The 57671-nt window shown below is 42.8% G+C and carries 61 protein-coding genes, 1 pseudogene and 1 other annotated feature; of the genes and pseudogenes, 14 read left to right on the forward strand and 48 right to left on the reverse strand.

Annotated elements, in window-relative coordinates; all coding sequences use genetic code 11:
* Positions 1 to 186: 186 nt before the first annotated feature.
* On the forward strand, positions 187 to 1056 hold the full coding sequence (locus ACE4RR_RS02315; RefSeq protein ID WP_375533778.1) for a DMT family transporter: 870 nt from the start codon (positions 187 to 189) through the stop codon (positions 1054 to 1056).
* Between the two features lie 130 nt (positions 1057 to 1186).
* On the opposite strand, the gene ftsZ is transcribed toward ACE4RR_RS02315, so the two are convergent.
* The 19 genes and pseudogenes from ftsZ to ACE4RR_RS02410 form a co-directional block, all read right to left on the reverse strand.
* The gene (ftsZ, locus tag ACE4RR_RS02320; protein WP_375533779.1) at positions 1187 to 2359 is read right to left on the reverse strand and encodes a cell division protein FtsZ; all 1173 of its coding nucleotides are present in this window, start codon (positions 2357 to 2359) and stop codon (positions 1187 to 1189) included.
* A 107-nt stretch (positions 2360 to 2466) separates the two neighbouring features.
* Positions 2467 to 3756 (reverse strand): cell division protein FtsA, encoded by a 1290-nt coding sequence (ftsA, locus tag ACE4RR_RS02325; protein WP_375533780.1) that lies wholly within the window; start codon positions 3754 to 3756, stop codon positions 2467 to 2469.
* 200 nt (positions 3757 to 3956) lie between these two features.
* Positions 3957 to 4130: a DUF1290 domain-containing protein gene (locus tag ACE4RR_RS02330; RefSeq protein ID WP_375533781.1), complete on the reverse strand. Its 174-nt coding sequence runs from the start codon at positions 4128 to 4130 to the stop codon at positions 3957 to 3959.
* A 7-nt stretch (positions 4131 to 4137) separates the two neighbouring features.
* A complete protein-coding gene (locus ACE4RR_RS02335; protein ID WP_375533782.1) occupies positions 4138 to 4329 on the reverse strand; it encodes a hypothetical protein in 192 nt (63 codons plus the stop codon).
* Positions 4330 to 4603: 274 nt separating this feature from the next.
* Positions 4604 to 4792, reverse strand: coding sequence for a DUF881 domain-containing protein (locus tag ACE4RR_RS02340; RefSeq protein ID WP_375533783.1), 189 nt, complete (start codon positions 4790 to 4792; stop codon positions 4604 to 4606).
* A 23-nt stretch (positions 4793 to 4815) separates the two neighbouring features.
* Complete coding sequence (locus ACE4RR_RS02345) at positions 4816 to 5739, reverse strand: cell division protein FtsQ/DivIB (RefSeq protein ID WP_375533784.1); 924 nt, start codon at positions 5737 to 5739, stop codon at positions 4816 to 4818.
* Positions 5740 to 5808: 69 nt separating this feature from the next.
* Complete coding sequence (murB, locus tag ACE4RR_RS02350; protein ID WP_375533785.1) at positions 5809 to 6720, reverse strand: UDP-N-acetylmuramate dehydrogenase; 912 nt, start codon at positions 6718 to 6720, stop codon at positions 5809 to 5811.
* Positions 6721 to 6744: 24 nt separating this feature from the next.
* Complete coding sequence (gene murG / locus ACE4RR_RS02355) at positions 6745 to 7839, reverse strand: undecaprenyldiphospho-muramoylpentapeptide beta-N-acetylglucosaminyltransferase (protein ID WP_375533786.1); 1095 nt, start codon at positions 7837 to 7839, stop codon at positions 6745 to 6747.
* Positions 7840 to 7862: 23 nt separating this feature from the next.
* Entirely contained in the window at positions 7863 to 8972 is a 1110-nt protein-coding gene (gene spoVE / locus ACE4RR_RS02360; RefSeq protein ID WP_375533787.1) for a stage V sporulation protein E, read from the reverse strand.
* An 84-nt stretch (positions 8973 to 9056) separates the two neighbouring features.
* The gene (murD, locus tag ACE4RR_RS02365) at positions 9057 to 10409 is read right to left on the reverse strand and encodes a UDP-N-acetylmuramoyl-L-alanine--D-glutamate ligase (RefSeq protein ID WP_375533788.1); all 1353 of its coding nucleotides are present in this window, start codon (positions 10407 to 10409) and stop codon (positions 9057 to 9059) included.
* Positions 10409 to 11380, reverse strand: a complete 972-nt coding sequence (mraY, locus tag ACE4RR_RS02370) for a phospho-N-acetylmuramoyl-pentapeptide-transferase (protein ID WP_375533789.1) — start codon at positions 11378 to 11380, stop codon at positions 10409 to 10411. The genes murD and mraY overlap by 1 nt, the downstream gene beginning before the upstream one ends.
* 18 nt (positions 11381 to 11398) lie before the next feature.
* Positions 11399 to 12877: a UDP-N-acetylmuramoyl-L-alanyl-D-glutamate--2,6-diaminopimelate ligase gene (locus ACE4RR_RS02375; protein WP_375533790.1), complete on the reverse strand. Its 1479-nt coding sequence runs from the start codon at positions 12875 to 12877 to the stop codon at positions 11399 to 11401.
* Between the two features lie 106 nt (positions 12878 to 12983).
* The gene (locus ACE4RR_RS02380) at positions 12984 to 14909 is read right to left on the reverse strand and encodes a stage V sporulation protein D (RefSeq protein WP_375533791.1); all 1926 of its coding nucleotides are present in this window, start codon (positions 14907 to 14909) and stop codon (positions 12984 to 12986) included.
* Between the two features lie 101 nt (positions 14910 to 15010).
* The gene (locus ACE4RR_RS02385; protein WP_375533792.1) at positions 15011 to 17143 is read right to left on the reverse strand and encodes a penicillin-binding protein; all 2133 of its coding nucleotides are present in this window, start codon (positions 17141 to 17143) and stop codon (positions 15011 to 15013) included.
* Positions 17144 to 17392: 249 nt separating this feature from the next.
* On the reverse strand, positions 17393 to 17758 hold the full coding sequence (ftsL, locus tag ACE4RR_RS02390; RefSeq protein WP_375533793.1) for a cell division protein FtsL: 366 nt from the start codon (positions 17756 to 17758) through the stop codon (positions 17393 to 17395).
* A 1-nt stretch (position 17759) separates the two neighbouring features.
* Positions 17760 to 18710, reverse strand: a complete 951-nt coding sequence (gene rsmH, locus ACE4RR_RS02395; RefSeq protein ID WP_375533794.1) for a 16S rRNA (cytosine(1402)-N(4))-methyltransferase RsmH — start codon at positions 18708 to 18710, stop codon at positions 17760 to 17762.
* 24 nt (positions 18711 to 18734) lie between these two features.
* Positions 18735 to 19165 (reverse strand): annotated as a pseudogene (gene mraZ, locus ACE4RR_RS02400) (division/cell wall cluster transcriptional repressor MraZ).
* Between the two features lie 154 nt (positions 19166 to 19319).
* Positions 19320 to 20954 (reverse strand): bacillithiol biosynthesis cysteine-adding enzyme BshC, encoded by a 1635-nt coding sequence (gene bshC, locus ACE4RR_RS02405; protein ID WP_375533795.1) that lies wholly within the window; start codon positions 20952 to 20954, stop codon positions 19320 to 19322.
* Positions 20955 to 20999: 45 nt separating this feature from the next.
* On the reverse strand, positions 21000 to 21392 hold the full coding sequence (locus tag ACE4RR_RS02410; RefSeq protein ID WP_375533796.1) for a DUF3397 domain-containing protein: 393 nt from the start codon (positions 21390 to 21392) through the stop codon (positions 21000 to 21002).
* A gap of 199 nt (positions 21393 to 21591) precedes the next feature.
* On the opposite strand from ACE4RR_RS02410, the gene ACE4RR_RS02415 reads away from it, so the two are divergent.
* On the forward strand, positions 21592 to 22092 hold the full coding sequence (locus ACE4RR_RS02415) for an N-acetyltransferase (RefSeq protein WP_375533797.1): 501 nt from the start codon (positions 21592 to 21594) through the stop codon (positions 22090 to 22092).
* 71 nt (positions 22093 to 22163) lie between these two features.
* On the opposite strand, the gene ACE4RR_RS02420 is transcribed toward ACE4RR_RS02415, so the two are convergent.
* From ACE4RR_RS02420 to ACE4RR_RS02435, 4 genes are all read right to left on the reverse strand, one after another.
* The gene (locus ACE4RR_RS02420) at positions 22164 to 22757 is read right to left on the reverse strand and encodes an RsfA family transcriptional regulator (protein ID WP_375533798.1); all 594 of its coding nucleotides are present in this window, start codon (positions 22755 to 22757) and stop codon (positions 22164 to 22166) included.
* A 129-nt stretch (positions 22758 to 22886) separates the two neighbouring features.
* Positions 22887 to 23651, reverse strand: a complete 765-nt coding sequence (locus tag ACE4RR_RS02425) for an enoyl-CoA hydratase/isomerase family protein (RefSeq protein ID WP_375533799.1) — start codon at positions 23649 to 23651, stop codon at positions 22887 to 22889.
* 329 nt (positions 23652 to 23980) lie between these two features.
* Complete coding sequence (rpmF, locus tag ACE4RR_RS02430; RefSeq protein ID WP_375533800.1) at positions 23981 to 24157, reverse strand: 50S ribosomal protein L32; 177 nt, start codon at positions 24155 to 24157, stop codon at positions 23981 to 23983.
* 34 nt (positions 24158 to 24191) lie between these two features.
* Entirely contained in the window at positions 24192 to 24722 is a 531-nt protein-coding gene (locus ACE4RR_RS02435; RefSeq protein WP_375533801.1) for a YceD family protein, read from the reverse strand.
* Between the two features lie 165 nt (positions 24723 to 24887).
* Between ACE4RR_RS02435 and ACE4RR_RS02440 the strand changes: the two genes are divergently transcribed.
* The gene (locus tag ACE4RR_RS02440; protein WP_375533802.1) at positions 24888 to 26111 is read left to right on the forward strand and encodes a nucleotidyltransferase; all 1224 of its coding nucleotides are present in this window, start codon (positions 24888 to 24890) and stop codon (positions 26109 to 26111) included.
* Between the two features lie 154 nt (positions 26112 to 26265).
* Here ACE4RR_RS02440 and ACE4RR_RS02445 read toward each other — a convergent pair whose 3' ends face one another.
* The 3 genes from ACE4RR_RS02445 to ACE4RR_RS02455 all read right to left on the reverse strand — a co-directional run bounded on the left by ACE4RR_RS02445 (position 26266) and on the right by ACE4RR_RS02455 (position 29000).
* Positions 26266 to 26823: a cupin domain-containing protein gene (locus tag ACE4RR_RS02445; RefSeq protein WP_375533803.1), complete on the reverse strand. Its 558-nt coding sequence runs from the start codon at positions 26821 to 26823 to the stop codon at positions 26266 to 26268.
* A gap of 328 nt (positions 26824 to 27151) precedes the next feature.
* Positions 27152 to 28210: a SepM family pheromone-processing serine protease gene (locus ACE4RR_RS02450; protein ID WP_375533804.1), complete on the reverse strand. Its 1059-nt coding sequence runs from the start codon at positions 28208 to 28210 to the stop codon at positions 27152 to 27154.
* Positions 28197 to 29000: a patatin-like phospholipase family protein gene (locus ACE4RR_RS02455; RefSeq protein WP_375533805.1), complete on the reverse strand. Its 804-nt coding sequence runs from the start codon at positions 28998 to 29000 to the stop codon at positions 28197 to 28199. The genes ACE4RR_RS02450 and ACE4RR_RS02455 overlap by 14 nt, the downstream gene beginning before the upstream one ends.
* A 147-nt stretch (positions 29001 to 29147) precedes the next feature.
* Between ACE4RR_RS02455 and ylbJ the strand changes: the two genes are divergently transcribed.
* Positions 29148 to 30374, forward strand: coding sequence for a sporulation integral membrane protein YlbJ (gene ylbJ, locus ACE4RR_RS02460; RefSeq protein ID WP_483860796.1), 1227 nt, complete (start codon positions 29148 to 29150; stop codon positions 30372 to 30374).
* A gap of 14 nt (positions 30375 to 30388) precedes the next feature.
* Here the strand turns inward: ylbJ and coaD are convergent, their stop codons facing one another.
* The 5 genes from coaD to ACE4RR_RS02485 form a co-directional block, all read right to left on the reverse strand.
* Positions 30389 to 30877, reverse strand: coding sequence for a pantetheine-phosphate adenylyltransferase (coaD, locus tag ACE4RR_RS02465; RefSeq protein WP_375533806.1), 489 nt, complete (start codon positions 30875 to 30877; stop codon positions 30389 to 30391).
* On the reverse strand, positions 30870 to 31526 hold the full coding sequence (gene rsmD, locus ACE4RR_RS02470; RefSeq protein ID WP_375533807.1) for a 16S rRNA (guanine(966)-N(2))-methyltransferase RsmD: 657 nt from the start codon (positions 31524 to 31526) through the stop codon (positions 30870 to 30872). Before rsmD ends, coaD begins: the two co-directional genes overlap by 8 nt.
* A gap of 288 nt (positions 31527 to 31814) precedes the next feature.
* Positions 31815 to 33011: an MFS transporter gene (locus ACE4RR_RS02475; RefSeq protein WP_375533808.1), complete on the reverse strand. Its 1197-nt coding sequence runs from the start codon at positions 33009 to 33011 to the stop codon at positions 31815 to 31817.
* 108 nt (positions 33012 to 33119) lie between these two features.
* Complete coding sequence (locus tag ACE4RR_RS02480; protein WP_375533809.1) at positions 33120 to 33401, reverse strand: YlbG family protein; 282 nt, start codon at positions 33399 to 33401, stop codon at positions 33120 to 33122.
* Between the two features lie 103 nt (positions 33402 to 33504).
* Complete coding sequence (locus ACE4RR_RS02485; protein WP_375533810.1) at positions 33505 to 34281, reverse strand: SDR family NAD(P)-dependent oxidoreductase; 777 nt, start codon at positions 34279 to 34281, stop codon at positions 33505 to 33507.
* A 116-nt stretch (positions 34282 to 34397) separates the two neighbouring features.
* Positions 34398 to 34614, forward strand: a binding site (T-box leader).
* Between the two features lie 47 nt (positions 34615 to 34661).
* Here ACE4RR_RS02485 and proB point away from each other — a divergent pair.
* The 4 genes from proB (at position 34662) to ACE4RR_RS02505 (ending at position 39130) form a co-directional block, all read left to right on the forward strand.
* Entirely contained in the window at positions 34662 to 35786 is a 1125-nt protein-coding gene (gene proB, locus ACE4RR_RS02490) for a glutamate 5-kinase (protein ID WP_375533811.1), read from the forward strand.
* Positions 35783 to 37042: a glutamate-5-semialdehyde dehydrogenase gene (locus ACE4RR_RS02495; protein WP_375533812.1), complete on the forward strand. Its 1260-nt coding sequence runs from the start codon at positions 35783 to 35785 to the stop codon at positions 37040 to 37042. The genes proB and ACE4RR_RS02495 overlap by 4 nt, the downstream gene beginning before the upstream one ends.
* Before the next feature lie 11 nt (positions 37043 to 37053).
* Complete coding sequence (gene proC, locus ACE4RR_RS02500) at positions 37054 to 37893, forward strand: pyrroline-5-carboxylate reductase (protein ID WP_375533813.1); 840 nt, start codon at positions 37054 to 37056, stop codon at positions 37891 to 37893.
* Positions 37894 to 38293: 400 nt separating this feature from the next.
* Positions 38294 to 39130, forward strand: coding sequence for an ion transporter (locus ACE4RR_RS02505; RefSeq protein ID WP_375533814.1), 837 nt, complete (start codon positions 38294 to 38296; stop codon positions 39128 to 39130).
* Positions 39131 to 39245: 115 nt separating this feature from the next.
* Here ACE4RR_RS02505 and ACE4RR_RS02510 read toward each other — a convergent pair whose 3' ends face one another.
* From ACE4RR_RS02510 to bioB, 4 genes are all read right to left on the reverse strand, one after another.
* Positions 39246 to 40613 carry an aspartate kinase gene (locus tag ACE4RR_RS02510; protein WP_375533815.1) on the reverse strand — a complete coding sequence of 456 codons (1368 nt, stop codon included), beginning with the start codon at positions 40611 to 40613 and terminating at the stop codon, positions 39246 to 39248.
* 183 nt (positions 40614 to 40796) lie between these two features.
* Positions 40797 to 41132, reverse strand: coding sequence for a hypothetical protein (locus ACE4RR_RS02515; protein ID WP_375533816.1), 336 nt, complete (start codon positions 41130 to 41132; stop codon positions 40797 to 40799).
* 17 nt (positions 41133 to 41149) lie between these two features.
* Positions 41150 to 41716 (reverse strand): nitroreductase family protein, encoded by a 567-nt coding sequence (locus tag ACE4RR_RS02520; protein ID WP_375533817.1) that lies wholly within the window; start codon positions 41714 to 41716, stop codon positions 41150 to 41152.
* Positions 41717 to 41931: 215 nt separating this feature from the next.
* Complete coding sequence (gene bioB / locus ACE4RR_RS02525) at positions 41932 to 42936, reverse strand: biotin synthase BioB (protein ID WP_375533818.1); 1005 nt, start codon at positions 42934 to 42936, stop codon at positions 41932 to 41934.
* Positions 42937 to 43108: 172 nt separating this feature from the next.
* On the opposite strand from bioB, the gene ACE4RR_RS02530 reads away from it, so the two are divergent.
* Complete coding sequence (locus ACE4RR_RS02530) at positions 43109 to 44008, forward strand: cation diffusion facilitator family transporter (protein WP_375533819.1); 900 nt, start codon at positions 43109 to 43111, stop codon at positions 44006 to 44008.
* Positions 44009 to 44053: 45 nt separating this feature from the next.
* Here ACE4RR_RS02530 and ACE4RR_RS02535 read toward each other — a convergent pair whose 3' ends face one another.
* A complete protein-coding gene (locus ACE4RR_RS02535) occupies positions 44054 to 44380 on the reverse strand; it encodes an ArsR/SmtB family transcription factor (protein WP_375533820.1) in 327 nt (108 codons plus the stop codon).
* A 207-nt stretch (positions 44381 to 44587) separates the two neighbouring features.
* Between ACE4RR_RS02535 and ACE4RR_RS02540 the strand changes: the two genes are divergently transcribed.
* Together ACE4RR_RS02540 and cbpB are read left to right on the forward strand one after the other, a co-directional pair.
* Complete coding sequence (locus ACE4RR_RS02540) at positions 44588 to 44896, forward strand: MerR family transcriptional regulator (protein ID WP_375533821.1); 309 nt, start codon at positions 44588 to 44590, stop codon at positions 44894 to 44896.
* A gap of 228 nt (positions 44897 to 45124) precedes the next feature.
* Positions 45125 to 45571, forward strand: coding sequence for a cyclic-di-AMP-binding protein CbpB (gene cbpB / locus ACE4RR_RS02545; RefSeq protein ID WP_375533822.1), 447 nt, complete (start codon positions 45125 to 45127; stop codon positions 45569 to 45571).
* Between the two features lie 159 nt (positions 45572 to 45730).
* Here the strand turns inward: cbpB and ACE4RR_RS02550 are convergent, their stop codons facing one another.
* The 5 genes from ACE4RR_RS02550 to ylbD form a co-directional block, all read right to left on the reverse strand.
* Positions 45731 to 46165 (reverse strand): SRPBCC family protein, encoded by a 435-nt coding sequence (locus ACE4RR_RS02550; protein ID WP_375533823.1) that lies wholly within the window; start codon positions 46163 to 46165, stop codon positions 45731 to 45733.
* Positions 46166 to 46249: 84 nt separating this feature from the next.
* Complete coding sequence (locus ACE4RR_RS02555; protein ID WP_375533824.1) at positions 46250 to 46696, reverse strand: YlbF/YmcA family competence regulator; 447 nt, start codon at positions 46694 to 46696, stop codon at positions 46250 to 46252.
* A 58-nt stretch (positions 46697 to 46754) separates the two neighbouring features.
* Positions 46755 to 47138 (reverse strand): hypothetical protein, encoded by a 384-nt coding sequence (locus tag ACE4RR_RS02560; RefSeq protein ID WP_375533825.1) that lies wholly within the window; start codon positions 47136 to 47138, stop codon positions 46755 to 46757.
* A 65-nt stretch (positions 47139 to 47203) separates the two neighbouring features.
* Positions 47204 to 47428, reverse strand: a complete 225-nt coding sequence (locus ACE4RR_RS02565) for a YlbE-like family protein (RefSeq protein ID WP_375533826.1) — start codon at positions 47426 to 47428, stop codon at positions 47204 to 47206.
* Positions 47429 to 47443: 15 nt separating this feature from the next.
* Positions 47444 to 47824, reverse strand: coding sequence for a spore coat protein YlbD (gene ylbD / locus ACE4RR_RS02570; RefSeq protein WP_375533827.1), 381 nt, complete (start codon positions 47822 to 47824; stop codon positions 47444 to 47446).
* Positions 47825 to 48018: 194 nt separating this feature from the next.
* Between ylbD and ACE4RR_RS02575 the strand changes: the two genes are divergently transcribed.
* The gene (locus tag ACE4RR_RS02575) at positions 48019 to 48522 is read left to right on the forward strand and encodes a PaaI family thioesterase (protein WP_375533828.1); all 504 of its coding nucleotides are present in this window, start codon (positions 48019 to 48021) and stop codon (positions 48520 to 48522) included.
* Between the two features lie 49 nt (positions 48523 to 48571).
* Here ACE4RR_RS02575 and ACE4RR_RS02580 read toward each other — a convergent pair whose 3' ends face one another.
* Positions 48572 to 49030, reverse strand: a complete 459-nt coding sequence (locus tag ACE4RR_RS02580) for a CBS domain-containing protein (protein ID WP_375533829.1) — start codon at positions 49028 to 49030, stop codon at positions 48572 to 48574.
* A 137-nt stretch (positions 49031 to 49167) separates the two neighbouring features.
* Here ACE4RR_RS02580 and ACE4RR_RS02585 point away from each other — a divergent pair, with 137 nt between their 5' ends.
* A complete protein-coding gene (locus ACE4RR_RS02585) occupies positions 49168 to 49527 on the forward strand; it encodes a YugN family protein (protein WP_375533830.1) in 360 nt (119 codons plus the stop codon).
* A 413-nt stretch (positions 49528 to 49940) separates the two neighbouring features.
* A complete protein-coding gene (ytvI, locus tag ACE4RR_RS02590; protein ID WP_375533831.1) occupies positions 49941 to 51005 on the forward strand; it encodes a sporulation integral membrane protein YtvI in 1065 nt (354 codons plus the stop codon).
* 387 nt (positions 51006 to 51392) lie between these two features.
* Here the strand turns inward: ytvI and ACE4RR_RS02595 are convergent, their stop codons facing one another.
* From ACE4RR_RS02595 to cyoE, 6 genes are all read right to left on the reverse strand, one after another.
* Complete coding sequence (locus tag ACE4RR_RS02595) at positions 51393 to 51944, reverse strand: DUF420 domain-containing protein (RefSeq protein ID WP_375533832.1); 552 nt, start codon at positions 51942 to 51944, stop codon at positions 51393 to 51395.
* 311 nt (positions 51945 to 52255) lie between these two features.
* Positions 52256 to 52600: a cytochrome C oxidase subunit IV family protein gene (locus tag ACE4RR_RS02600; RefSeq protein WP_375533833.1), complete on the reverse strand. Its 345-nt coding sequence runs from the start codon at positions 52598 to 52600 to the stop codon at positions 52256 to 52258.
* 2 nt (positions 52601 to 52602) lie between these two features.
* On the reverse strand, positions 52603 to 53226 hold the full coding sequence (locus tag ACE4RR_RS02605; RefSeq protein WP_375533834.1) for a cytochrome (ubi)quinol oxidase subunit III: 624 nt from the start codon (positions 53224 to 53226) through the stop codon (positions 52603 to 52605).
* Position 53227: 1 nt separating this feature from the next.
* Positions 53228 to 55099 carry a cytochrome c oxidase subunit I gene (gene ctaD, locus ACE4RR_RS02610; protein ID WP_375533835.1) on the reverse strand — a complete coding sequence of 624 codons (1872 nt, stop codon included), beginning with the start codon at positions 55097 to 55099 and terminating at the stop codon, positions 53228 to 53230.
* A 24-nt stretch (positions 55100 to 55123) separates the two neighbouring features.
* Complete coding sequence (coxB, locus tag ACE4RR_RS02615) at positions 55124 to 56218, reverse strand: cytochrome c oxidase subunit II (protein ID WP_375533836.1); 1095 nt, start codon at positions 56216 to 56218, stop codon at positions 55124 to 55126.
* 75 nt (positions 56219 to 56293) lie between these two features.
* Positions 56294 to 57232: a heme o synthase gene (gene cyoE / locus ACE4RR_RS02620; protein WP_375533837.1), complete on the reverse strand. Its 939-nt coding sequence runs from the start codon at positions 57230 to 57232 to the stop codon at positions 56294 to 56296.
* Positions 57233 to 57671: the final 439 nt, after the last annotated feature.

A 57671-nucleotide genomic window follows, 5' to 3' on the forward strand; every position in this document is an offset into this window, starting at 1 on the left:
TTCTCTTGAATGACAAGTGATTAATCAAAAAAGATAGGGGTGCAGAGAATTATTTGCTGCCCTATCTTTTTTGTTCTGCAAATGAACTCCTGACTTAGGTTTAGGAATATAAAATGAAAGGAATACCAAGTACATTTCTAATAGATATCATGATTATTCTTACAATTACTTTCTAGGAGGCGCACGATGAAATTTGCAGGTGTAGGATTAGTAATACTAGCCGCTGTATGCTGGGGCATTAGTGGGGGAATTGCTGATATTTTAATGAACAAGGGCTGGGATCCCATTGTGATTTCCCTTTACCGGGGGGCTGTTGGTTTTATATGTTTTTTCGCTTGGCTGCTTTTTCGAATAAGACAAAACTGGATTTTCTCTACTCGTTTATACATATGGTCCCTATTAGCTGGGGTTGGTGTTGCTGGGAATTTTACTTTTTATTTTCTCAGTATCCAGGCATCCAGTATTGCTGTCGCTGCTACTTTAATGTATACCGCACCAGTGTTCGTCCTTTTAATCTCTTTTATATTACGAATAGAACGTTCGACTTGGTTTAAATGGCGATGCATTGCCGGTGTACTTATGGGGATTGTACTGCTTACAGGTGCCTACAATACCAATACAATTTCAGTAAGTTTTCTAGGAGCAGCAGCAGGCCTTGCTGCCGGCCTTTCCTATGCACTGTTTATATTCGGGTTTAAGAACGCCACTTCTATCGGTAAGCCACAGACAACTTTAACCATTGCCTTTTTTTCCTTTTGTCTCATCCTTTTTCTAATTACGGACAAAAGTGAAGCAGCTGGTGCAGTGACGTCAAGCGACAGCGGTTGGTTTCTTCTTTTAGGAATCTTAGGAGCTGGAATTTCATTTATATTGTATGTGATTGGCATTCGAAAAACTACCCCGACAACCGCTTCAATGGTCGCTATGGTAGAACCTGTGACAGCTTCATTATTTAGCGTTCTGCTTATCGGAGATCAATTGACTGCCATTCAACTTCTTGGAATGGTGGTTATCCTGGTCACGATTACTATACTTAGTGTGAAGCAGTCCAGCTAAGAAAGTATAGTTCTAGGAAACTCAAAAATTTCATATGACGATTTATATGCAGGCAAAAAAAGTACACCACTTTGATTTAAGTAGTGTACGAAACGGATTAAAATTTGCAGCATTGCATTTATCTAATAAATTATTTTCTGCGGCGGCGGTTACGTAGAAACGCAGGAATATCAAGAGCCTCTGAATCTTCCTCCTGCGCCTGCTCATTCCTGGCCGGCTCTGCCGGTTCTTCAGGCATCGGTCTTTCCTGCTGAGGATGGGGCTGGCTCTGCCGCGGTGGTGCAGCAGGAGCGCTGCGGCGCTGCGGCATTCCTCCTTGACGCTGGCTGGAGTTTGCCTTTTTATCTTCGGCATCCTCAAATCCAGTTGCTATGACCGTTACGACTATCTCGTCTTTTAAATTCTCATTAATGACGGAACCAAAGATCATGTTTACCTCAAGATCAGATGCTTCTGAAACAATCTCAGCTGCTTCATGAACCTCGAATAAACTCAGATTCGAGCCGCCGGTAATATTCATTAGAACCCCCTGGGCACCATCGACTGACGTTTCAAGAAGCGGGCTGGAAATAGCTTTCTTCGCCGCTTCTGCTGCCCGGTTTTCTCCGGTGGCAATTCCAATGCCCATAAGAGCAGAACCTTTTTCACTCATAATAGTCTTCACGTCAGCGAAGTCAAGGTTGATTAGACCAGGAACAGCAATTAAATCTGAAATGCCCTGCACACCTTGGCGCAGTACGTTATCTGCTTCCCGGAAAGCCTCAAGCATCGGCGTGTTTTTATCGACGATTTCAAGCAGCCGGTCATTCGGAATAACAATCAGAGTATCTACTTTTTCTTTCAAAGCTCCAATACCATGCCCAGCCTGTCCAGAGCGTTTGCGTCCTTCAAAAGTAAACGGTCTTGTTACGACCCCGACAGTTAACGCACCGATTTCCTTTGCCACTTCCGCAATTACTGGGGCAGCTCCTGTACCGGTTCCGCCTCCCATTCCGGCCGTAATAAATACCATGTCAGCACCTGTCAGCGCTTCTTCAATCTGTTCCTTGCTTTCTTCGGCAGCTTTCTTTCCGATTTCAGGGTTGGCACCTGCCCCCAGCCCTCTTGTAAGCTTGCCGCCGAGCTGAAGCTTTGTTTCAGCCTGAGATAACTGAAGCGCCTGGGCATCCGTATTGACTGCGATAAATTCTACTCCCTGAAGGCCGTTCTCAATCATACGGTTCACCGCATTAGAACCGCCGCCTCCTACTCCGATTACCTTAATCTGTGCCAGTTGATCCATATCCATTTCAAATTCCAACATCTAAGGTCCTCCTAATTTATCAGATCTGTAAGCGGGCTGAATCTCGCCTTATCGATAAGCTCAAACGCCCTGAATTCATAGTTTCATAAAAATAAGCGCAGGACGTGCTATTCGAAAAACACTTTAAAAAAGTTCTTCACTTTATCCTTCACACCGGCTTCATTTTCATCCTTTGGATTATTTTCCGGCTTTTGATTACCCACCGGCTGTTTTTCCATAGTTTTTTCAGGTGAGGCATTAACTGCGGAAGCAGATTCTTTACCCTGAATTTTAACATTTCGATGGGCAAATTCAATAAGTCCGATTCCAGTAGTATATATCGGCTCTCTTACTCCAATATAATCCGGCACAGCAATTCGGACGTTCTGCCGGAAAACATCCCGTGCTAATTCCGGAGCTCCCGGGACCATTACAGTGCCGCCTGTCAGTATAAATCCTCCCGGAAGCTCCGTATAACCTAATCGATAAATCTCATCAGCAACAATTTCGTAAATTTCTTCTAGACGAGGTTCAATTACATGAGCAATTTCATACTGGGAATATTCTTCTGATTGTTCGTTTCCAATTGTTCTTACTTCAAATGTAATTTCATCGGAAGCATCATCTATAAAGGCATGCCCATGTTCTCTTTTAATTCTCTCGGCTTCTTCAGAGGTAGTACGGAGTCCGACTGAAATGTCATTAGTAATGTGGCCGCCTCCAATAGGAAGCACTGACATTCCCTGAAGTTTACCATTTTGAAAGATGGAGACTGTGGTGGAGCCTCCTCCGATGTCAACAAGTGCTACACCGAGGGCCTTTTCATCTTTTGAAACTGCTACTGTCCCTGCAGCAAGAGGCTGAAGACAGATATCAGCTATTTCTAGTCCGGCCCTTTCCACACAGCGCAATAAATTATGTAGCGCAGTTTTAGCCCCGGTAATGATTGTGCCTTCCATTTCCAGACGGACACCGAGCATTCCGCGGGGATCCTTAATTTCTTCAAGCCCGTCCACAATAAATTGGCTCGGGATGACATCAATTATCTCTCGTTCGGGAGGAATCGACAAAACTTGAGCAGCATCCATTACCCTCTCAATGTCATCATTGCGTATCTCCCGGTCCGGACTTGAAACTGCAACTACTCCGCTGCAGGGCTGCATTTCAATATGATTGCCGTTGACACCTACAATCACTTGATTTACTTCCAGTCCAACCATTCTTTCTGCCTGATCCACAGCTTGCTTTATAGAATTTACCGTTTCATCAATATCTACGATCGATCCTTTTTTCATTCCAGTGGAGTCGGCATTGCCTACTCCAACGACCTTTAACGATCCTCCGGACATTTCTCCGATAACTACCCTAACTCCGGACGTACCGATATCAAGGCTGACGTAAATATCTTCGCTGTTCATCTATTGGCACCTCCCATTCTATATCTTAACTGCATCTATTGGTAATAGCTGAGTATTTTTGCCTTCCTTCCATCTTAGCATGTGAGCCGGTCGATGGTGTGTAAATCTAGCAAAAAAAAATTACGATTTTTTTTCAATACTATTACAGTTCAACAATTCATAAAAATTTCCTTTATAAATTAGAAATAACCTTACATTGCTTATTCATGTTCTTTAGAAGCAGCAATCCACAGCCTCCGTAATTTTGCATTATTCTGGAATATCCTTGTCCCAAATGCAAATATTGCTGCTAAGTATAAGTCTACACCAAGTTGGATCCCTAGAAAAGTTATACTTAAAGCAAATATTAGATTTAATGATAATCCGTTCAGCAAAAGGATCTCATAAAAATTTTTTTTCGCATGAAGCCCGTGCCGCTCCTGCAGCTGCCTCTATCACTGCCAGTAAAATGACACCCAAATATAATTGATAAACTGAGGGAACAGAAATACTGCTTCGAAACCCTGCGGCAGCGCCAACTATCACTCCGGTAATAATAAACCATTTCATTCTTTTTTCCTCTGCAGCATTCATGAGCCGCCCCCTCCTTACTTCTTCATACGCTGGCAAAGTAATTGCAGGGACTTCTTTTATTTCCATGTTTAGATTTTCAATTTCGACAAAATCTGCAGACTGTGACACGTTAATGTAATCTCATTGTGGAGCTTTTCCGGATCGTCGGTAAGAATAAATATTTCCAGCGGGAACTGCGGAAGTTTTTTCCGTTCACATGCGTGCTGCTGCCAACTGCACGAAAAGCAGAGTTTTCAATTAATCGTTCTTTTTCAATGGCATTGAAAAGCTGCTTCTAGTTTATCTGCATTTCCAATGGGTTTATCACAAATGGAGCCGTCGAGGTATGTCCGTCTATTGTTATTACTGGGTCTGTGCACTGTATGTAGGAGGAATTAGTTAACCGGTAGCCATTAACTGAGACCGCTTCTGCCCCTGCCAATAATAATTCATCCACAGTTTCTTGAATGTGGCATTCATGCACAATGTATTGATTAGGATTTTCATTTAGTTTCCTTCTTCTTCAATGGCTTCTTCCCCTGTCTCTTCAACTGTCTCGTTCTGCCCTTCCAGCTCTCCAGCGTCTTCCTCTTCTACCGGAGCCGTTTCCTCATCTTCCACACTCTGTTCCGTTTGATTTTCCGTATTATCTTGAGATTCTTCAGCTTCCTGCTCTTCCTGTTCCACTTCATCAGCTTCAAAATACGGGCTCATTTTCATATGAAGAATTCCGCTTGTCCCCGGATCAATTTCCTGAGAGACAGAAGGATAAGAAGCCATATTTCTGGAAAAGTTATTTATCGTGCTTGCAACTTCTACGCCATCATTCATGTAAATGCGCAGGGCATTTTCATCCTCCTTAGTCGGAGTAAGAATGACTTCTGACATCATATTAAGAATACCGTCTCCTAATTGACCCAGCTCCTCTGCCATTGCCTCAAGCTTCTGCTCATTTTTAAATCCATGCAGTACAGGAGCATCGCTTGAAAAAGTAGAACGGCTCTGTCCGGTAAGCGTATGACCGTTTTTCAATACGGGCACATATTCACCTTCACTAAAAGCATAGCCGACCTGCTCCATTTCTTCTGCTTCTATTGTTACTGCGGAAAAAATTGAACGGCTGACCTCCGCCTCTGAAATTTCGTCAAGCTGATTAATGTTTCTTTCTGCTGCCTGTTTGTCCATATTCCACATGCTTGTCCCTGTTTGAATACCGCTCGCTTCAATAATCATCTCTTCCTCTGTGTAACTCAGTCCGTTCACTTCGATCGTGCGGATATGGCTTAAAGGAGATTGAAAATATACGACGAGAAGGATCAAAATAAAAAAGATCGAAAGAGATAAGATGAGCCTGCGGTTTGAACGCTTTTTCCGCTGTTCTTTCCATGCAGGTATACGATCATTCAGCGTTACGACTTTCTTTTCGCTCACAGCTTCTCCTCCATTCTTCAGATCCTTACTAAAAATTATTGCTGTGGAAGAGAAGGGAATAAGACAGGCTTACGTTGCCTGTCTTCTCACCAGCTCCACTTCCGTTTTCATCTCTATTCCATAATTGGATCGTACCTTCTCTTTTACGTGGGCAATAATATCTAATACATCCTGTGCCTGTGCATTATTCTTATTGACAATAAAATTACCATGCATCTCAGAGATCTGAGCGCCGCCGATTTGAAATCCCTTCAGGCCGGCTTTCTCAATCAGCGCTCCTGCATGTTCAGGTAGTGGATTACGGAATACACTTCCTGCACAAGGGTGCATCCATGGCTGCGTTTCTCTTCGGTACTGCTTGTTTTTCTGCATTTCTGCTACTATTAATTCTTTATTTCCTCTTTTCATTTGCAGCTTTGCTTCCACACATATACCTTTTTCTTTCTGGAGACGTGACGTCCGGTATGAGAAATCCATATCTTTATTCTTAATCCATTCAAGACGGCCATCAGGAAATAATACCCGAGCTTCTATTAAAATCCTCGACATGTCGGAGCCATGAGCGCCAGCATTCATAAAGACCGCTCCTCCGACTGTTCCCGGAATGCCTCCGGCAAACTCTAATCCGGATAACCCTTGTTTACTAATTAATGTTGCGAGTGGTATGAAGGGATAGCCACCGCCGGCCGTTACTACTTCCCCCTCGACCTCCATTGACGCCATGCTCTGCCCCAGCTTAATGACAGCACCTTCAATCCCATCATCATCGACAAGAAGATTAGAGCCTTTTCCAATGGCTCGCCACGGAATCTTATGTTTTATAATGATCTCCATCGCCTTTACGAGCCCATCCGTACCGTCAGGTTCAATAAATACATCTGCCGGGCCGCCTATTTTCCATGTAGTATGTTTTGAGAGTGGTTCATTTACTTTAATAACTCCCACTTCAGACTGTTCAAGCTCCTTAATAAATTCGTTCATTATGCTTCCTCCTCCTGCCGGAGATTATCGTTTCACTAAATTTAAAATTGTGTCATATAAGTGCTCTGCCGCATTAGGAGTGGCAAGACTTAAAGCCGCTGAATGCATTTCTTTCCACTTTGTTTCATTATTTAGTACCGCATCAGTATCCTCGAGCAGAAGCCGCCCATTCATTTCCTGTTCATTTCTTACAATGGCAGCCCCGCTTGTGCGCAGCGACTGAGCATTTTTTTCCTGGTGATTATTGGTAACATAGGGGCTCGGAATTAAAATAGATGGCAGTCCCAATGCTGTAATCTCTGCCAGCGTCGTCGCCCCCGCTCTGGTTACAATAAGATCTGAGTGTGCCAATACTTCCGGCATGTTATGAATAAAAGGCTGAATCGATACGTTTTCCGGGCTGCCTGCCTTTTTTGCTTCTTCCATTACCTTGTCATAATGCACAGAGCCGGTAACATATAAATATTGCCACTTTCGTTCTGCAATGTCCGGGAGTGCTTCAAGAAAAGCTTCATTAATCGGCCTTGCTCCCCGGCTTCCTCCGACGACTAACACGGTTTTGATATTTTCTTTTAAACCGAGCTCAGGTAAAGGATTCGCAGTTTTTTGCTGAACGACTTCCGAGGCACGCGGATTTCCCGTTAATATTGTTTTCTCCTTGGGGAAATATTGGACAGAATCGGCAAAAGAAACAGCCACTTTTTCTGTATACCTGCTTAAAAATTTATTCGTCAGGCCCGGGACACTATTCTGCTCATGAATCATTGTTGGAATCTTCATTTTTGCGGCAGCGAAAACTACGGGTCCCGCTACATACCCGCCTGTTCCGATTACAACGTCAGCTTGAAAGTCTTTAATGAACTTTTTTGCCTTTTTCGTGCCGGCAAGAAAACGCCAGATTGTCTTTACATTTTCGAAAGAAATTTTTCGTTTAAATCCGGTAATTTCAATAGTTTGAAATGGGATTCCGGCTCTTGGTACAATATCGCTTTCCAATCCTTTTTTTGTACCTATATAAAGACATTGGCTTTCCGGGTCCAGCCTTTTTATTTCTTTTATTAAAGCGAGGGCAGGATAAATGTGTCCGCCTGTACCTCCGCCGGTTACTATAACCTTCATAAGAACCTCCTGCAAAATTATTATTACGTTTTCCAGCCCGCACAGTGCCTTGATATATTCAACATTATTCCGGCTGCGAGAAGCATTAAGGTAAGAGAGGACCCTCCGTAGCTGAGAAAAGGCAGAGTGATACCGGTCACAGGGAAAAGCCCGGTTACAACTCCTACGTTAATGAGGACTTGCAGAAAAATCATTCCGCAAATACCAGCTGATAAAAATGCTCCGAATAAATCCGGAGATTTTAAGGCGGTGGCCATACCTCTCCACAGCAGTACACCAAACAAAATCAGCACCACTCCAGCTCCTATGAAGCCTGTCTCTTCAGCAAGAATGGCAAAAATAAAATCTGTCTGCGGTTCAGGCAGATAATAATACTTTTGACGGCTTTCCCCAAAACCAAGGCCGAATAATCCGCCAGGTCCCACTGCATATAGAGATTGAATAATTTGAAACCCACTTCCAAGTGGATCAGACCATGGGTCAAGAAAAGATGTAATTCTTTTTATTCGATACGGTGCAGATACGATAAGGCCAATAAATCCTCCCGCTCCTAGTAAAGCAAGCCATACAAAATATTTAATTTTTGCTCCGGCCGCAAACAACAGCACCATACACGTGCCTGCCATGACTGTGCCAGTACCGAGATCCGGCTGCAGCATTATCAGCCCAAATGCAAAAAATAGCAGCAGCAGTGCAGGAAGCATTCCTTTTTTAAAGCTATGGAGCCACTTTTGTCTTTCTGACAAATAAGCGGACACAAAAATTATCATTCCGAGTTTCATAAATTCTGATGGCTGAATGGAGAATGCTCCAGCACCGATCCAGCTTCGTGCTCCGCCTCTTACCATCCCTACTCCGGGAATCAAGACAAGTATCAGCAGCATAAAACAGATGAAGAGCAGTACTCCTGCCCATCGCTTCCAAATCCAATAATCTATTCGCGACAGCCAGATCATCATTGCAACACCGGCTCCTGCAAAAATCATCTGGCGCTTGGCAAAATAAAAAGCGTCTCCCTGCGAATATTCTGCCCAGACGGAGCTTGCACTGTATACAAGCAGCAATCCGGAAATTAATAATAATATTATCGCTGAAAATAAAATCCTATCAACAGGCTGCAGCGGTTTTGGCATGCAGATTCACCTCTTTACACTCATTGAATTCCTTACTTCAATGTATGCCCGCGTGAGGTGAACATGCCAATCAGACTACGCAAATTAGCTGAGTGTTTTGATGGCGGTTAAGAACGCTTCCCCGCGGTCCTCGAACGTTTTGAACTGGTCCCAGCTGGCGCATGCAGGAGATAATAACAGAATATCTCCAGTTTCTGTATATTGATACGCTTCGGTTACCGCTTCTTCAATAGATTCGACCGTTTTCACTTTTTCAAGTCCCGCTTTTTTTGCAGCATCGGCAAGTTTAGCTTTTGTCTGTCCAAAAAAGACAGCGCCTTTTAAAGTTTGAAAATGAGGAATTAATTCATTAAATTCATTCCCCCGGTCGAGCCCTCCGCCAATTAGAACGACCGGGTCAGTGAAGGCTTCAATCGCTTTTTGAGTGGAGAGCATATTAGTTGCCTTAGAATCATTATATACTTTTCTGCCTTCGACTTCCCCCGCAAACTGCAGGCGATGACGAATTCCTTGAAAAGTCATTAGTACTTCTTTTACGTGAGCTGCCTCCGCCCCATAAAGCATGGAAGCCGCAATCGCAGCAAGCATGTTTTCAAGATTATGCCGGCCGGGCAGGGCTGCTTCGTGAACAGATAAGACAGGAATATTTCGAAAATACATCATATCTCCGCTGACATAAGCCCCTTCTGTAACTTCTTTTGTAACAGAGAAAGGAACAAGCACTGCTTCTGAAGCTTCTGCCAGTTTCGCTGATGCTGGATCATCGGCATTATAGACTGCGAAATCATCTTTTGTCATGTTGGCAAACATCTTTCCTTTTGACATTTCATAGTCTTTTCTGCCTCCATGGTAATCGAGGTGGGCATCAAAGATGTTTAACAGCACGGCAATATTCGGCTGGAATGTTTTCGTCCCCTTCAGTTGAAAGCTCGACAGCTCAGTAACCATCACTTCACTTTGTTCTACATTCTGTGCGATTTCGCAGGCTACTTTGCCGATATTGCCTGCAATGTGGGACGTCGTGCCACCAGCCTGCAATATTTCATGGATGAGTGACGTAGTGGTAGTTTTTCCGTTTGAGCCTGAAATTGCAATAATACTTCCTTCACATATCATCCCGGCAAGCTCCACCTCTGTAACTACCGGTATACCAAAACTGAGTGCCTTTTTCACAAGTGGATTATCATAACGTATGCCGGGATTTTTAACGATATATTCCACTCCGTCATCTAAAAGACTAAGAGGATGAGATCCGGACACGAGCTCTATATTCAATTGCTTCAGCTCTTTTTCCTCTGGTGATCCACTCAAATCGTTTGCGTCATTTACAATTACACTGGCTCCAAGCTGCTTTATCAATCTTGCAGCTGCATATCCGCTTTTCGCCAGCCCAAGCACAAGAATCTTCTTATGCTGAAAGGTATCTACAAATTTCATTACAACCACACCTCAATATATATTCCTAATACGGCCATCGCAAAGGCTGCCGTCCAAAATGTGACAACGACCCGCCATTCTGACCAGCCGGAAAGTTCAAAATGGTGATGAAGGGGACTCATTTTAAATATTCGTTTTCCCCGCAGTTTAAATGAGAGCACTTGTAATATTACGGAAAGTGTTTCTGCTACGAAGACACCGCCAATAATGACAAGCAGCAGCTCCAGCTTAGTAATGATGGCCAGAGCTGCGATCGCCCCGCCAAGAGCAAGGGAGCCGGTATCTCCCATAAATACCTTTGCAGGGTGAGCATTAAATACTAGAAATCCGAGAACCCCGCCAACTACAGCTGCAGAAAATACAGCCGAACTATTCATCTCCATGTTCCATGCCAATACCGTAAACGCTCCAAATGCGATGGCTCCTGTTCCTGCAAGAAGACCATCAAGCCCATCAGTAAGATTTACTGCATTCGATGCCCCAACGAGCATGATAATTACAAGCAAAAAGTAAAGCCAGCCAAGTTCAAGGGCATATTCAGTACCAGGAATACTCACTGCTGTGCTGAACTGGCCATTATACAATACGATAAAGAAAATAAGAGAAACCAAAAGCTGAGCAGCCAGCTTTTGTTTAGAAGTCAAACCAAGGTTTCGTTTTTTTGTGATTTTTATAAAATCATCTAAAAAACCAATCAGACCAAATGCGGCTGTAACAAATAATAAGAGTATGGTTTCAGTATCCATACCATTCCCTGCCATCGCCATTACGAAAGTTGTGATCAGGACTGCGAGCAGGATCATCACTCCGCCCATAGTGGGGGTGCCGCCCTTCTTCTGGTGTGATTGCGGTCCCTCTATCCGAATACTCTGCCCGAATTTCAATCTCTTTAAAAAGGGGATAAAAATCGGGGAAAGGATAACGGTCAATATAAAAGATGTAATGAGTGCTGCAAATAGTGGTGTTACCATTCAGGGCTTCCTCCTTGGTTATTCTTTGGCCTTCCGTGCCTTTTCAATTGCATGAAAAGCTTCCTTCCGGTCATCAAAGGGGAACACTTCTTTTCCAATAATTTGATAGGTTTCATGTCCTTTACCGGCAATCAGTACGATATCGTCTTTCTCTGCCAGCTGGATTGCATAAAGAATAGCTTCCCGTCGATCCTCGATTACCGTATACGAATCATTATTATTAACCCCAGCCTGCATTTCATCCAGAATGACAGCAGGGATTTCCATACGTGGGTTATCCGACGTGAACACAGCGTGAGTGCTGTATTTCACTGCGGCTGCCGCCATTTCCGGACGCTTTGTTTTATCCCGGTCGCCTCCACAGCCAATTACAACATAAACATTTCTTTGTGCGATATCATTTATTGTCTGCAGAGCATTCTCCAGGCTGTCGGGAGTGTGGGCGTAATCAACAATGACAGCAAATGACTGCCCGTTTCTAACAGGTTCAAACCGGCCGTCCACCCCTTTAATTTCCTCCAGCGCTTCCACAATCACCTTCAAAGGCACTTCCTCCGCCAGGCAGGCAGCCGCTGCCGCCAGCGCATTATACACACTGAAGCGGCCGACCATCGCCATATGTATTTTTTCACTGCCTGCCGGCGTCTGAAGTATAAACTCTGTGCCGTCCGGCCCTGCCACAATATCAGTGGCCTGGATATCTGCTTTTTTGTTGATACCATAGGTCAAAATAGGCTGGGAACAAATCTTCTCATAGAAGGAGGATGCCTCATCATCAGCATTTAATACAGCTGTTTTTCCTTTGCTATCATAAGCATTTCCAAGCTGGGAAAACAAGAGTCCCTTGGCCCTTTTATACTCCTCCATCGTCTGATGATAATCGAGATGGTCTTTTGACAAATTAGTAAAAACAGCAGTATTGAAGTCACAGCCCCTGACTCTTCCCAAATCAAGAGCATGAGAAGAAACTTCCATAATGCAGGCATCGACTGACTCTTCCGCCATTTGTGCAAACAAGCGCTGCAGTAGAAGCGACTCTGGTGTAGTATTTTTCGTTTCTTCTGTTTTCCCGCCGATTTTCGTATACATCGTTCCAATCATTCCGGTCGTTAGTCGCTGTTTCTGAAGAATGGTTTCAATTAAATGACTGATAGTAGTTTTTCCATTCGTTCCAGTAATGCCGATCAGCCGGAATTTTTGGGTTGGGTGATCGTAGAATTCGTTTGCAAGGATAGCCATTGCCCTTTTTGAATCCTTGACTTTAATTACAGGGATGGTTACATCTACGTCCCTCTCTGCCACAATAGCAGCCGCTCCCTGCTTTTCTGCCTGAGCGGCGAAATCATGACTGTCGACCGTGTAACCCTTCGTACAGAAAAAGAGACCGCCTTTCGTAACCTCTCGTGAATCCATATGTACAGATGTAATAACAAGGTCTTTTTCAAGCGGTATGTGGAACGGACCAAGTTTTTTAAGGATTTCTGATAATTTTTTCATAAATCAACGCTCCTGATTATTAATAAAAAGTGAGGCACCCGGCAAAGCTGAAATGTCATGCACTATGCAAAGCGGGTGCCAAATCGAAAAGGGAACCATACCTATTTTAATTGGAAGAATTCCCAAGGTAAAGCCTGATTGTTCCGCCTTCCTTTATTTTTTCGCCGGGCTGGGGAGATTGGGCGAGAATAGTTGAACCTTCCCCATCTTTTTCTATTTTAAACGGATAATAAGCATCATGAAGCTCCTTCAGAGTAAATCCGGTAATATCAGGCACCTCCATAGTGGGCTCATCCGTCCATGTCAATTCTTTTTCAAGCTGTTCAGATCTTTTTTTCACTCCCATTGCCTGAAGGGAGTCTCCTATAATATTGCCGACAATCGGGGCTGCAACAATCCCCCCAAATTGCAGCGTTTCCTTTGGATTATCTATGGCAGTATAAACGACAATTTCAGGATTATCCGCAGGGGCAAACCCGATAAATGATACTATGTGGTTATTTTCAAGGTATTTTCCACCGACGGCCTTTTGAGCTGTTCCGGTCTTTCCCCCGACTCGGTATCCATCCACAAATGCCCCTTTACCAGTTCCTTTTGCGACTACGTGCTCGAGCGCATTTCGGATCTCCGCCGACGTTTCTTCTGAAATAACACGTCTTTTCATATTGGGGGGATACATTTCCCTTCCTTCTCCGCTTTCAGGATCCATCCACTCCTTGGCCAGATAAGGTTCATAAAGATAACCTCCGTTCACGGCAGCTGCCACAGCGGCTACCTGCTGAATCGGTGTTACAGAGACACCTTGCCCGAATGCTGTGGTGGCCAGTTCAAGCGGTCCTACATTTTCTCTGTCAAATAAAATACCAGTGCCTTCCCCCTGCAGGTCGATGCCTGTTTTTTCTCCAAAACCAAACGCCTCAATATAATCAAACAGTACATTTTTCCCCAGCCTCTCTCCTAGTTTAACAAACCCGGGGTTACAAGAATTCTGCACGACTTCAAGGAACGTCTGCTGTCCATGGCCGCCCTTTTTCCAACACCTTAACTTATGGCCGCTCACTTCTATATAGCCTGGATCATGAAAGGTATCGTTCTTTAAATCCACTTTATCTTCTTCCAGTGCTGCGGCTAATGTAATAATTTTAAAGGTCGATCCTGGTTCGTATTGAGACCAGACCGGTTTATTTTGATTGTACACCTCAGGGGGAACATTACGATAATCCTCGGGGTGAAAATCCGGCCTGCTGCTCATCCCTAGAATTTCTCCTGTATTTGGATTCATAGCGATCGCGATTGCCCCATCCGGGTTATAGGTGGCCTCTGCAATGTCGAGTTCTCTTTCAATGATCGTCTGGACTCGGTCGTCTATGGTTAGACGCAAATGGTCGCCCTGCTTTGGTTCTTTATAGTCATCAGCAATACCCGGCATTCTTTTTCCTTTGGCATCAGAAAAAAAGGACACATAACCAGGGTCGCCCTGAAGTCTGTCGTCATAATAGTTTTCAATGCCGGTCAGTCCCTGGTTGTCAATTCCCGCAAATCCAAGGACATGGGACAAATAGGAGCCTTTTGGATAATGGCGTTTATTATCCTCTGCTATATAAATACCTTCAAGTTCCAGCTCGCGTACTTCTACTGCCTTTTCCTTAGATATCTTTCGCCCTTCAGGGTTCAGCCTCACCGTAGATTCCTGCTTTGTTACCCAGTCATATGCCTTTTCCTTTGTAACATCAAGCACCCCTGCGAGAGCCTCTGCTGTAGCTTCCGGATCCTTAATCTGCCTTGGTACAGCAAGAATCGAAGGAGCACTGACATTGGTTGCTAATACGATTCCGTTTCGATCTAAAATTTCTCCTCGTTCTGCTTCAAATGGAATGTTGCGTCCCCAGGAATCCTCTGCCAGCCCTGTCAGCCATTCTCCCATTGAAAATTGAACATAGCCAAGTCTTATTAATAAAATGAGGACCGCAGCCAAGCCTGCAGCGAGAATAAACAACAGTCTTTTCTTTACTGTAAAGCTTGATACGCGCACGTTTATACCACCACCGTAGGTAAATTAGAATGTCATCACTAATCTACCCTATGCCTGTACCGGATTTATAAGAACAAACTTGCATGCCTCCCCTTTTATAACTACTCTCTTACTTCTTCTTCCTCTTCACTACTCTCTGTGTTTCCTTCTTCTTCCTCTTCACTACTCTCTGTGTTTCCTTCTTCTTCCTCACGCTGTGCCTCCGCTGCTTCTTCTCTTGTCTGTAATTCAACAGTAATGTATCCTTCATTGGAAATGGATGCCCCAGGCTCGGTACTTTGTTTGGAAACGTAGCCGGATCCTAAATGATGCAGCTCCAGTCCGAGAAGATCACTCATTCTTTTCGCATCACGGAGCGACCATCCGCTCATGTCCGGCATCATCGGCTCTCCATTTGTAAGAAGCATCACTTTTTGCCCGATAACGAGAGCGTCTCCTTCGTTAGGATACTGCGCTTCGATTTCAGCCCCTTCTCCTACAACAACTGGATCAAGCCCGCTATCTTCTAATGCTGCAGAAACAGATTCTGGGGATCGTCCAACATAGTTCTCTGCTTCGATACCGTCCTCTTCGTAAACCTCTTCATCCTCCACATCATCCGGAGTCAAATTCATATAGGAGAGACTTTGTTTCATCACTGGATTGAATATCTGGGAAACAGGTGCAGAACCAGCTTCAGTCGGTTCAAGCTCTGGCCTGTCCACCGCGACATAAACGATAATGCTCGGATCATCGGCAGGAGCCATTCCTATAAAAGAAAAAATGTTTTGGTTCTGCCCAGAGAGATAGCCTCCTCCTTCCGGGTCAGAAATTTGGGCGGTGCCTGTTTTCCCAGCTATATCAATACCATCGATTGCAAATGGCCGGCCTGTGCCATTTTCGGAAGTTACAACCGTTTTCAGCAGCTCTCTTGTATCTGCAGCGGTCTTTTCTGATATAGGCTTTCCAGCAGCCTCCGGCTCTGATGTGTACGTATTGGATTTAGAATCAGGATCGTAAATTTTATCGATCACATACGGCTTCATCATTTGGCCGTCGTTGGCAATCGCCGTTGCCGCCTGTACCAGCTGAATCGGTGTAAACGCAGATGCCTGGCCAAAAGCAGTTATTCCTGCATTCAAATCATTCAGTTCAGCGATTGAACTGCCTGACTCCCCCGGAAGGTCTATGCCCGTTTTTTCATCGAGTCCAAAAGCTCCCAAATAATTATACAGATTTTCTTTATGGAGTTTCTCCAGCGCAAGCTTAGCAAATGCCACGTTGGAAGAACGCTGAAGGCCTTCGTTATACGAAATAGTGCCCCAGCCTTCCCCGTTATTATGGTCGGAAATTGTAGTGGACCCTATATTGTAGCTTCCCGATTCAAACATTTCTGAGCCATTGTATACACCTTCTTCTATAGCAGCTGCAAGTGTAAACATTTTCATAGTTGAGCCCGGTTCGATTCTGTCAGATATTGCATAATTGGTATAGTTTTCTATACTTTCGTATTCATTTGGGTTGAAGCTTGGACGATTACTCATGCCAAGAATTTCTCCAGATTCGGCGTTTGCCACGATTGCTGTAATTTTTTCTGGATTATATTCATCTTCTACTTCTGTCATTGCCTGCTCCAGCGCTGTTTGAATATTTGAGTCAATAGTCAAATGAACGTCATCACCGTTTTCCGGTTCCTCCATTACTTCTTTACGGTCTAATAACGGAATTCCCTGAACATTTCTTTGGTACGAAAGAGACCCATCTTTTGAAGAAAGCTCTTCATTCAACCCTTTTTCCAGACCTAATCTTGCAGCACTCATATCCCGCTCTGTATATCCGATAACATGTGATGCAAACATCTGGTTGGGATAATATCTTTTTGGTTCAGTTCGAAAATGGATGCCTGGCAGTTCAAGATCTTCTATTGCTTCTTTTTCTGTGAGAGTTAAGTAACGAGATTTTGAACCAAGTTCTACTTGGAATGCATCACGCTTTAGCAGCTCTTCTAGTTCACCTTCCTCCATTTCAATGACTGGTGCTAATTTTTCAGCTGTTTTTTTAGGGTTTTCAACATAATCCTCATAATCCTCATCAAGGATGGCAAATGCGGTGTAGGATTGCACTTCTTCTGCAAGCGCGTCGCCTTCCCTGTCAAAAATTCCGCCGCGCTCTCCCTCAAGAGTCAGATTTGTTGTCCACTTTTCTTCTGCGAGTGCCGCCAGATCCTGCCCTTTCACTTCTTTACTTACCTGCACATACACGACCCTCCCGGCAAATATCAGGAAGAACAGGCTAATACAAACCATTAAAAATAAAGCTCGCTTTATCGTGCTGTTTCTTCTAAGATTCAACATGTCTTCACCGCCTCTTTTATGCATCCAGCCATAATTATAGCTTTCCTTGCTCCATAGGCAAATGCCTGGTTTACCTTTCAGGTAAAAATGACAAAAGAAAAGGGCCGGCGTGATAAGTATGATCAGCCAGCCCCCATCCTTATATAATTTTTAAGGCGCCGAGCCCTGGATAACTCTTACACTATTATCGTCAAGCTCCATTCCAAGCTCTTCTTTCGCATAGTGCATAATCCTATCTGGAGCACTTAATTCGGTAACTTTTAATTCAAGGCTTTCATTTGTACTCGTCTGTTGATTAATGGATTGGTTCAAAGCCGAAATTTCCCGGTCCTGGGCGTATATGTTTGCAAAATTAGTAACAACAAGCAATGAAGCAAAAATAATAGCTGCCGCCATTGCTGTAATGATGAACTTTTCCCCACGTGTTACATGGCCTCTTATTCGATGCTCGACTTTTTTATGTACTACCTGTTTCTCTTGTTTTTGACGCTGAATCTGCTGAGCGAGATTATTCATGTTAACCGTCCCCCTTACGTTTTTCCACAATTCTCAGCTTGGCTGAGTGTGCTCGATTATTTGTATTTAATTCTTCTTCTCCTGCCGTAATCGGCTTTCTCGTTATCAATGTCAGCTCTGGCTCTTCCCCTTCCGGTATAACCGGCAACCCCGGAGGAAGATCCGGCATACTGCTTGCAGCTTTGAATATCTGCTTACACAATCTGTCTTCTAGGGAATGAAAGGTTATCACACATATTCTGCCTTCAGGGTTTAACAAAGAAATTGCCTGTTTTAAAGCTGATTCTAAAACCTTTAATTCGTTGTTGACTTCCATTCGTAACGCTTGAAAAGTCCTTTTAGAAGGATGCCCTCCTTTACGTCTTGCCGGTGCAGGAATAGCATCTTTAATAATTTCTGTTAATTGAAAGGTTGTCTTAATGCTGGTGCGCTTTCGAAAATCTTCTATCTTTCTGGCGATTTGTTTTGCGAAGCGCTCTTCTCCATACCGGGAAATAATAAAAGCCAGGTCTTCAAACGAATACTCATTAACAATTTCTTCTGCAGTCAATAAGCTGCGCTGATCCATCCTCATGTCAAGTGGAGCATCAAAACGATAACTGAAGCCTCTTTCTGCCTCATCAAACTGCGGGGAAGAAACGCCAAGGTCGAACACTACTCCATCCACTCCGGCTACTCCGCGGCTCGTTAATTCTCTTTTTAGATGTTCAAAGTTGGAGCTGATAAAGGTAAGCTCCGAATTATGTTTCTTTAATCTCTCTCTGGCATGGGCCATAGCTTTTTCATCCTGATCAAATGCATATAAGGCACCTGTCCCATTAAGCCTGTTAAGTATTGCCGCGCTGTGCCCCCCGCCTCCTAAGGTGCAATCGACGTATGTATGATCCTCTCGGACATTCAGCCCATCGGCTGTTTCATGTAAGAGCACGGTCTCATGAAAGAATTGTTCCACCCTCGCATTTTCCCCCCTTGTTGTTTAAAAATTAAAGTCAGGAATATTTTCGGCAATTTCAGAGAATGAATCCTGAGAGTCTTCAAAGTAGGACTGCCAAAGCTCCTTACTCCAAACCTCCACCCGGCTCGATACCCCGATTACTACACACTCCTTTGAAATGGAGGCGTACTGTCTGAGCGTCGGTGGTATCCCGATTCTTCCCTGCTTATCTAATTCGCACTCTGTGGCTCCTGAGAAAAAAAGCGGGTGAATGCTCTCGCATCCTTATTAGTGAAAGGAAGGGTTTTTAGCTTGCTTTCAAGTCGTTCCCATTCGTCCATCGGGTAAATAAATAAACATTTATCCAGTCCGCGGGTGATGACAAACGTCGTCCCTAGATCATCGCGAAACCGCGATGGGACAATCATTCTTCCCTTATCATCCGCATTATGGTGATATTCCCCCATGAACATTTCGGAACCATCCTCCCCCACCTTCTACATTAAAGTTACCACAATCCCCCACTTCATACCACCATTTTTATAACTCTTTTCGCGACAAAAAAACCTCCAGAATATGGAGGTTTTTTACAATAACAGTCTATTCACTCATGTTTGTACCTGAAATTTACAAAATAATTGTTTTATGACGGTTATTTGCTGTAATATCCTGAGATAAAAGCTCCGCTGCAAAATGGCTTCCGTAAAGGTTTAAAAATACGATAATACAATAAATACGTTCCTGCGGTTGACCGAACGGACGCAGAAATTGTGCCGCCTTCTCAATACGCTTGATTGATGCTAAGTTCTTATTTTCCTGGTGTTTGTTTATTCTATTCCCAAATCTCTCCAGTTCATAAACCATTCTTTTCCAATGATTTTCACTAAAGCTCTCTTCTCCAGGCGCCGTCCCCCGCAATGCTTCACTGAGCTTTTGATGATGGGGCCTTAATGCGTTTATTGCTGCTGCCGCCAATTCATTTCCATCACTTTGAATCCCACGGCGGCGGGCTTTCGCGAGCGGAGAAGCCGCACCTTCTGTAACGATCTGCTGAATCTCCACCCTTTCTTTCTGGAGGGCAGCCTCGGCAGTGCGGGGAACAAAGGTAAATTCCATACGTCCCAAAAGAGGGGGCATCTTCATGTGAAAATGATGAAACAGCGGCTTCAGGACCGACCAATAATTAATCTCTCCGGGACCGCCAATGTATGAAAGCACCGGAATAATACTATCCTGTATAAGAGGTCTTGTCAGTACGTTAGCACTAAAAAGAGAAGGTTTGGTCCGGACTGCATCGAGCAGGCGTCCTTTAGAATAAGTGAAAACCCCTTTTTTATCCATATATTTTTCAATGGGACGCTCATACATTAAACTGCGCTGTCTATTTTCATGAAAAAAGAAATGGGCACATTCAAGATCTATTCCGCCCAGCAGCGGATAACCAGCTTGCTCTCTCGCTATGCTGCCGTTTTTTAGTTCTTTCCGTACTTTGTAATTATCATCAATTATTGCGTAAAAAACATCCTTTTCCAGTTCCCGCAGCTCAGGATGATGAGAATCGAGCATCACTAGACCGCTGTCACGAAATATCCATCTCATCATTTCTGCAAAAAAGGCAGTCAACGTTGTGGACCTTGAAGCGAGCATATCGATTGTGTTGCTAATGTTCATGGTGTGTTCTGTTTCCGGAAGCAGTGCAAATACTTCTTTCAGCCAATGCTTCAGATCATGATTGGAAATAGGCTGGTCTGAAACGGACGCCTGAGGAAGCTGTCTTGATTTGAAGGTTTTTTTGACCGGCTTCTGATCCCCCGGTAAATAAACGTGGTTGACTTCATCCAGGTCATGGTCCTCCCCGGCAATCCAAAACAATGGTATAACCGGCACACCGAGCTGTTGCTCGCGAACCTTTGCTTCTTTAATAACAGTTATCGCTTTTGATATTGTGTACACAGGTCCTGTCAGGAGACCAGCCTGCTGACCCGTCACTACGAATACCGTCTCCGGCCTCTTTAATTTATTAAGTTCGTCAAGGGCTCCTATTGAATAGTAAAGATTTTGGTTGTACTTTTTTAAATGATGATAGAGCGCTTTCCTGTCAAACGACCTTTGTGAAAGCTCCTGGTACCTTCTTAAGAAGTCTTTTTCTTTCGTCCCGTAATCAAACAGGGCGGCAGCTTTTTCTCTATTATTTATGTAATCTTTTGTTAAGGGAATGGAGGACGCGATATATTCTTCGATTACTTCCATGAAGTAGTTCAACCTTTCTTCCTTCTGATCTGCAATATATAGAATATCATTAATTATTCAAATGAGAAAAGCATTGAGGAGACTTATGGTCAGACCATAACAAACAAGTAGAATATACACGATACTGAATAAGAAGAAATGCAATCTCCAAATTCCTTTTAACAGTTTATAAAAAGGTGCTTCAGGTGAGGACCGTATCTGAAGAATCGTATAGGCGGCACTGATGAAAAGCATCGTCAGCAAAATCAGCCACAGCAGTGATACCGACCAGATAGCATGAATTAAGATATGAACAGCAATAATAAAGAAAATGGTCGTAAGATCGGCTGCCAGCCGGACAGCTTTACCCTTCCGCTTCGTCCACTTCACGGTCACAATGTACACGAGGTACCAGCCGAGGAATGGAAGAGTAATGATAAAAGTAAAAAAATAGGCAGCAATATCTGTCAAGCTGTTCTCCTTCTTTCTCGTTCGAAATCCAGTTAATAATTCTTTTTTACTGACGCCTCTTTCTGATCAAATGTAAATAAAATTTTAGCATACTCTCCATTTACTTCCTATCACCATTTAAGTAGAAAATCATTTCGTTTATCGCGGGGTCAATTAAGGTATGGTACTATATATGTATTGTTTTGAGGAGGTAATGTACATGACTCATGTGGAAGTGAAACGCTTATTAGTAAACTACAAAACGCTTGAAGAATTTCAAAATTTTAAAGAGGTTGGGGCTCAGGAGCTTTCAATGAAAGAGGAATTAGAGGAAAATATCATTGAAAATGACAGCCAGTCTCCATTTTATGGGGTATATTACGGAAACCGGCTCGTAGCTCGAATGTGCCTGTACAAAATTAACGGCAAGCACGACCGTTATTTCGATCCTCCTCAGGATTACTTAGAACTGTGGAAGCTCGAAGTCCTGGAGCCTTACCGGGGGCGTGGCTACGGAAAAGCAATGGTTGACCATGCGAAGAGCTTTGATCTGCCGGTAAAAACCAATGCGAGGCAGCGATCGGATGATTTTTGGGAAAAGATGGGTTTTGAAGCGGTGAGCTATAATCCTGAGCGTGACAGAGGCCAAAATCCATTTGTATGGTATCCAAAAGGAGTACAGCCACAGGAAATGCCAGATGGTGCCCAGACGCTGCCATAAAACATTATGACATCAATTATAAAGCCCCGCACTTGTAAAATGGTGCAGGGCTTTGTTTTATGAAGAAACTCTCAGCTGCTTCTCTTTTCGTCTTCCTGGCTGCGCAGAAAAGGCAGCGCACCTTCTGACAGGGCACGGGCTTTCTCCATGACACCAAGCATAGCTTTGTAATCCTCACAGATTTGTTCAAAATCCTTTTTCAAGCTGGAAATCTCTTTTTCCAACTTTTCATTCTTTTTCAACAGTTCATTATTTTTCTCTTCTGTTTTTTTAACCTCAAGATTCTCTTCTTGGAGAACAGGGGCAATTTCTTTTAAGAAAGTAATTGTTTCCTCCAGCCTCTCTTTATAATCAGAAGGCTTCTCTACAATTGTTTTAGGCGCCGCTTCTTTTTGAACAGCAGGTGTTTCAGGAGGTACTACTACCTCAGCTTCAACAGCAGGTTTCGTTTTTTGTGATTTCGCAATTTCAAGCGCCGCTTCGTACTTCTTTCTTACATATGCGTTCCAGCGGAATCCACAGGCAGCTGCCGTTCTTGATAATCTATTTCCAGCTTCCTGAAAAGCACTCAATTGGGTATTTCCTTCTCTCACATGCCTTAACACTATTTCTGCAAGTAAAATGTCATCATCTGCCGACCATGCATCCTGTCTTGGCAAGACCATGTCCATCCCTCCATTTCTTTACTTCATATCTATGACACAGCAATAAAAGATAGAATCTGCCTATCAAAAGATTATCTCCTTTTTTTGCTTTTTTATTCATAGATTAGAAAGAAACGAATAAGAGCTCTCTTATTTCTTCGCGCGGAAATCTTCCACAGCCTCAAGATGTGGCTTTTCTCCCCATAAATATGCACAATCAATTACTTCTCGTTCAATTCTTTTCTTCAGCAGTTCTTGATTGGTGCGATCAAGCTTTCGCATTTTATAGGTGCTCAGCACACTACCTTCGATACTCAGCCATGACTGTAAATAATTTTCACACTCAAAACGGATATCTTCTCCTTTTAAAATTTTTTGTACGAGCCCGAGCTTTACGGCCTCGTCGGTGGATACGACCCGCCCTGATAACAATAGCTCAAACGCCTCTTCTTCTCGTATCCTCTCGAATAAAATGGATCCTCCTCCCCACCCCGTAGTAATAGCAAGCTTTGACTGAACGAAGCCAATTTTTGCATGGGCCGCGGCGAAACGAAAATCACACGCAGCCGCAATCTCCGCTCCACCCCCGACAGCAGCACCGTTCAGCAGAGCGACTGTCGGCTTAGACAAAAAATACAGTTTAGTAATGACTCTGCTCATTTTTTTCAGCATCGGCAGGGCTTCTTCCTTCGTATGAAGCTTGTGAAAAACTGAAAGGTCTCCTCCCGAGCAGAAGGCTTTCCGCCCAGAGCCTGTAATAACTAAACAACCCATGTTCTTTTGCTGCTCCACGTTATCAATAATAGCTTCTAATTGATTCATCACGTCATAGTCCACTGCATTCCGTTTCGCCTCCCTGTTGATAATGGCGTACGTAACGGCATCCTTTTCCTCCAGTATTACTTTATCAGTCATTAATAATTTCCTCCCTGTCTGAGGTCAGTAAGTTTAATAATAGCGTAGCATTAAGAGGACGATATAATTTTTAGAGAGAAAAAAACCTATAATATATAAAAAACTAAGGCTCTCGCTTTTTGGAATAGGCGATAGTCTTAGTTTTTCTTATACTAATCCTTGAAATGTCTGCGACCCGAATCGTCGCCTTACGCTGCATTCGAAACGTACGTGTATTTATTTTTAAAAGCCCTGATAAAATGATTCCCTATTTATATACTTACTTAAGGTACAAAAAAGCTGGTGGTTGTGACCTCTGTCATAACCACCAGCTTCCTTTGAAGGAAATATTAATCCTTTTCAATAACCGTTTCACCTTTGTAAGAACCGCAATGTTTACATACACGGTGAGATAGTTTCATTTCGCCGCAATCCGGGCATTTCACCATGCCTGGCACTTCAATTTTGTAATTAGCGCGGCGTTGTCTTTTACGGGTTTTAGAAGTTCGTCTAAATGGTACTGCCATGCTTCCCACCTCCTTTTAGGGGCTGTTTTCACTGTTACTTGTCAAAAAATTTAGCGAGATCCGCCATTCTCGGATCTACTTCCTTATTAGCTTCTTCTTTTTCTGCTTTTATCTTATCTTCCGATATAACTTCCCAGTCTCTGCCCACCTGAGGAGCCTGCGCTTTTCCATCAGATTCTTTGGCGAACACTTGAATGGGAAGCTCAAGCAGAATATTTTCCTTTACGTACGGAAGGAGATCCACATATCCATTTTCAGGTTCATGCAATTGAACATCTTCTTCATCGACAGGGCCCCCATCCAGCTGAAAACGTTCCACCGCTTTAATATCGAAAGGGTAATGAACGTCAGCAAGAGTACGTGAGCAAGGAAGAATCATAGAACCGCTCACCTGGAACGTAAATGTTACCGTCTCTCCGGTGTATTCCGTTTCCCCTGAAATGTGTACAGGTGAAATGTCGCGTATTTCACGATCGCGATCTATTAGTTCGCTAACGTCGGCTTCTTCTTCAAAAGTAAAGCCTGAATGCCTTTTGGCAAGCAGCTGTTGAATACTCCACTTCATAATAAATCACCTCTTGGCAACATGAGTAATTATATCCACCATCCATGTATTTGTCAATATTTTTTCTTTACATTATAATTTGTTAAAGTCAACAGTTTCATCATGATAACATGCATCAATCATCCGTAAAAGCGGAATCAAATGAAGAGAGGGAGGAAGCCCCAAATGAAGGCACTTGGACTTGTCGTAGAATATAACCCTTTTCACCACGGTCATTACTATCATATCCAGTCTTCCAAAGAAAAAACAAATGCTGACATCGTTATCTGCGTAATGAGCGGCTATTTTCTTCAACGAGGAGAGCCCGCGTTTATGCCGAGGCGTGAAAGAACAAAAATGGCTCTTGCCGGCGGAGCTGATCTTGTCGTAGAGCTTCCTTATATATTTTCCAGTCAGCATGCCGGCTGGTTTGCTCAGGGCGCGGTCTCCGTTCTCGACAGTCTTTTTGCTGATGTTCTCTCCTTTGGGAGTGAGCATGGGGAGATTGCCCCATTTATGGAGCTGCAGACATTCTTAGAGAAGCATCAATACACTTACGATAAATGGATAAAGCATTACACGAAAGAAGGATGCAGTTATCCTAAGGCGGCTGCGCTTGCTTTTCAAGAACTGGGACCTGCTCAGTCTCTGCCCGATCTCAGCCAGCCTAACAATATTCTAGGCTATTATTATATTAAAGCTATCACCTCACTGCAAAGCAATATGAAAGTAGAAACGATTGCAAGGACCGGTTCCGGTTATCATGAAACAGATATATCCGCCCATTCAATCGCAAGCGCCACAAGTATTCGCCGTTCTCTCCTTAAAGATAATAAACCACTGGAAGATGTGGCTCCCACTATTCCTCTCTCCACCTTTTCAATTCTTCAAGATTATCAGGAAAAAGGAGAGTTTTTTTATGAGTGGGATAAATACTATCCATATCTGCAGGGAAAATTGGCTGTCATGACTGTTGAGGAGCTGGAAAGACATTACGAAATGGAGGAAGGCCTGCAGTACCGTCTAAAGAAAGCAGCATTGCAGCAAGAGAGTTTTACTTCGTTTATGAAAGCGGTAAAAACGAAACGATATACATGGACCAGAATTCAGCGCATCTGCACTCAGCTGCTAACTGGAACACTAAAGAAGGAAGCTGCAATTTCATTAAAATCGGGCCGGGCTGATCATATTCGCCTTCTTGGAATGAATGAAAAGGGTCAGGCTTACTTAAACCTCGTCAAAAAAAAGGTGGATATTCCTATTCATTCCCAGATGACAGGCGATAAAACTCCGCAGATGAAATTAAATGAAAAAGCAGCGAGGGCCTATTTTCAGCCTCTCCCCCCTCCCGGACGGATTAAATGCTGGCAGGAGGATTATAGGCTGCCCCCGGTGATGCCTGAGAATTAATCAGAATGAATAAAACGAGGAAATGAAGGATTTGTGGATATTACAATTTTATAGCCTCCCCGCCATCCAAAGGCGGGGAGCATGATAAACAACGCAGAGGGAAAATGATGGGAAAGTTTTTTTCTATTAATAACTATTTTAAAACAAAAATCCATTATTCATGATGTTCTTCAGCAGCGATGGCATCTGCTTTTGTTTGATGAACTGTTCCAAATGGATGCTCAGGCGGGGCATAGATAGTATAAAGTTTGAGTGGTTTATTGCCCGTATTAGTTAAATTGTGCCATTTTCCAGCTGGTACCATGATTGCAAAATCATCACTTACTCTTCGTATAAAATTTAAATTGTCTTTCGTATCCCCCATTTGAACTATCCCCTGTCCTTCTTCAATACGCAGGAATTGATCAACTTCAGGGTGAACTTCTAAGCCAATGTCTTCTCCCACATTGATACTCATTAAAGTAACTTGTAAATGTTCCCCCGTCCATAAGGCGCTGCGAAATGTATTGTTTCTTTTAGCTGCCTCATCAATATTTACAACAAATGGCTCTGTTCCATAATCTCTGCGTTCAACCCTTCCATTTAACAATTGTCTCTGGGAAAATCGATCTGCATATCCTGATATTTGAGGAGGCCAGAATACCGGCTGCCCCCCATAGTGTGATGGCGGGACATTAACGTAATATGGATTTCTACACCTACAGCAGTACATGTATGATTCATTCCCTTCTCACATTTATAAATTATCCTATGATGAATGCCCAGGGAATGTACTTTGTTTATCGTATATATCTACCTTCATACCATCAAACGACCAACACAAAAAGAGAATCCGGGTAGAAATGAGGCCACTGAAAAAGTCCTTTCTAATCTGAACGAGCTGTTAAAGTATTGAAGAAATAGAGGCTACAAACGTCTTGAAATTAGATGAAAAGCGGTCTGTATGGAAACTAAATTCCACTCAGACCGCTTTTTAAGAAAAAAACTTTTCAAATCCATCAGTTTTTCAGTGGCCTCGGTAGAAGAACCTGATTTTATGCTTAATTCTTGGTCTTTACTGCGCTCATTTTTGAATCAAGAAATTCTACCGCGTCATCAAAAGTCTTTACAGGTACTACTTTCATGTCAGTATCAATGTCTTCTGCCGCTTCCATTGCCTGTTCATAATTAGAAGGTGATGCCTGCTCGTCATCAGGGGCAAAAAAGACATCTACTCCGGATTTATCCGCTGCTACGATTTTTTGTTTAATTCCTCCAATTCTACCCACATTACCTTCTTCATCAATACTGCCGGTGCCGGCTATATTTTGACCTCTGGTAACATCCTCATCAAGCAGCTGGTTGTAGATTTCCAGTGAAAACATTAACCCGGCCGAGGGACCCCCTATCGCTCCCGCTTCAATCGCAACCTCTGGATTAAAGGTTATGTCGCGGTATGTATATGGATAGAGAAGTCCAAGCCCCGCCCGTCCGCTGTCATCCATTTCCTCTGGAAAATTATCAATACTTATCGTCTCAGTAAGCGTTTCCCCATCCCTCGTTAACGTCAGCTCAACTTCTTCTCCTGCTTCTTTATCAGCGAGCAGCTCATTCATTTCCTCTAAAGTCTGTAACGATTCACCATCGAGCTCCTGAATTAAATCTCCTTCCTTCAGGTGATGCTCTGCATCCATCCCCTGAATTACTTCAGATACTCGAATGCCAAGGTAATCTACGTTATATTCCTTATCAGCTTTTTGGTACGCTACTATTTTCGAAGCCTCCTGGGAGCTTTCCATCATCATATCCTGTCGGTGAAAATATTCTTCGTCCGTTTCTCCTTCCATGAGAAAGGAGTCAGTTGGTGTGACTGTTCGATATTGAGAAACCTGAGCCCAGAGATATAATGGTATATTAGCGCGGCGCTGCCGAATTGTGGTTAAGTAAAATTCACCCTGGTCCTCTATCGCGTTTTCAACATTTATGACCTCGTGTAGACCGGTTGCCTCTCCAGGCTGAGCGTAATAATAGGGCAGTGGAATTTGATTGATAAGCAATAGAAGAAGCAGAACGATTAAAAATATCCAGCCTCTTTTCCCTGCCGCTCTAGTTGTCTTCATGTCCGTTCTCCTTCCAGTTATGCATCCGTTCTTTAATTTCACATATATTTTTTTCCGCTGCAAGCCTCCCTGCCTCGATAATAGCATTCGAGTTATCATAATTGACAGAGCGGTAATATACCGAGATAGGTTTAATAATAATGTCCGCGTCCATTTCTTTATATTTTGTCAGGTTTCTGCCCATAATGTCCATACTTTGTAAAATAACATCATAGATCGTATCAATCGCAGGCTCCTTTTTGTAGTAAGCAACGTCTACAGCAATAACTAAATCCACTCCCATGCCGCGGACAATATTTGCAGGTACTCTTTCCGCCACCCCTCCGTCAACAAGGGTCAATCCGTTCCACTCCTCAGGCACAAAAACACCTGGAATAGAAATACTTGCCCGCACAGCATCAGCAACAGGGCCGGTTCCAATTCCCACTGCTTCGCCGCTGTGAAGGTCCGTTGCTACAGCGATCACTGGTAAAGATAAATCTTCAAAATTTTTCTTTTTAGCCAGCATGCGAATCAGCTCTTTTATTCTGTTACCTTGTATCAGTCCCATTTTTGGCAGCGTAAAATCAACGTAAAGCCTGCTTTTAAACAGTGTTGCAAACCTTGCCAGCGTTTCTGGTGAATGCCCGACAGCATACAAGGACCCCACAAGTGCCCCCATACTGCTGCCACCAATGACATCGATCGGAATTGAATGTTTTTCAAAAACCTCGAGCACTCCAATATGCGCGAGTCCCCTCGCTCCTCCGGCCCCTAGTGCAAGACCAATCTTCGGCCTGGATTCACTCACTCCGTTCCCTCCATTCACGTTAAAGTGAACAAGCGACTGTTAATAATACTCGTTGTATTATCTATGTCCGTGAGAGCATATTCATGATAAAGGCCTGGCCGATTTCCTTTACTATAATACTTATTTTTTGTGCAGGAGGGCAAGTGATTGATAAAAGCAGATACGTTACGTATGAGCGGAATGGTTATTTTTCTGTTTTTTTTCGCCATTTGTCTCATATCTTACCCGCAACATATTGTAGAAGCTTCCCGCAACGGTTTAAACATGTGGCTGGAGGTTGTCTTTCCATCGCTTCTGCCATTTTTTATTACAGCAGAATTATTTATTGCCTTTGGCATCGTGCATTTTTTCGGGATTTTATTAGAGCCTCTTATGCGCCCGCTGTTTAATGTCCCCGGTTGTGGAGGCTTTGTCTGGGCAATGGGGCTGGCTTCCGGCTTTCCCTCCGGTGCAAAATTCACAGCAGAGCTCCGCAAAAAAAATAAACTGACAAAAGAAGAAGCGGAAAGACTCGTCAGCTTTACGAATTCCTCTAATCCTTTATTTATTTGCGGTGCTGTCGCTGTCGGATTTTTTCATAATGCAGAACTCGGCATTCTGCTTGCGATTGTTCACTATTTATCAAATTTAATCGTGGGACTGTGCATGCGATTTTACAAAATAAATGCGCGTCCGACCGAGCCGATGAGATACTCGTACAGCCTGTCCGGTGCCTTTCAGGAATTGCTGAAAGAACAGCAAAGCGATACAAGGCCATTTGGAAAAAAGCTGGGGGATGCCGTTACCCGTTCCATTCAGACACTTCTCATGATAGGCGGTTTTATTATTTTATTTTCCGTCTTGTACGAAGTCCTGCATCTGACTAATATGATCGATGTTCTGGCACTGCTCCCTGGTTTATTACTTTCTACGTTTCATTATCCGGCCGAGCTCGCCTGGCCATGGGTATCTGGTTTATTCGAGATCACAGTCGGAAGTAAGCTCGTTGCAGATTTGAACACAGATTTATTCGAGCAGGCAGTTATTGTAGGATTTATTCTTGGCTTCAGCGGCTTTTCCGTTCATGCCCAGGTAGCAAGTTTATTAGCAGAAACTGATATACGTTTTACGCCATTTTTCTTTGCCAGAATTCTACATGGGTGTCTGGCAGTTGTACTTACATTTTTATTATGGAAACCGCTCTATGCAGCGAGAACTGAAATGCCGGCTTTTCAGCAAAATGAAGAATTAATCCATCTCTCAGAAAAATTCCTGCTGACAAGTCTCGAGCTATTCAAAACGTTCGGCCCATTTTTTACAATTAGCTGCTTTCTCCTATATGCCTGTTTTAGTTGTTATTTTTATTTTAAAAATAAAAAAGCCCGGTTTAATTGAACCGGGCGTGCACATCATGATGGTGCATGGAATTTATTCATCAACGCTTTTTCTACGACAGGGGGAACCAGGTCCTTGACATCGGCTTCGTATTTTGCGACCTCTTTGATTATACTTGAGCTCAAATACGAATATTGATTGTTTGTCATCATAAAAAACGTTTCAATGGAAGGATCAAGTTTTCGATTAATGGAAGCCGCCTGCATTTCATATTCAAAATCAGAAACCGCTCGCAGACCTCGGACAATCGTATTTGCATTTTTTTCTTTTATGTAATCAATCAAAAGTCCATTAAACGCATCAACTTCTGTATTTGGAATATGAGCAATGGATTCACTTAATAACTGGACCCGTTCTTCCACCGAAAATAGTGGTACCTTATTGCGGTTATGCAATACTGCAACGACTACTTTATCAAATACTCTTGCACTTCTTTCAATAATATCAAGATGACCATTTGTTACCGGATCAAAACTCCCTGGATAAACTGCAACACTAGGCATCGGGTAAGCTCCTTCCTGTTTCTCCATCAGTGGTATATATTGTAACGGCAGTGTCTCCATAGTGATCTTCGCTTTTTTTATACAAACCATCAATTTTCTCTGGAAATTCAATATTTTTCTGGTGTTCACAAACAACCATCCCATGGAGATTTAACAGATTTGCAGCTGAGATTTTTTCTACAATGTTTTCAATCTGCTGATGTGCATAAGGAGGGTCCAAAAAAATAAGATCAAATTTTATTTTTCGATTTCCAAGCTGGGTTAATGCCCTTCCTGCTTCATTTTTATATACTTCAGTGCAATCCTGCCATGAGCAGGAATGAATGTTTTGCTTAATGGTTTTCAATGCGGCAGCGGATTTATCAATAAATACGGCAGAATCACAGCCTCTGCTGAGAGCTTCTAAGCCGAGATTTCCTGTGCCGGCATACAGATCCAAAACAGCGCCGCCATCAAAGTAAGGGCCAATTTTATGAAAAACTGCTTCCTTCACTTTATCAGAAGTGGGGCGGGTTTTCATCCCTGGAACTGCTTTTATCACTTTGCCCTTATTCTTCCCCGAAATTATTCGCAACGTGACATCTTCCTTTTTTGCCGGAATTTTACCACAGCGGCCGGCTGCTAACGTAATCCTATCATAATCTAACATAAACAGGCAAAACGAAGGAAATAGAATGTAGTTTCTCTCTCAAAATCTCCTAAACATCTGCTTTTTTCTTGTTACTTTGATGTGTTGTAACCTTCTTAAAGTAAAAAATGATTTTTCATGTATAAATAGAAGGACATAGGTGCATACTTTCAAACAGCAGCATGAATCCATGTTGCTGACAACCGCGGAGAAGGCTTACGTTTCCCCATAAGCTCTTCCTCCGGTTTCTCCTCTCCCATCGTCCGGTTTATCCGGACAAAGCTGTTCCTCTATAGGAACAGCTTTTTTTTAGTTATTGCCGTCACGAAGTCTCGGAATCACTTGATTATGCATCACAGCAACGGCGATCAACAGCATAATGCTTGATAACAGAAATAGACCCTGTATTCCTAACGCTGCTGCAATGCCGCCGCCAACAATTGGCCCGAGCATCGATCCTAAAAACAAAAAGCTGTTAGAAAACCCGTACGTCCTGCTTTCCATTCCTTCCGGAGCAAGCTGGCGAATCAAAGTATTTGCTGCAGGCAGCAGCCCGCCAAGACACAAGCCAATAAAAAATCGCATCACTATTAACTGCCACAGTTCACTCACAAATGCTTGTGGAATAGAAAAAAAAGCAGCTCCGACAAGAGATATTATTAATACATATTGGGCTCCTTTCTTGTCACTCAATTTTCCGAGTCCAGGCGAGGCAAGCATATTGGCGAACCCCATGGAAGAGACGGCCAGACCTGCAAAAAACGCACTGTTTACGCCGCCACTGAGTTCCTCAACGAATAAGGAAACAAGTGGATTTACTCCAATTAACGCAAATTGAATAATAAAAACGACCACATAAATGAACGGGATCGGCTGTACAGAAGCTATTTTTTTAAAGTCCTGCCAGGTACTCGTTTTTTCCTCTTTAACCGGCGGGTTAAAATCCTCTTTCACAAAAAACAGCACTGTAAGAGCGGCAATCGCAAGCCCAATTCCTGTGATATTAAAAATAGTTCGAAATCCAAAAATTTCTGCCATTAAGCCTCCAAACAACGGGCCGCAGATCCCCCCCGCGACTGCCCCTGCCTGCAGAATCCCAAGTGCATAGCCGACATGCTGTTTCGGAGTGTTGGTAGAAACTAGAGCTATGGAAGCTGGGATAAACCCAGATATTGTCCCGTTTAACAGCCTAAAAAAGAACAGGCTCCAGGGGCCTGTTGCAAATCCCATTAAAATCATCACTATTGACATTCCAAACCCGGACCGCAGCACCATTAAACGGCGGCCGTGCCTGTCCGCAAGCTTTCCCCATAACGGTGAGACAATAAAAGCACTTAAAAAATTAATTCCAAATATAAGGCCAGCCCATATATTTAAAGCCTTTGGATCAGTAACGCCGAGTTCCTGCAAGTATAACGGGAGAAACGGGATGATCATTGTCATGGCTGCCATAACGGTGAATTGAGAAACGACTAGTATATATAGATTTTTTTTCCAGCCCTTCATCGAACGTCCCTTCTTTCTACTCCTTTATTATATTATACTTCGACAAGCGAAACAAACCGAGAAGCTTTTTATAGAATAGGAAAACCCGCTTCCGTTGCCGGAAGCAGGCTATAATCCCATATTATAATCAAAAGATTTTTCCTTTTCTCGCGGATATACCGGACCGCTGAATTCTGTGCTTACATAAGGTTTCATCGACTGTTCAACCTTTTCAACAAACGACAGGCCCTCAAGTTTTTTTTGCGTATGTTCTGCATCTTCAGAGTTACAGTATAGAATAGCATATTTCATATTTTTGGATACGTAGTGCACGACTCCGTGCTTGCGGAGATGGCGCACCTGTTTTGTGGAACGGAGCCACACCGCCATTCCAATTCTCTCAGGATACATAAATTCTTCTCCTTTTATTCCTATTTAACATTAGTCTAGCATGCAGCAGTGCTGCCGGCAACTAGAGTAAAAGCCTCACTTAGTTTACATAATATAATTACAGTTATTTTTTATTTAATTGCTTATGTCCGCTCCGTTCTATAAAAGATGGAAAAAGCAGATACATTTTAGCTAATAAATTCATCCACCAGGGAAGATTAAGCTCGCGTTTGGGCTTCTCAATGAGCAGGAGAATTCTTTCTGCCAGCTTGTCCGGTTCGATAATAAATTTTTCCACTGACTTTTCATAGGTACCGCCGGGATCTGCTTTATTAAAAAATTCAGTACGGACCGGTCCGGTGTTAACAACGGAAACATGAATGCCAAAAGGTTTTACTTCCATTCTTAGTGCATTTGAAAAACCAATCACAGCATGCTTGGAAGCTGCATAGATCGAGGCTTTTGGTGTAGCCACTTTTCCTGCCAAGGATCCAATGTTTATAATATGGCCGTTTTTTTGGGATTTCATTTTTGGCAGCGCCGCTTTAGTTAAATAAAAAATCGCCAGTACATTAATTTCCATCATTTTCACTGCCTTCTTGCTTTCCATCGCCTCAATTGTTTCAAAGTAGCCTATTCCTGCATTATTTATAAGAACATCAATCTTCCCCTCGTCCTGGTAAACCTCCTCCATAAGAGCTTCTGCTCCGGCAGAACTGGATATATCGGATGGAATTACATTTACCGATGCTCCCTGTTTTTCTAAATCAAATTTTAATTCTTCGAGCTTTTCTTTTCGTCTTGCTGTAAGTATCAGCTGATAGCCTTCTGATGCAGCCCGATAAGCCACTGCTTTTCCAATGCCGCCTGAAGCTCCCGTGATAAGTATTTTCTTTGCCATGATAATGATTACTCCTTTGCGGATCCTGCCTATCTTTTCTTGACAAAACCGCTGTTTTAAACACATAATATGTTAATAAGTAAATATGAAGAAATTCATTTATGTAAAGATATGAAATAATGGCGTTGATTGGGAATAGTAAAATGTCCGGTCTCCAACAGAGAGCAGAACTCCCGGCTGAAAAGTTCTGCAGGACAGATCACATTTGAACCTGCCCAGGAGCTGTCAGGCCAGTATTCTGACCGTTTACCACGTTACGGATATGAGTGGAAGTAAAGGAATCACTTCTTTACTTCAACAAAGGTGGCACCGCGGAATTCTTCCGTCCTTTTGAGCGAGGACAGAAGAATTTTTTTATTCTCAAGAAACAGGTGGTAGCGATGAAAAAAGAGCGTGTCGTTGTTAAGATAGGCAGCAGTTCACTGACAAATACAAACGGAAGTCTCAGCCATGATAAGCTGAGCGATTATGTCGCCTCTATCGCTGAATTGCGCAGGCACGGGCATCAGGTTATTTTAATTTCCTCCGGTGCGGTGGCGGCAGGTTTTTCCGGGCTTGGCTACCCCAGCAGGCCTGTGACCCTGGCCGGGAAACAGGCAGCTGCAGCGGTTGGTCAGGGGCATTTAATGCAGGCCTATACGGAAGCCTTCCATTCGTTTGGAATTGAAACAGGACAGATCCTGCTGACTAGAAGTAATTTTTCAAATCATACTCAGTATCAAAATGCATATTCAACACTGAGCGAATTATTACGCCGCAATGTACTGCCCATTATCAATGAAAATGATTCGATCGCTGTTGACGAGCTCACTTTTGGCGACAACGATATGCTTTCCGCTCTTGTTGGAGGCTTGATTCATGCAGACTCTTTAATTATTTTAACAGACATAAATGGAATCTACGATGCCAATCCAAAGATACACCACCAGGCGAAACGGTATCATTTTCTTTCAGAAATTACACCGGAATTATTTGCGCAGGCGGGCGACGCCGGATCGAGCGCCGGTACGGGGGGAATGAAATCGAAGCTGCAGGCAGCAGAAACAGCACTGTCACTCGGCCTCCGTACATTCATTGGAATGGGCTCAGGCCCATTGAAGCTGGTGGACATTTTATCCGGCAAAGGGGATGGCACGTATATCGGATTTCCAGGTAAATTCGTTCTAAAAAGCAAAAAGCAGTGGCTCGCTCTGCATTCTCTTCCCTCCGGAAGAATTACTATTGATGACGGTGCGAAGGAAGCACTTCTCCATAAAGGAAAAAGTCTTCTGCCTGCCGGTGTTACTAAAATTACCGGATCGTTTGAAAGCGGCGCTGTCGTGGAAGTGGCGGATCTAAAAATGAAACTGCTCGGAAAAGGTATTGTAAATATGTCCGCTGCCGAGCTTGAAAATATTAAAGGAAAATCTTCATCAGAAGCAGCATCAATGATTATGACAGAAAGAGAAGAAGTTATACACCGGGATGAGTGGGTACAATCCATAAAGGAGAGGATCGAAAAATGAGCACTATTACTTTGACCTTGGAGCAGCAGGCAAAGAAAGCGAAAGCGGCATCAGCGTTAACCGGGCTGCTTTCCACACGAGAGAAAAATGAAGCACTTCTGGAAATGGCAGATCAGCTCGAAAAGGACACTGATGTAATTCTTGAAAAAAATCAAGTAGATCTGCGGACCGGTAAAGACAATGATCTTAGTGAAGCACTTCTGGACCGGCTGAAGTTGACAGAAGAAAGAATAAAAGGTATGGCTGATGGTTTCAGGCAGGTCGCCTCTCTTTCTGACCCGATCGGTTCAAAACTTTCAGACTGGAAACGGCCGAACGGATTAAGCATTTCACAGGTGAGGGTCCCGCTCGGAGTGATAGGAATTATCTATGAAGCACGTCCGAATGTTACAGCTGACGCTGCTGCACTGTGCTTAAAAACAGGAAACGCAGCATTACTGCGCGGCAGTTCTTCTGCCTACCATTCAAATAAAGCAATTGTCGATTCTATCCATAAAGCCCTGCAGACTAAACAGATTACAGAAGACGCAGTCCAGCTTGTGGAAGATACATCCAGAGAAGCTGCAGCTGTCATGTTCACATTAAATGAGTATCTTGATGTGCTGATTCCGCGCGGAGGTGCTGGTCTGATTCAAACGGTAGTAAAGCAGTCTTCGATACCCGTTCTTGAAACAGGCGTTGGCAACTGTCACGTCTTTATCGATCAAAGCGCACAGACAGAAATGGCAGTTTCTATTGCTGTAAATGCAAAAACCCAGCGGCCGTCCGTTTGCAATGCTGCAGAAACTATTCTCATACACGACGCCTGGCTTTCCAAAAACGGAGAAAAGCTTATTAACGCTCTTTTAAATCACGGCGTGGAGATAAGGGGAGATGAAAAACTCCAGGCCCTTTCTTCTTCTGTTAAGCCTGTAACAGAGGCAGATTACAGTGATGAATTTCTGGATCTGAAAGTTGCCATGAAAACTGTAGATTCAACAGAAGATGCTGTGGCGCATATTAAAGCTTATGGCACCGGTCATACAGAAGCGATCGTAACAGAATCCGAAGAAAATAAACAGTTCTTCTTTCAGCACCTTGATGCGGCAGCACTTTATCATAATGCCTCCACCCGTTTTACCGACGGATTTGAATTTGGCTTCGGCGCGGAAATAGGAATCAGCACTCAAAAGCTGCATGCCCGCGGTCCAATGGGACTTGAAGCACTCACGTCTTCGAAATATCTAGTAGAAGGCGCCGGCCAGATTAAGGAATAGGAGGGGAAAGCATGCTTCACAATCAAACGCTCGCTTTCGTAGGAGCAGGCTCTATGGCAGAATCTATTATTGGCGGTCTGCTTGCGGAACAGCTTGTCCCTGCTGGTAACATTATCGTTACAAACAAAAGCAGACAGCAGCGTCTCACTTATCTTGAACAGAGATATCACGTTAAAACAACAACAAATAAACAGGGAGCTCTATCTGATGCCTCCATTATCATTCTTGCAATGAAACCAAAGCATGTAGAGGAAAGTGCGGCAGCAATTAAAGAGTTTATCCACTCTGATCATGTGGTTATCTCTGTCCTTGCCGGGGTTTCTACCAGTTATCTGGAACAATTGTTTTCAAACAGGCCGGCAGTAATCCGGGCAATGCCGAATACTTCCGCCAAGGTCGGCGCTTCAGCCACCGCTCTCAGCCACGGCTATTACACAAGTGCCCATCAAATGGAGCTTGCTGAGGCATTATTTTCAGCTGTAGGTACAGTTACCATTTTGAAGGAAGACAAAATGGACGCGGTTACCGGCCTCTCCGGCAGCGGTCCTGCCTATCTTTATTATTTTGCTGAAGCAATGGAGATGGCCGCTAAGGAATCCGGCCTTTCTGAAACTGAAGCTAAGGAATTAATCATTCAAACACTCGCAGGTGCTGCCCGCCGGTTAAAACAGTCGGAAAAATCAACAAAGGAACTTTATAAAGAAGTAATGAGCCCTGGCGGCACTACGGAAGCTGCATTTTCGGTATTAAAGAAGCACCATGTGCAAAAGCACTTTAAAAATAGTATTAAAGAAGCAATTAAACGATCAAAAGAGCTTGGCTCTATTACACAGAGCTCTTCCTCGAAATAATAATGAAGAAGGGACAAAACCATTTAAAAAAAACTTGGCTTGAGGCCAAGTTTTTTTATACTATCCATTCATAAGGTTAATCGTTCCAAAGTGCTTGCGAGTTTATGCAGATATACCATCTCAGTACAGTCATCCTGAGTGTGCCATCCACCCCACCATTATTCAACTACTGGCCTCGATTTTAAGCCCAGCTGCGCGCTTCATCCGGCCAGTACAGCTCCAGCAATAATCACGACTGCTTCTATTCTCTATGTCCCTCCGGCTCTTTTTAAGTTATACGAGGCAGCCCCGCTAAGCAAAAGAATTCACGAAGGTGTCATATGAATTATTTGCGGTTTCATCGTTTTCTAGTAAAATGATGACAGTGTAAATACTATTTTGAGAGAGTGAACTGAGAGCTATGACGTCAATGAAACAATCTTTCCGCGAAACAACCGCAGTCATAACCGAGCATCCTGCTTTTATCTATTCGATTATTACACTTATTCTAATAAATGCAGTTATTGTCGGACTTGAGACGATTCCTTCTATGTACAAAGAATATGGGACGTGGTTTCTTGCTGTCGACCGCCTGCTTCTAACCATATTTGCGATAGAAATTATCATGAGAATGATAGCGGCAAGACCTTTTCGAAGCTTTTTTAAAAGTAGCTGGAACTGGTTTGATTTTCTTATCGTTGCTTCGGGAATTTTGTTTGCCGGGGCACATTTTGTAACTGTTCTGAGGGTGCTGAGGGTGCTGAGAATTTTAAGAACTATTTCCGTCATCCCTTCCCTGCGCCGACTGGTGGATGCTCTTTTGCTGACGATTCCATCGCTGGGCAACATCATGTTTTTGATGAGTATCTTTTTCTACATTTATGCAGTGCTCGGCACCATGCTGTACCGTGATATCGCCCCTGAACATTTTGGAGATATTTTTTTATCGCTGCTTACACTATTTCAGGTAGTCACGCTTGAATCCTGGGCCAGCGGGGTAATGAGGCCGATCTTCGCTGAAGCACCATGGTCATGGCTGTATTTTGTCAGCTTTGTGCTGATTGGAACATTCGTGATCTTTAATTTATTTATCGGAGTTATTGTAAGTAACGTGGAAAAAGCAAATGAAGAAGAAAAAAATGCGGCAGAGGATAAAAAGGAAAAAGAAAGGCACGAGGATATGAGAAAACTTAAGGATGAAGTGAGGGAATTAAAAGAATTGCTGCTTGAAGAACGCTCCTCCCGTCATATTCGCTAAAAATACGCGTACGGAACTCATTGTCTGCAAAGAGACTTGACCCTCCCTCTCCGCCTGCATGCCAAAATCTCCTAATAAAAGCAGGCGCCCTGGATCGCAGAGCGCCTGTTGTTTCTTATTGTAAGACTTCTTTTGTACTGAAAAACTCTTCATACATACTGCGGATCGCTTCATTGACGTCCTTTTCTTTGATTCCAAACGCAAGTGACACCTCGGAAGAACCCTGGTTAATCATTTCAATGTTGATTCCTTTTTCAGAAAGAGCAGTAGATGCTCTTGCCGCAATCCCCACTGTTTCATGCATCCCCTCTCCTACAAGCATAACCATTGCCAGTCCTTTTTCAAAATAAGCATCGTCTGCGTCCAGTTCTTGCATAATTCGGTCGATAATCCGCTCTTCCTTATCCGGAGTAAGTTGACTCTCATCTAGTATAACGGATGTGTCATCAATCCCTGAAGGAATGTGCTCGTAGGAAATTCCTTCATCTTCAATGATTTGAAGAAGGCGGCGCCCGAATCCGACTTCACGGTTCATTAAATATTTTCTAACATAGATGGAACTAAAGCCTTTATCTGCGGCAATCCCAATCACTGGATTTAAAGAATATTCTCTTTTAGAAATAATCATAGTGCCGCTCGTTTTAGGATTATTTGTATTTTTTACGCAAACTGGAATTGATTTACGAAAAGCTGGGATGAGTGCTTCATCGTGGAAAACTGCAAATCCTGCATAAGACAGCTCACGCATCTCCCGGTAAGTCATCCGTTTAATTGCCACCGGCTTATCAACAACCTTCGGGTTTGCCGCATACACGGAATCAACATCTGTAAAATTCTCATAAAGATCTGCTTTAATTCCGGCAGCGACAATGGAACCGGTGATATCCGAACCTCCACGCGGAAAGGTGACAAGGCGCCCTTCCTTGGAGAATCCGAAAAACCCGGGAATAATGAGGATGCCCTTTCTTTCCCTCAGCTTATACAAATGGTCGTATGCTTCGTCCAGGATCTGTGCATTACCAGGTGTATCGCTGACAAATAGACCCGCTTCCTCCGGTGAAACATAATCAGCGTTAATTCCAAGACTCTGCAGATAACGGGCAATGACTTTAGCGTTATTATCTTCTCCGCTCGCTTTTATCTGGTCCATAAATTGTCCATCATTAGAGGTTTGATATGCCAGCCGTGAACGTAAATCATCTTCAATAGTATTCACAATGTCTTCATTAAGGCTTAATCCTTGTGTAATCGTCCGGTACCGTTCTATAACAGCAGCAAGCTCCTCTTCAGCATGACCGTTTTTCAACTGAGCCTCCCCCAGCCGAATGAGAAGATCGGTGACCTTCGTATCTTCATCACTTCTTTTTCCTGGAGCGGAAACAACTACAATCCGTCGATCAGTATCAGATGTAATAATATCTACTACTTTTTTTATTTGCTCAGCACTTGCCAGGGACGAGCCCCCGAATTTTGCTACCTTCATGTTCAGCATCCATCTCCTATACGTTTGGCTAATTTGTCCGAAAATTTCACAAACACTAGCGTATCACATGGTGCTCGGGATAACAATTTGTGTTATCCGCTTTATATGACAGAGGTCAGGCACTATTGCTAATGAGGGAAGCTTATTTAACATACATGGCACATTCCTCGAACGTTATCCCATTTAATGCTGCATATCGTCATCCGCCCATTTTGTATCTTGTATACCCATTATTTTAAGAAGAGCCTGAAAAATGGGGGTTTCCTCATCTGTCATAGCCTGCTCTGAGCAATAGGATTCCGGCTCATAATCCAGCTCCTGCGCTTCAGCGAATTCTGTTTCCTGAAGGTAATTTGTCATCTCTGCTTCGTCAAAGCAGGAGGGGCTCGCATATGTATCATTTGTATGGTCAACAATAACACGTGTATCAGGCGGGGCACTGATGGAAACAGGAATAACGAATCCTGCAAGTATGAGCATGCATAAAATAATGACACTGAACGTAATAGCTTTTTGCATGAACATTCACTCCTTGATCAGGTCAGCCACGTGATACTTTCATTGAGATGACGTTTTTTAGGATGTGGAATTTTTTCAGGATATCCGAGAAAAAGAAAGCCCGCAATCGCTTCCTCTTCAGCGATACCAATAATCTCACGAGCCTCCTTATCCTTAGTGAGAGGTCCCGTTCCCCACTTACTGCCAACTCCGCGATCCCATGCAGCCAGCATCAGATTTTGGATAGCGCAGGAGGTCGCTGCATAATCCTCGCGCTCTCTGACAGGATCAACGCTGTAACGATGTGTAGTTACCGCAATCACACATGGAATATCCACCATCTGCTGATAGGCTTTTTCACCCGCTTTTTGAGCCCGTTCTGAATCCTGATCAAGAAATCCTGTCCATTTTAATTCTCTCCTCCGTGTTGCAAGAAGCTCTTTTCTATCTCCTTGAATTACATAAAAATGCCATGGTTCAGTCATCTTATGATTTGGAGCTAATACCGCGCAATGTATGACCTCTTCAATAATGCTCCGGTCCACTGGATCTTTTTTAAAATCATAGATCGTTCTTCTCGTTTTTAATGTTTCCATTGTCTCCATGCTGCCTTCCCTTCCTTTCCCGAAAACAATTCTCTCCCTATGTATTATACGCTGAAATTCTGCATTTCTCCTAGTAGTAAGGCAGAAAAAAATGCTTATTCTCAATATTGTTCATATTTGTATGATATTCATAAGTCAATTTCACAACTGCCGCCGTGAAAAATAGAACAGGCCGTCGAAAAATTTCCAACAGACTGTGAGAAATGTTCTACTATTTACATTACACTTCCAAGAGGATGTTCGAGTTCCACATGAAAGCCCATATCTTCAATCATTTTATGATCCTCTTTAACTTTTTGGCCCCCAGTTGTTAAATAATCACCGACAAATATAGAATTTGCCGCATATAGTGATAATGGCTGGAGAGATCGCAGATTTATTTCCCTGCCCCCAGAGACTCTTATTTCTTTATCCGGTAAAATAAACCTTGCCGCTGCAAGAATCTTTAAAGCCAGTAAAGGCGCGACTCCTTTCATATTTTCAAGTGGCGTGCCTGGGACGGGATGAAGAAAATTGACCGGAACAGAGTCCGCATCAAGCTCCTTCAGGGCAAACAATGTTTCAACAAGCTGCTCATCTGTTTCCCCCATCCCGGCGATTACACCAGAACATGGAGAAATGCCGGCAGCTTTAGACTGATTGACAGTCTCTACTCTCTGGTCATATGTATGGGTGGTCGTAATGTTATCATGATTTTCACGGTGTGTATTTAAATTATGATTGTACCTGTTTACCCCTGCTTCTTTTAAGCGGGCCGCCTGCCCATCCTTTAATATTCCGAGGCAGGCACAAATAGTCAGCGGCATTTCTCCTTTTATTTCCTTTACTGCTTCCGCCACATGATCAATTTCTTTATCAGTAGGTCCGCGGCCGCTCGCAACGATACAATACGTTCCAGCTTTTCTCTCCATAGCTTCTCTTGCACCTTTCACAAGTGAATCTTTATCTAGCAGGGGGTACTTTTCAGCATCCGTGTCAGCCTTGGAGGATTGAGAACAGTACCCACAATCTTCCGGACACAGTCCGCTTTTTGCATTAATAATCATATTCAACTTTACCTCATTTTTATAATAATGATACCGAATTTTATAAGCTGCATTGGTAAGGGCTAATACATCAGGGTCTGGAGCAGATAACATCGACAATACATCTTCTTTTGATATATGTTCTCCATGCAGAACGCTGTCCGCAAGCTCCATCCAGTATGTAAATTTTGTCATTGAAAGTTTCCTCCTCTTTATTGTTAACTAAATACATTATTAGGTTAACATTAGTCGGTAAGCTGTACAATTATTTTTTACAGGATGGTGTTGATAATATGCATAAGTGCTCATATAATGATATATAGAAACTTTGGGAATTGAATATATTAATGTAAACGAGGTGTTATTTATGGGGCATGGACATGATCATAATCATTCTCATAACACAAATAAAAAGGCTTTATTAATCAGCTTTATACTCATTTCAGTATTTATGGTGGCAGAAGTAATTGGAGGGATTATGACCAACAGTCTGGCGCTGCTTTCAGATGCCGGTCATATGTTAAGCGATTCTGCTGCACTTGGCTTGAGTCTTCTCGCTTTTAAACTGGGAGAAAAGAAAGCTGACAGCCGCAAAACGTTTGGATATAAGCGGTTTGAGATCTTAGCTGCCTTCTTAAACGGCATTGCTTTGATTGCGATTTCTCTATTTATCTTCTACGAAGCTTCAAGCCGGTTTCTTTCCCCACCTGAAGTGGCCAGCACAGGGATGCTTATTATTGCTTCATTAGGATTGCTTATTAATATCGCTGCAGCATCTATTTTGATGCGTGGGGACAAAGAAAACCTTAATGTTAGAAGTGCTTTTCTGCACGTCCTTGGAGATTTGCTCGGCTCTGTGGGGGCTATTATCGCTGCTCTTTGTATTTTATTGTTCGACTGGGGCATTGCTGATCCGGTCGCCAGCGTGATCGTAGCAGTCCTGGTATTAATCAGCGGATGGAGGGTTACAAAGGATGCCGTCCACGTGCTGATGGAAGGTAACCCAGTTAATGTTAATGTCCCAGGGTTAAAAGAAAAACTTCAAAGCTTCCCTGGAGTACTTGGGATTCATGATTTACACGTTTGGGCCATTACTTCAGATTTTCCTACTATTACCTGCCATATCGTCGTTAATTCAAGGGTAGATCGTGACCAGCTTTTACAGGACATATCCGAGATGCTCTCTTTAGAATTCAGAATTAAGCATAGTACAATTCAGGTTGAAGGAGATACCGTCACTCACGAAAAGCATGAAACCTGCAACTGAAGATTTTCCGTGAAGTAAGCCGCCTGCCAAAATTGTCAGGCGGTTTTAATCGTGAAGACTGTGATTAATCGATTGATTTAAAAGAGATACAACATGCTGGTCCTCTAAAGAATAATAAATAGAGGTACCTTCTCTTCGAAATTTCACCAGCCGTAAATTTTTCAAAAAGCTCAGCTGATGGGAGACTGTAGACTGCATAAGTGATAGATCCTCTGCAATTTTCGATACTGCGCATTCCCGCTGCGACAATAAATATAAAATCCTCACCCTTGTTGGATCTGATAAAGCCTTGAAGGTCTGAGTCACAATAAATAACGTTTCTTCATCCAAATCTTTTGTTTCAATGTGTACTTTATGATCTTCGTTTTTCATCATCTATCTCCTTGTATAATTATAATGATTAATACCGATAGCATACCGAAATTTACCGTAAAATGAAATCCTCCGTCCTGTTTATATTCAATGTAAGATTTTTATCGTTATGATGTTAGTTTTTCTTACATGGAAGCTTTTATTTTTCTTTTTCTATGGTATATTATTTACAAATGCTTGAAACAACAGACAAAGGAGCGCATTTGTATGTCTTCTTCTTACAAAGATAAAAAAGTAATCACGATAGGAATTATTAGTGAATTGACAGGACTTTCGGAGCGGAAAATTCGTTACTATGAAGAGAGAAAATTGATTTTCCCGGAGAGAACCAAAGGCGGTACAAGAAAATATTCCTTTGGAGATGTAGAACGCCTTGTCGATATCGCCGATAAAATGGAAGACGGCATGCAGACATTTGAAATTCGCCGGATGGAGCAGAAAAAACTCAAGGATAAAGATCTTCGTGAAAAAATGCTTCGAGGTCAGTTAAACGCCGCATTTAATATGAGAAAATAACTTAAACGAGCATGGTTTAAGTACATGAAACAGGGGTATTTAATAGATGCCGGTAAAATTGAAAGTAATTTCCTGATAACCGAAGAATGGCAGCGAAAATGCTGTAATAACCAAAGGAAAGCGTTTTCATGTCATCTTGACAATTACCACCTTCCGCACTAATATAGTGTTGGTAAAACTTTTTGAGGCCACTTTCTGCTGCTTTTACTAACTCTCAGAAAGAAAGTGATGACATTGTTGCAAACATTAAAGAACAGCCAGGTTATGGATAACGAAATCCAGGAACTTATGGTTCCACATGAACGAGTGGCACACGTGCAATTGAAAAACCCACTCGATCACGCTTTACTCGTTCTTATTAAATCCGGATATACGGCGATACCTGTGCTTGATACCGATTATAAAGTGTGCGGGCAGATAGGTAAGGCCCAGATTCTTGATTCGATCCTTGGAATAGAACGAATGGAAATGGAACGACTGCATGATTATAAAGTTGAAGATGTAATGACAACGAAGGTCCCAAGATTGAATAAAGACGAGACATTCGGAAAAGCGTTAATGCTGTCGATTAACCATCCTTTCGTTTGTATAGAAGACGATGATAAGGCGTTTATCGGCCTGATGACACGTCGTTCTATCCTTGCACTGATTCACCGTTACTTTAGCAAATCCTAAGTATTGTAAAGCAGGAAAGCTGGCCCAGAACGAATATGATTAAGGAAAAACCAGCCTCTTATTGCAGGGAGCTGGTTTTTTTATGGTAATTTTAAAATTTTTATAGTTTGCTGCAAGGACCAGCTTTTCGGTTTCAAATGGGTACGGAACTCCACCCTATTATTTTATAGAAAAATGTTTTTTTACAGCAATGCCTCTATCCCGGAACATTCGCTTTAAACCAAGTTTTATAAGAAAAGCAGGCAAATAGCTGGAAAACGTGACACTGTCGGCAATTCCTGTGAAATCTCCAAAATCCTGAAATGAATGTTCATGCTTCCACGAAATAAAAGGAAAAGGAATGTTGAGTCCTTCATCAACAAATCGGCTGAGTTCCTTGACTTCTGTAATTCTTGAGGTCCATTCCAATGAAAAAAATCCTGACTGAATCTCGAGTGTAATTAAAGCTCCCTCTTCTGTTTTTGAAGGAGAGATAACTAACACTTGAGGAAAAGTTGTTAAGCTTTCAAGTGCTTTAGGGTTCTGGAAAAATTCCCATACTTCTTCCAAAGGCGCGGCGACGATGGTTTGAGCTGTAAAATTGCTTTTAAACATATGGGTCTCCTTTTTAGAAACGTAATCAATCTGTACCCTCCGATTCTAAAAGCAAAACCAGGCCGGAATGGCCTGGTTTTTATGTCAGCTGCAGCCGCAGCTTCCGCCGCTTCCGCAGCCCCCGCTGCCACAGGACGAATTATCGAAGTATGGATTTCCTGTTGGAACTTTAATGGTTGGTGAAACAACTCCCGCTATTTCTGCACAAATTTCATTTAAAAGCTGCTCCAGCTCTTTTTCAGCTTTTTTATAAGCTGCCACGCTTTTCTGCAGGTCCATTTCTCTTTTCACTACTCTTACCTGTTTTGAAATGGTTTTATAATCAGGATGATATTTACCAAACCTCTGGACATCATCATACTTGTCCTTCCATTCCGCAAAACTATTTATTAAATCCCGTGCCTCCTCATCTTCTTTCAGCTGAGCACGTGCATGTTTATAATCTATATAAATCTCTGATTGAAGAATGATCTGTCCGACAGCCGTCGATTCATCCAGCAGATCTACCGGTGTCGAAATGATAGTAGTCATGTAAGCACCTCCATGTTTAGTATAACACGGGCCTGCCGATCGTAAAAAATTATTTTCTTTATTTCTCCTTTTCTCCCGCAGTAAATGTAATGGAGTTCTCTTCGAATTCTTCCTCATACGAAACCGGGGTCACACTTATCTCATATTTTTCGGAAGGAAGTCCTTTCATAACAAATGCTGCTTTATTCATTTCAGCCGCTCTCGTTCTGTTCACTTCCACTGCCAGGTACCCATCTCCGCCTTTATTCTGCGGCTGCAGAGAAAAAGAAGGCAGCACACACTCCACGAACAATTTATCATTCTGAACTTTATATTTTAATGTCCATGATTCTTCCTCAATTGCATTCCAATCATCATTTTCTGATGCGTCCGCGTACCCTGCTGCTCCAGTTAATAAAAAAACAGCAATTACTGCCAAAAAGTATCTGCTGACTACACTCAAGAAAATCACCCTCCTTTACCTTAAATATTGTGTGGTAAAAGAGGGTGTTTTAAACATGCACAAGATTAATTTTTCATTAATTGCAGCAGCATCATTGCCATTTCAGCATTCTTCTGCCATCGCTCAATCCGCTGCGGAATAGTTAAGCCGTGATATTGCTTAGCTTCATTAATAAAAGCCGGAAGATCCTCAGGGTGCTTATTTAGTCTTCTGTACCATACCGGATGCAGCCTCAGGTAAGAGCGGTATTCTGGTTTGTTTTGGATATTTTGAAAAATATGTGCGTGCAAGGCAGCCTCCTCCTTTTAAAATCCTCTGAATGAAAAAGGATCACGCGGCGGACGAGGAGGAGCGGACGGTTTTTGAAAATGCTGGAGTACCCTTTGTGCATTGCCCATCATTCCGCTGAATTGCGACAATTGCTGCTGAAGTTCCTGGACGTTAATCTGACTCAGCGCTTTCATTATCTGAGACATCGAATCACTGGAAACAGCAGAACCATTTGCTGCATTTTCTGAGCCCAAGAACTCCTTCCACTCTTCATGATCTTCCCCAAGTATAATCCAATCCTGATAAAGACTGTTCCAATCACGCTGTCCTCTGCGGACTTCTTTTATAAGCCCCGGATGATTAAGAATAAATGTACGGAATTCCTGGATAGACGCTGGTAATTGTTCCCCACTCATAGCTTACACCTCCACTGATAGCTTTGCTGATATTATACGCATCCGCCTTCTCTGCGTTCGCCCAAATACCAGCAAATAAAAATTTACTATAAAGATTTACCTAATTCTGTGCATCACTTGATGTTTGCGAGTGCCGCCGGGAATTGCTACAATTATACTGCTTTTCTTTTTCAATAGCAGAAAGGATACGTGCCATGGACAAAAATAATATCAAACAGGCATTTAATGCTTATTTAGAAAGTGCTGAACCTGATGATTTAGAAGTCATTGATCATATGGTGAAGGGGTGGACTGGTCAGAAAGATGGGACATTTAATTCATATGTAGGAAGCTGGATTCAACCTGAGAGAGAGTGGCTTGATGATCAAACACTTGATGTTACAATTCCGGTACATAAAGGAATAAAAAACCCCTTACAAATCGTACATGGCGGTGCTACTGCCACCCTGCTGGATATAGCGATGGGGTCATTGGCCAACTCCCTTGCTCCGAACGGAAAAGCTTCGGTCACGTTAGAGATGAAAATCAATTACATGAAACCAGGTAAGGGGCGAAGGCTGCGCTGCCGCACTTCGCTTTTGGCTCAGACAACGAAAACAGTGGTAACGGAAGGCCGTGTCTTTAATGATGAAAATGAGTTAATTGCTCATGCTACCGGCACCTTTTATGTCATACCTGTTCCTCCCGATCTGTTTTAGCTTCATATGAAAAAGCGTCCCAGCTCTATGGGAACTGGGACGCCGTATGTTAATGATGAACTTGGGGGGTTTCCGAAATTTCACTTAACGCAAATGAAGCTTCTTGATCTGCTGCTTCATCTACTGCTAGATCACCTAATGAAGCTATTCCTGTGAGCTGGTTATTTACGACTACAGGAAGTCTTCTGATCTGATGCTCTGCCATCATTTTTGCCGCTTGATAAATATCAAGGTCCGGTTCTGCCGTGACTATATTTGTGCTCATAATATCGGAAACAGTGGTGGAAGCTGGTAGTTTTTCCGCTACACAGCGTATGACAATATCCCGGTCTGTAATCATGCCGAGCAAAGTATCATTCTCCGTGACCGGGACCGCTCCACAATTTTGCTGTTTCATCTTCATTGCTGCATCAGATACTGTATCCGATGGGGCACAGCATTCTACATTGGTGGACATAACATCTTGGATAGATTGATTCAATTTACTAACCTCCATTTCATTTTTCATTGATACTATGTGCAGATATTAGTAGTTTTATGCTGGAAACGTCGATTAAAAGTTCGATACATCCGTAAATTGCATCTAACTTTTAATCGTAATATGATAAAATAAGAAAGTAATGTTGTGATATTAGGAGGTCACTTATGAAGATTGAAGACTTTGATTTTCACGGAAAGCAGATTACACTAGAACACTTGACAAGAATTATGGAAAATAACGGATTTATTCACGGCGGGCAATGGGATTATGAAAGAGTTACCTATGATTATAAAATGCTCGATCAAACGGACAACGCTACGTATTTTATACGCCTACAAGCTTTTGCTGTAAGCGGAGAAATCCCAAAAGATGACGCAACCGTTGAAGTTATGACACCTTTTCTAGGCAGGCATTATTATCCTCATGGCGTTGAGTATGATGAAACGTTTCCTGATAAGATTGTGAGAAAAACGAAACAGAAAATTGAAAGCGTCTATAATGATGTAAAGGATTTTGTTAATTAGGCCGCAGCTACATACGAGAAAGAGCGTCCACAAAAATGAGTAACAGACTGGGAAAAATCAAAAATATCCTTTTAAAGACGAATATTAATTTCTTTGAATGAGAAATTAGTTCATTTGCGCAGTCAAAATACGTAGACTCCTGGTCGATTAAAACCTGCCACTTCCTGTGTGGCCGACATCGACCCTGGCACTCGAAATGCGAAGCGTTTTGACGGAGGCATATGTTGAAAACTCATAATTAACAAACAATCCAGACAGATTCAGTTGAATCGTCTGGATTTTGCCATAAATTATTTACTTTTTCCCAGCCACTCACTATTGGTACACCACTGAGGCAAACGTCTGTTTATTCTTTCCAATTCATATTATAATATAGATAAATACAGTAAGGTTGGCTTGAAAGGAGTCTGCATTTGTCTACCCTATTCAATAAAAAAACAATCATCCGGCTGCTTTCAGTGATTCTGATTATTGCAGCTGCCTATTACATACTTCCCGTTTCCGGACCTATAATACTTGCTTTCCTGACTGCCCTAATTTTATCACCGCTCGTCCGCTTCATTATGGACAAAACGAAAATGCAGCGTGCACTTGCTGTTACGATAGTGTTTACTCTGTTTTTATGCGGCATTGGTTTCACAGGATATATACTAATAACGCAGGTTGTCACCCAGGTGATTTATTTTATAGAAAATCTCCCTATTTATATAACGGAATTAAATCGTGTCGTGTTTCACTGGCAGAATCAGATAAATGAGCTTTATGAAAATTTAAACCTGCCGCAGGACGCTATAAATGAAATTAATTCACAAATAACCGATATGCTTGAAAACGTGCGGGACAATATAAGTGATAGGGATATATTAAATGAGATAACTGGTATTGTCGCTTCCATTCCAGGGTACCTTGTAACATTTCTCGTATACTTAATTGCGCTCTTTTTATTTATGATAGACCTGCCCAGACTTCGTAACAAAATGTACTCTTTTATGAAAGAAGAAACAGCTGAAAAATTTCAATTTATGACGTCACGTTTATCCTATGTTATTATTGGGTTTTTTAAGGCGCAATTTTTAGTCAGCATACTTATATTTATCGTTACATTAATTGGACTCTATATTTTCGTGCCCGAAGTCGCGCTCATCATGTCAATTGTCATCTGGCTGGTAGATTTAATACCGATAATTGGATCCATTATCATTTTGTCGCCTTGGGCAATTTATTATTTTCTCGTCGGAAACACACTGCTTGGAACTCAGCTTATTATACTGGCCGCTATTCTGCTGATTATCCGGCGAACCGTGGAGCCAAAGGTAATGGGACACCATATTGGGCTCTCTCCGCTTGCCACTTTAATTTCACTGTATATCGGTCTGACCCTGCTTGGAATTATAGGTTTTATCGTCGGGCCTCTCACGGTTATTGCCTTCAGCACAGCGCGTGAAGCAGGCTTAATCAAATTGAACTTCAAAATATAAGAAAGAGGCTGGCACCAAAATAGCCTTTTGAAAGACGAATATTAAATCCTTTGAATGAGAAAACAGATTCAATGCTTATTCAAAATGCGAAGACTCCTGGTTGATAAAAACCGGCCACGTCCTGTGGCCAACATCGACACTAGCACGTCCTGTGCGTCGTGGGAATAGTGTGTGGAATAAACACCCTAGGCAGTGTTAACTGTGGAGGAAGCTGAATTAGTTGAAGACATGCCCCACGGAAAGCCTCCGCCTGCAGGGATGATATCAACTAATTCTATACTTTCTTATTCTTAAAAAAATACCATGGTCCCCATCTAGAGGGATGGCATCCATGGTATTTTACGTTAAGGGCTTTTGATAATGCCCCTCTCTTTTATCACTGAAGCCTTAATAATAGGGGGAAATCATCAAATACACGACCACACCCGTAATACTCACATACAGCCAGAGCGGCATCGTCCACCTGGCGATTTTGCGATGACGCTCCACTTGATTTGCCTGACCGCGTAAAAAAGTCATTATCGCAAGTGGGACAATTATCGCAGCCAATACAATGTGTGAGATTAAAATAAAGTAGTAAACACCGGCAAGGAGCCCTGTACCTCCATAAGAGGTCGATTCTGCCAAATAATGATATGTGAGATACGTTACGAGAAACAACGCTGTTGACGTAAAAGCAGCGTAAATAAAGCGGCGGTGCATTTTTACATTTTTTCTTAATATAAAATACAAAGCAGATAGGAGGAAAACTGTCGTAAAGCTGTTAAAGATGGCATTCATCATCGGAAGGATCGTTAATTCAAACCCGACCTCCCCGTCAAAGCCCTCCATAAAAATTAATGCAGTCACAAGTCCATTTATAATAACGGAAAGTGTCACAACTATCATGACATGTTTCTTATTCTGCTTTTGTTCGAATGAGCCTGCTGATTGAGACATAAAGCTCCTCCTTTCCGAATTTCAACATCATAGCTTTCTCTTTCTTTCCAATTATACATAAAGAATCAGCTTTGTGCTCCATATGCCTCTAACAATCAGGTGAACAAAAATGTGAATTGGAATCTCAATTAACTTCGGCCAATTAACTCGGATTTGGCTTATCGCTAAGGCAAACTTGAGGATGTCATAGTTCTTAAAAGATAAAGACATCTAAAGTAATAAACGAAACGCTTCCGACTATCAAGTTTTTGATAATCGAAAGCGTTATTTTTGCTCTTATGAGACCTATCTCTCTCCGCCTCTAACAAATTTTAATACTTCGTTACACTGAGCAGAAGGGTTAATGCAATAATTGCCGGTGTAGACAAAACTACCCCTGAAACAATAAACGCATTGGCCCATTCGTGGTTTTTATCCTTCAAATGCATAAAATAAAACAATTGTAGGAAAAACTGAATGACCGCAAGCAGCAGAATAAACGGAATGGTAAAGCCCGGTTCAATCATTTCCGTCGCAACCGCGATAAAGGAAAGCAGTGTCAGAAAAATCATAAAGGCAAAAGATGTTATCTGAATTCGTTTTTCCTTGTTCAGCTTTGCAATTTCTTCTTTCGTCATTGAACTTTTCGAAAACGGTTTAGAAAGATCATCTGACATTTTTATGCGCCCCCTATACTCATAAGGTATACTACCGTGAAGATAAATACCCAGACAACGTCAATAAAGTGCCAATACAAGCTTGCTACATAAAATTTAGGTGCATTTGTCAGTGTGATGCCGGCGCGGCTGTACCGGATCAGAAGCGTTGATATCCAGCAGAGGCCAAATAACACGTGGGCACCGTGCAGTCCTACAAGCGTATAAAAGGAAGAAGCAAAGGCACTTGTAGTATACCCAAGTTCTCCATGATGAACATACTCATAGAACTCGTATATTTCAAATCCAAGAAAGCCGACACCTAATACGACAGTAACTACCATCCAAATCATCATGGCTTTAAACTGGTTTTTCTTCATCGCAAACATCGCAAGAACACTTGTCAGGGAGCTGGTTAAAAGCAACATTGTCATGACAAAAACGAGCGGCAGGGCGAACAGCTCTTCCGCTGATGGCCCGCTGCCTGTCCCGTCTCTTAAGCCGAGAAACGTTCCAAAGAAAGTGGCAAACATGATTGTCTCCCCGCCAAGAAAGACCCAGAATCCTAAAAATTTGTTCTTCCCTTCTAGGGTCGCTCTTTCCGGGTGCGACGGAAGTCCTTTTGATAAATCAACCGAACCTGCCATATCAGCTTACCTCCTTCTCGATCTGTTTTACTCGTTCAAGAGGTATATGATAGCCATGGTCCTCTTTGATGGAACGAAGAAGCATTGAACCAAATGTGATAACAACGCCTGCGCCTATTACTATAAATGGCGGCATAATGGCATTTTCCATATTGATCATAATCATGCCGAATCCCCAGATAAACATTCCGAGTCCAATCATAAACGGTAATATTGACCCGTTCGGCATATGAATATCTGCCAGCGGTTCAGCTGGTTTCATTTTTGCATCCCCGTGAACTTTTTCATAAAACCACGGATCAAGGGATCTTACCTGAGGCGTCTGTGCAAAGTTGTACTCAGGCACTGGAGTAGGTAGAGACCATTCTAAAGTCCGCGCGTCCCACGGATCGCTTACAGTAATTCTTTCCGAAGTATAGGCGGAATAAACTACATTTATTACTAATACGAGAATTCCAAGCCCCATAATATAAGAACCAATGGATGAAATCATATTCATCGTTTCCATGCCCTGACCTTCCAGGTACGTATAAACCCGGCGCGGCATGCCGATCAAACCGAGAATGTGCTGGATAAAAAATGTCATGTGAAAGCCGATAAAATACAGCCAGAACATCGTTTTGCCAAGTGTCTCATTCAGCTTATGACCGAACATTTTAGGATACCAGTAATACGTTCCGGCAAGAAGACCTAAAACAATACCGCCGATAATAATGTAATGGAAGTGGGCCACGACAAAGTACGTATCATGATACAGGTAGTCCACCGGCACCATAGCAAGCATGACGCCGGTCACCCCGCCGAGTACAAACGTCGGTACAAAGGATGACGCACAAAGCATCGCAGTATTAAAGGTGATTTTCCCACCCCACATTGTAAAGAGCCAGTTAAAAATCTTAATTCCGGTCGGGACACCGATCGCCATAGTCGCGATTGCGAATACTGAGTTTGTAATTGGGCCGATTCCTACAGTGAACATATGGTGAACCCAAACCATAAATCCTAAGAATGCGATAATGAGTGTTGCAAATACCATTGCGGTATATCCGAATAATCTCTTTCTCGAGAAAGCAGGGATAACCTCAGATATTATTCCAAATGCCGGAAGCACCAGAATATAAACCTCCGGATGACCGAAAATCCAGAAGATATGCTGCCAGAGCACGGCATTACCTCCGTTGTCCACTGTGAAGAACTGACCGTCGAAAATGCGGTCAAGCATCAGCAGCGCTAAACCAGCAGCAAGAGGCGTGAAAGCGAATACAATAAGGATGGATGCGATTAAACTTGTCCAGCAGAACAGCGGCATGCGCATCATCGTCATTCCAGGTGCTCTCATATTAATAATAGTCACAATAAAGTTAATTGCAGAAACAAGTGTACCGATACCACTGATTTGAAGACCTATAACATAAAAGTCCATCCCAAGGCCGGAGTAATCACCTGTGGAGAGCGGAGCATATGCTGTCCAGCCTGCATCCGGTCCTCCCCCAACAAACCAGCTGACACTCAGGAGCAGACCTCCAAAGAAAAATACCCAGAAGCCGAGTGCATTAATAAAAGGAAATGCCACGTCCCGTGCTCCGATTTGAAGCGGTATCACAAAGTTCATAAAAGCAAACAGCAGCGGTGTCGCTGCGAGGAACAACATGATTGTGCCGTGCATTGAAATCATTTCATTAAATGTCTGCCCAGATAAAAAGTCATTTTCCGGGTACATCAGCTGTATCCGCATAAACAATGCCATAATGCCAGCTTTAACGAAAAACAGCGTACCCGCTACTAAGTAAAGAACAGCAAGTTTTTTATGATCGACTGTTGTCAGCCAATCCCATAAAACACTTTTCTCTTTTTCAGCAGTTGCAGTAGCCACGTGGTTTACCCCCTTTTCGTAAATTTATTCCCTGACGTTTAGAGAATCTAAATATTCCACAATTGCGTCCATATCCTCATCACTCATGTCGGGATATGCCTGCATGTTATTTCCTTGTTTAAATGATTGCGGATCACGGATCCAATCTTCAAGATTTTCCGGTGTGTAATCAATGACACCGGCAATTTTTTCTCTGTCCCCGAAATTACTGAGTGCCGGCCCTTGTGCAGAACCCGGACCTCCGATGGCGTGACAGCCAATACAGCCTTGATCTTCAAAAACTTGGCGGCCTTCCGCTGCTACAGAGCCCTCTTCCGGTTCCGCCGGTTCTTCGGCAGACATTTGTTCAACCCATGCGTCATACTCATCCCGCTCAAGTGCTATTACCTTGAAGTCCATTAATGCGTGGGATGGTCCACAGAGTTCCGCGCATTTTCCTTTGTATGTTCCCGGCTCATCGGCTTCAAGCCAAATTTCATTGTCAACCCCTGGGATATTATCCATTTTGCCCCCGAGAGCTGGAACCCAGAAAGAGTGAATGACATCTTCTGCCGTCAGATTAAACCAGACTTTTTCACCGGCCGGAATATATACTTCATTTCCTGCTGAAAAGCCTTCTTGATAATCAAACTGCCACCAGTATTGATGACCGGTTACGTCAATAACTACTGCGCCTTCTTCTTCTGCTTCCTCAGCGCTTTCGGCATCTCCGCCTTCTTCTCCTTCTTCGCCCTCTTCACCACTTGAACCGGAGGACTCCGGTGCAGATTCAGCCATATAGTATGTACCGGCAATTGTAGGAACGGCCAGAATGATAAGCAGAAAAACAGGAATAATGGTCCATGTCAGTTCAAGGACTTTACTGCCTTCCACCTGTTCAGGAAGCTCATCATCATCAGGCTTTCTTCTGAATTTTACGACAGCAATGAAATACAACGTGAATACAACAATAACAACAATAGCCATTACATATAAGCTGAGAATCATGTTATCAAGGATCCACTGAGCCTGAGGGCCCATCGGATCTAATGCACTCAGCCTTTGTTCGCCACACCCTGCCAAAAGCAGGAGCATGGCAGACAAAGGCAGAAAGCGCCAAATGTTTCTGCGTCCTTTCATAAATTCAAACCTCTCTTTCATTTATTATTTTGGGAAAGTATATTTTGTAATTATGGTGTCTCTCCCCTCCATACTCTATATGTGGACAAGAACCATAAGTACAAACAGTATTGTCAGGTAATTCAATGAATAGACAAACATCAGCCTAGCCCATTTAATTTCGTCCTTCATTTTAAAACCTGCGAAACCGAGAGCAAGCCACCCAAGACCAAGGACTGCAGCTATAGTCGTGTAAATTATTCCAAAAGGATACAGAAACAGCGAGATTGGAACAAGAGCCGCCACATAGACCACGATCTGGCGCTTTGTCATCGCAAATCCTGCAACAACGGGAAGCATTGGAATACCGGCAGCTTTGTATTCATGACACCGCTTCATAGCCAGGGCAAGAAAATGCGGGGGCTGCCAAATGAACATGATGGCGAACAAAAGCCATGCATACAGATGCAGTCCGGGATCAATAGCTGCCCAACCGATCAGCGGCGGCACCGCACCGGAAACACTTCCAGCAACAGTGTTCAGCGTTGATACTCTTTTCAGCCACATCGTGTAAATGACAACGTACACAAACAACCCAAAGATTCCAATGACAGCCGGCACCGGATCGACAGCGGCAAGCATCATGATCCCTACAGCTGATTGAATCAGACCGGCGACAAGCACATTTGTCGATTTCAATCTGCCAGTTACCGTAGGTCTTTCCATTGTCCGTTCCATTAAATGATCAATATCACGGTCTATATAATTATTCAGCGTACATCCCCCGGCCATAACGATCCCGGCACCAAGCAGTGTTAAAATAAGAATGTGCAGGTTCTGAATGAGCTGAAAGTCCGTATATACTGAAGCAAGAAAAAGACCAGTAAATGTCGTAATCAGGTTGGAAGAAACGATACCCATCTTCGCAAGCGTCACGTAATCCTTCCAGGATTTCTGCGTATCAGAAGAAGTTACTTCCTCTGCGCCGGCATCCAGGACTTTTGCAGCGTTGATGGCCGTATTGGTCTTATCCATACCTTCACCTCCTTAAAAACTAAACGCAATGTGGCCAATAACTGAGGAATTTATGCGAAAGTTAAAGCCCGTAAGCGTAAGTTCACAGTAAACAGTATTGTACCACAAAACCTTACCCGGAGAGAAATGACAATTTCCCCTCCAAAGTGACACTACAAATATTATAGCTTAAAATGTTTTTTGTTTCATTAGTTTCGCAACTTTCACAGTATCTTCACATTTCTTTATCGCCTCAAAATGTTCATTGCGATAAAATTGACTTTTTTCGCCATTATTCATACCATTAAAAGGGCATTTACTAAATGAATTTCATAAGTCCTGCTGGTGTCATTTGTTGACCGAGTCCGGTTTTCATCGATTATCGAGTTACCGCCTTCTACTTTCTGGTCTTTTAAAGTAGAGGCACTTATGAAATTGATTCTACTTTGTAATTATTTCA

This window comes from Alteribacillus sp. HJP-4, assembly GCF_042139015.1.
In the GTDB taxonomy this organism is placed as follows: domain Bacteria; phylum Bacillota; class Bacilli; order Bacillales; family Marinococcaceae; genus JBHIKY01.

Bases quoted from the DNA above. Each gene is read 5' to 3' on its own strand.
- ACE4RR_RS02315 (WP_375533778.1), top strand. From the start codon at position 187: ATGAAATTTGCAGGTGTAGGATTAGTAATACTAGCCGCTGTATGCTGG.
- ftsZ (WP_375533779.1), bottom strand. From the start codon at position 2,359: ATGTTGGAATTTGAAATGGATATGGATCAACTGGCACAGATTAAGGTA.
- ftsA (WP_375533780.1), bottom strand. From the start codon at position 3,756: ATGAACAGCGAAGATATTTACGTCAGCCTTGATATCGGTACGTCCGGA.
- ACE4RR_RS02335 (WP_375533782.1), bottom strand. From the start codon at position 4,329: ATGAATGCTGCAGAGGAAAAAAGAATGAAATGGTTTATTATTACCGGA.
- murB (WP_375533785.1), bottom strand. From the start codon at position 6,720: ATGAACGAATTTATTAAGGAGCTTGAACAGTCTGAAGTGGGAGTTATT.
- murG (WP_375533786.1), bottom strand. From the start codon at position 7,839: ATGAAGGTTATAGTAACCGGCGGAGGTACAGGCGGACACATTTATCCT.
- spoVE (WP_375533787.1), bottom strand. From the start codon at position 8,972: ATGCCAAAACCGCTGCAGCCTGTTGATAGGATTTTATTTTCAGCGATA.
- murD (WP_375533788.1), bottom strand. From the start codon at position 10,409: ATGAAATTTGTAGATACCTTTCAGCATAAGAAGATTCTTGTGCTTGGG.
- mraY (WP_375533789.1), bottom strand. From the start codon at position 11,380: ATGGTAACACCACTATTTGCAGCACTCATTACATCTTTTATATTGACC.
- ACE4RR_RS02375 (WP_375533790.1), bottom strand. From the start codon at position 12,877: ATGAAAAAATTATCAGAAATCCTTAAAAAACTTGGTCCGTTCCACATA.
- ftsL (WP_375533793.1), bottom strand. From the start codon at position 17,758: ATGAATAATCTCGCTCAGCAGATTCAGCGTCAAAAACAAGAGAAACAG.
- ACE4RR_RS02415 (WP_375533797.1), top strand. From the start codon at position 21,592: ATGACTCATGTGGAAGTGAAACGCTTATTAGTAAACTACAAAACGCTT.
- ACE4RR_RS02420 (WP_375533798.1), bottom strand. From the start codon at position 22,757: ATGGTCTTGCCAAGACAGGATGCATGGTCGGCAGATGATGACATTTTA.
- ACE4RR_RS02425 (WP_375533799.1), bottom strand. From the start codon at position 23,651: ATGACTGATAAAGTAATACTGGAGGAAAAGGATGCCGTTACGTACGCC.
- rpmF (WP_375533800.1), bottom strand. From the start codon at position 24,157: ATGGCAGTACCATTTAGACGAACTTCTAAAACCCGTAAAAGACAACGC.
- ACE4RR_RS02435 (WP_375533801.1), bottom strand. From the start codon at position 24,722: ATGAAGTGGAGTATTCAACAGCTGCTTGCCAAAAGGCATTCAGGCTTT.
- ACE4RR_RS02440 (WP_375533802.1), top strand. From the start codon at position 24,888: ATGAAGGCACTTGGACTTGTCGTAGAATATAACCCTTTTCACCACGGT.
- ACE4RR_RS02445 (WP_375533803.1), bottom strand. From the start codon at position 26,823: ATGTACTGCTGTAGGTGTAGAAATCCATATTACGTTAATGTCCCGCCA.
- ACE4RR_RS02450 (WP_375533804.1), bottom strand. From the start codon at position 28,210: ATGAAGACAACTAGAGCGGCAGGGAAAAGAGGCTGGATATTTTTAATC.
- coaD (WP_375533806.1), bottom strand. From the start codon at position 30,877: ATGCCTAGTGTTGCAGTTTATCCAGGGAGTTTTGATCCGGTAACAAAT.
- rsmD (WP_375533807.1), bottom strand. From the start codon at position 31,526: ATGTTAGATTATGATAGGATTACGTTAGCAGCCGGCCGCTGTGGTAAA.
- ACE4RR_RS02475 (WP_375533808.1), bottom strand. From the start codon at position 33,011: ATGAAGGGCTGGAAAAAAAATCTATATATACTAGTCGTTTCTCAATTC.
- ACE4RR_RS02480 (WP_375533809.1), bottom strand. From the start codon at position 33,401: ATGTATCCTGAGAGAATTGGAATGGCGGTGTGGCTCCGTTCCACAAAA.
- ACE4RR_RS02485 (WP_375533810.1), bottom strand. From the start codon at position 34,281: ATGGCAAAGAAAATACTTATCACGGGAGCTTCAGGCGGCATTGGAAAA.
- proB (WP_375533811.1), top strand. From the start codon at position 34,662: ATGAAAAAAGAGCGTGTCGTTGTTAAGATAGGCAGCAGTTCACTGACA.
- ACE4RR_RS02495 (WP_375533812.1), top strand. From the start codon at position 35,783: ATGAGCACTATTACTTTGACCTTGGAGCAGCAGGCAAAGAAAGCGAAA.
- proC (WP_375533813.1), top strand. From the start codon at position 37,054: ATGCTTCACAATCAAACGCTCGCTTTCGTAGGAGCAGGCTCTATGGCA.
- ACE4RR_RS02505 (WP_375533814.1), top strand. From the start codon at position 38,294: ATGACGTCAATGAAACAATCTTTCCGCGAAACAACCGCAGTCATAACC.
- ACE4RR_RS02510 (WP_375533815.1), bottom strand. From the start codon at position 40,613: ATGAAGGTAGCAAAATTCGGGGGCTCGTCCCTGGCAAGTGCTGAGCAA.
- ACE4RR_RS02515 (WP_375533816.1), bottom strand. From the start codon at position 41,132: ATGCAAAAAGCTATTACGTTCAGTGTCATTATTTTATGCATGCTCATA.
- ACE4RR_RS02520 (WP_375533817.1), bottom strand. From the start codon at position 41,716: ATGGAGACAATGGAAACATTAAAAACGAGAAGAACGATCTATGATTTT.
- bioB (WP_375533818.1), bottom strand. From the start codon at position 42,936: ATGACAAAATTTACATACTGGATGGAGCTTGCGGACAGCGTTCTGCAT.
- ACE4RR_RS02530 (WP_375533819.1), top strand. From the start codon at position 43,109: ATGGGGCATGGACATGATCATAATCATTCTCATAACACAAATAAAAAG.
- ACE4RR_RS02535 (WP_375533820.1), bottom strand. From the start codon at position 44,380: ATGAAAAACGAAGATCATAAAGTACACATTGAAACAAAAGATTTGGAT.
- ACE4RR_RS02540 (WP_375533821.1), top strand. From the start codon at position 44,588: ATGTCTTCTTCTTACAAAGATAAAAAAGTAATCACGATAGGAATTATT.
- cbpB (WP_375533822.1), top strand. From the start codon at position 45,125: ATGACATTGTTGCAAACATTAAAGAACAGCCAGGTTATGGATAACGAA.
- ACE4RR_RS02550 (WP_375533823.1), bottom strand. From the start codon at position 46,165: ATGTTTAAAAGCAATTTTACAGCTCAAACCATCGTCGCCGCGCCTTTG.
- ACE4RR_RS02555 (WP_375533824.1), bottom strand. From the start codon at position 46,696: ATGACTACTATCATTTCGACACCGGTAGATCTGCTGGATGAATCGACG.
- ylbD (WP_375533827.1), bottom strand. From the start codon at position 47,824: ATGAGTGGGGAACAATTACCAGCGTCTATCCAGGAATTCCGTACATTT.
- ACE4RR_RS02575 (WP_375533828.1), top strand. From the start codon at position 48,019: ATGGACAAAAATAATATCAAACAGGCATTTAATGCTTATTTAGAAAGT.
- ACE4RR_RS02580 (WP_375533829.1), bottom strand. From the start codon at position 49,030: ATGAAAAATGAAATGGAGGTTAGTAAATTGAATCAATCTATCCAAGAT.
- ACE4RR_RS02585 (WP_375533830.1), top strand. From the start codon at position 49,168: ATGAAGATTGAAGACTTTGATTTTCACGGAAAGCAGATTACACTAGAA.
- ACE4RR_RS02595 (WP_375533832.1), bottom strand. From the start codon at position 51,944: ATGTCTCAATCAGCAGGCTCATTCGAACAAAAGCAGAATAAGAAACAT.
- ACE4RR_RS02600 (WP_375533833.1), bottom strand. From the start codon at position 52,600: ATGTCAGATGATCTTTCTAAACCGTTTTCGAAAAGTTCAATGACGAAA.
- ACE4RR_RS02605 (WP_375533834.1), bottom strand. From the start codon at position 53,226: ATGGCAGGTTCGGTTGATTTATCAAAAGGACTTCCGTCGCACCCGGAA.
- coxB (WP_375533836.1), bottom strand. From the start codon at position 56,218: ATGAAAGGACGCAGAAACATTTGGCGCTTTCTGCCTTTGTCTGCCATG.
- cyoE (WP_375533837.1), bottom strand. From the start codon at position 57,232: ATGGATAAGACCAATACGGCCATCAACGCTGCAAAAGTCCTGGATGCC.